The sequence below is a fragment of the Micromonospora sp. NPDC005324 genome (assembly GCF_040607155.1).
GTDB classification, from domain to species: Bacteria; Actinomycetota; Actinomycetes; order Mycobacteriales; family Micromonosporaceae; genus Micromonospora; species Micromonospora trifolii.
In genome coordinates this window covers 1-57,671 of sequence record NZ_JBEXGE010000035.1, presented here as the reverse complement: position 1 = coordinate 57,671, position 57,671 = coordinate 1, and the positions used below count along the sequence as shown (strand labels likewise).

Genomic DNA, 57,671 nt, shown 5'->3' with positions numbered 1-57,671 from the left:
GAGGAACGATCTCCGTCGAAGAGGAACGCCTGCATGACGAGTGGACCCACGCGGGCCCGATCACCCCACCGGAGTGCCAGGCTGGCTCCTACACCGAGACGTTTCGCAGCGACTCGGTGTCACTGTGGGTTGTCGTCCGGGGCAGCGGCGGGTCGGTCCTCTCGCGCACCCGGCCGTTCGGAGGGAGCTACACGGAGTCGAGCCGCACGATGAACCGGGAGGAGTACGGCTGGAGTCAGGAGACGGCCCAGTGTGAGGGTCCGTTCTACATGGTCGAAACCCTTACCTCCGGCGGCTCGTACCGGTTCGTCGCTGCCGACAGCCCGCTCATCGACTGCGGGACCTACAAGATGACCCGGGGCGAGGCCGACGCAATCGTGGCCGACCTGCGCGCCGCGGGCGACGTCGACGCAGCGACGATCGACGGCATCGACGCCGACCCGTGCCGCTTCGCTTCGGGCTTCCAGGGCGACCAGGGTCTGCTGTTGGTCGGCAACAACACCCAACGCATCCGCGGCTCAGACGGCAAGACCTACTGGTGTGGAACGTTCATCTACGAACACAGCCTGAATTTCTACGGAAAGCTGATCGGCAAGGGTGTCGTCGAACAGTACGCGTGCCGCAACAACCCTACCGAGCACCCGAAGCGCGTGGTCGAACTCACCGACGGCAACGGTGGCACACCACCGGCGCCGTTCGTCCACTTCGAGTCGTACTCACCGCTGGCGGCGCTGGTCGCGGTCGAGTTCTCCGGCTACGCCGGGCACTATGAGGCGGCTGGCGGGTTCACCAAGGGTGGCTGGCGAGTCACCGGCAACACCGTCATCAAACCGTACAAGCTTCCGCTGCCAATCACGGTGGGCAGCAGCGACTTTGTGTCCTGGGTCAACATCCCGACTCCCTGACCCGGATCTGGGCAGGCCGGTCGGGGAGGTGGCCATGGGCCAGGTCCCCGACCGGCCCGACCGCCGGACCCGTGACGATCAGGGCGCTGCGGATCGCGCGCGGGGTCCGCTGGTCAGGGTGACCGACGGTCTGGTTTCAGTCCGGCGAAGATCGGTGCGTAAGGCTGAGGCTGTCGGTGCCCCTCACGTTGCTCGACCAAGCCCGGCGCTCCACTGCTAGCAGGCTGGCCAGCTCGCCCGGCCGGCGCTCCCCATCAATTGATCCAACCCGTTCGACCGCAACTGGTTGCGTGCGGACCAATATGAAGATCATAAATAATACATCGATGCACCGGAACAGATTGTCCTGATGCCAAGACCCACCTGTCGCGCATCATCGAACGGGTGGAACGCGGCGAAGAGATCATCATCGACCGGACGGGCAACCCGGTGGCGAAGGTGGTGCCGCTTGTACGACGGGTCAACCGCACCGCAGTCGGCTCCCTCGCCGGGCGACGAGAGTGTGGACGTGGCCGCGTCGCTCGCTGCGATGCGTGACGAGGAGCGCTGGTGATCTATCTCGATTCAGCACCGCCCAAGTGCTGACCAACGAGTCCGGCACGGCACTCACCGCCTTCGTCACCTACGACCGGCGGCTGCTCGAATGTGCCAAGGAAGCAGGACTTCCCGTAGCGAGCCCCGGCCAGAACTGACACGAGTCCACACACTGGTGCGGAGTCCGGCCGCCGTATGGCATCGCGGCCACGGCATCGGCTGCGGCCTTCGCGCCTGCGACCTGCACCCGCCCGGAGGCTGCCGAAGGAGAACAGCCTCTCGCACGGCCGTCTGGCCTACCTCTTTCTCGTGCTCGTCCTGCCCTGCCTGCCCGGCGCCGTCACCCAGGGTATGTGGGCGCTGCTCGGGTGGTGGGTGGCGTATGTCGTCGCCTCGATGGCCGCCGCCGGAGCCTGGTTCGGCATCATCCCGCCCGGCGTGCTTCCGGCAGCAGCCCGTCGGGGCCGCGCCCCGACGACTTCGTGACCACGGACGCGATCGAACGGACAGGCGGCAACCTCGGCGGCCGAGCGTCGCTGCGCCTCTGGCTTGGATCCGACTGATCCCCGCCTCGGTCCGTCCACGCTCTTGCCGCCGAGGCACCGTCAGTGTTGTCGTGAAGCTACCCGCTGCTCTTCTCAAGGAAGCTCCCTATCGCGAGGAGCAGCAGAACAGTCGTGCCGAACGCACCGCCACTCGTCAGGACGGCGACCGGCACATTGGCCCCGCCGGCATGAGCCAGCAGTCCGGCGACAATGGACACCAAAGCCGCCGCAAGAATGATAACGAGAAGCCACATCCATCGCGGTGCTCTGGTGGGGTTCGCTGGCGAGCCGGTCACCTCAGAACTCTTGGGCACAGTGGGGTCGGATCCCTTCGGTCGAAAGTCGCGACGGTCCGGCGAGGCGACCGATGTCGCCAAACTCATCTCGCAAGATGCCAGCTATCCGCACCTCGGGGAATACCGACCTTCGGTCCGACTTAGCGTCCGACCTACTGTCCGACCCGAGTTGAACTGCTGGTTTCTCGGCCACCGGAGCTGACCCTAGAGTTGTTGGAACTTGTCGGCGAGTGTCGGCGACGATCTCCGACAATTCCCTGACACAAGCGACACGGCAGGAGAGATGAGCCGCTCGAACTCGACGCCGCCTTTGTGCGAGCGAGACCACACCCTCCCTGTGGCCTCACCAGCGATCGCAGACGTCACCCACCGCCGGCCCTGGCGACCGCTGCAGCCATTCCACGGGTAAGCTGGATCGGCATCCGGGGTCCCTTGAGCGAACAGCAGACATTGGGAACAGGCTCCTCGTATGTCACTACCGCATGACCGGGCGCGGCGAGGCGGCGGAAGCCCACGAGTCGGCCCAGCTCATGGGCATCCGACGGGACTCGATGACCTCGGCTTGCCGACCAGTGCGGTTCGCCGAAGCAACTTGGCCTCGCCGTACACGATGCCGTCTGGCTCGCCGGAGATCAGGCGATCTGCCGGAGGTCGCTGCCGTGATCAAAAATGATCCGCATCCGGGCGCCCAGCGCTCGTGCGTATCGGCCAAGAGTCGCCACCTCGTTGGCCTCCAGATCACCGTTCTCGATCTGACTGACCCGGCCGGGTGTGACCCCCATCAGTTCGGCCACCTGCCGCTGGGTGAGACCCAGACGCTTGCGCTCCTCGGCGAGGTGAAACGCGCTGACCCACGCCTCGGTACGGGCACGTTCCACATCGAGCGCGTCCTCGTCCCCGTCGTGCAACTCGGCCCGGATGTCGTCCCAGTCATGTGGTGGTTCCTGCCGTCAAACGGCGCGTTGGGTAGCCACGAATCGTTGGGAGTTACTGGTGAACGATCGTGAGTAACTGACGCCCCGGCAGCCCGGTCGGCACTACCAGTGGCCGACCTGTCGCGGGGCACTCCACGACCAGCGCATCCAGGGTGAACACGTCGCTGAGTACGTCGGGCGTGATCACCCGCTCGGGCGTTCCGCTTGCGACGACGCGGCCCGACGCCATCGCGACGATGTGGTCGGCGTAGCGAGCGGCTTGGTTGAGGTCGTGCAGGACCATGACTATCGTGCGGCCGCGTTGATTGAGCTCGCGTACGAGCTCGAGAACGTCGACCTGGTGGGAGACATTGAGGTAGGTCGTGGGCTCGTCAAGGAGCAGGATCGGGGTGTCCTGCGCCAGTGCCATGGCGATCCAGGCCCGCTGTCGCTGCCCTCCCGACAGTCGGTGCACAGCGGTGTCCGCGAGCGCGGTGAGGTCGGTGGCGTCGATCGCGGCTTGGACGGCTTGCTCGTCCTCACGTGACCACTGCTGCCACCATCGCTGGTGCGGCGCACGGCCGCGGGCGACGAGGTCTGCCACCGTGACGCCGTCGGGGGCGGTCGGCCCCTGCGGCAGGAGACCGACGATCCGGGCGACGGACCGGGTGTCGGTGATGTGGATCGGGCGCCCGTCCAGGGCGATGTGGCCGCGTTCGGGCGTGAGCAGTCGTGCCATGCCCTTGAGCAGGGTGGACTTGCCGCATCCGTTGCTGCCGATGATGGTGGTGATCTGGCGGTCCGGGACCTCGAGCGTGACACCGTCGACCGCCGCGGCGCCGCCGTAGCCAAGCTTGACGTCATGCACTGTGAGGCGAGCAGCCATGGTCATCTCCTGGTCAGGCGGTGTTGGCGCGGTGGAGGATGAGAAGCAAAGCAACAGCTCCGAGTACGGCCGTGACCGCGCCGACAGGTAGCTCGAGGCCGAGCGGGCCGCTTCGGGCCACCAGGTCCGAGACGAGGACCAGCAGCGCGCCGGTGGCTGCGCTGGCCACCAGTGGCGTCTCCGCCGTGGCCGAGGCCCGGGCCGCGATGAGCGGGGCCAGCAGCCCCACGAACGCGATGGGTCCGGCGCCGGCCGTGGCGCAGGCGGTGAGCACGACGGCGAGAAGGAGCAGCGCGACGCGTGCTCGGGTGATGCGGACCCCGAGGGCGGCGGCGACGGCGTCGCCCAGCCGCAGTGAGCGCAGGCTACGCCCCACCAGCAGGGTCGGCGGCCCGGCCACGAGCAGTGCCCAACCAACGCGGTGGACGTCGCCCCACCCCCGGCCGGACAGATCCCCGATGAGCCAAGTCGTCGCCCGAGCCGCGTCCTCGTAACCCGCTGATGCGATGAGCAGGCTGGTGACGGCGTTGCCGACGGCTCCGAGGCCGATGCCGACAAGCAGCATCCGCGTCCCCCTCATGCCGCCGCGCCAGGCCAGTCCGAACACTGTTGCGGCGGTGAGCAGACCACCTGCCAGGGCGAACAGCGACAGGGACGCCGCGGAACCGTCGAACCCAAGGACGATGCAGGTGACGGCAGCCGCTCCGGCACCCGCGGCCACGCCGAGCAGGTCGGGGCTCGCCAGCGGGTTGCCGGTGACCGACTGCAGAACCGCACCCGCCAGGCCGAAGGCGGCACCCGCGAGCACGGCGAGCACAAGGCGCGGCAGCCGCACGTCCACGACGATGTAGGTGACGGCTGCGTCGGCGTCGCCGGTGAAGGCCGCTGCGACCTCGCCAGGTGACAGCGGCAGTTCACCCACCGTCATCGACCAGAGAGCAAGGCCGACGGCGGCCACCGACGCGAGGGCCGTGACAATCAGCGGTCGAGGACGCAGGACCACGCTGACTGTGCCTACGCGTACTGCCACGCGCCCGCCGGTACGCTGAGCCTCCACTCGGGCTGTCATAGCAGTGCTCTGCGGCGCACGACGGCGACGAGCACCGGGGCGCCCAACAGCGCCATCACGACACCGGTCTGCACCTCCGAAGGCGCGATGACGAGGCGCCCCGCGACATCTGCCGCCAGGACCAGTACCGGGCCGAGGACCAGGCACGTCGGCAGCACCCGGGTGTAGTTCGGGCCCACCAGCGCGCGTGCCACGTGCGGAGCCACCAGCCCGACGAATGTCACCGGGCCGGCCAGGGCGACAGCGGCGGCGGTCAGGGCGGCAGCCGAGCAGGTCACCGCGGCGCGGGTGCGGGCGACCCTGGTGCCGAGCGCCCGGGCGACATCGTCGCCGAGGACCAGGGCGTCCAGGCGCCGAGCGGTGCCGCCCGCGACGAGCGCTCCGAACACGACCAGCGGTAGAGCGGACCACAGAAGGCTCAACTCTCGGCCGGCGAGCGCACCGACGAGCCAGAACCGGTAGCTGTCCAGGCTCGCCTGGTCGGACAGGGCGATAACCGTCGTCAAGCTGGCCAGCAGAGTCGTGACGGCGACCCCGGTAATGATCAACGTCGCGGGGTTGCCGCCGTGCCGCCCTCTGGTGGCCAGCGTGAAGACGACCGTGCTGGTCGCGAGCGCGCCCACCAGCGCGGCAGCGGCCGCCACGGGCGGCGTCAGTGCGCCGAGGAGAGCCGTGCCCGCGACGATCGCCAGCGCGGCGCCGGCGGACACCCCGAGCAGGCCGGGATCGGCGAGCGCGTTGCGGGTCAGCGCCTGGAACTGCGCACCGGCGACGGCGAGGGCTGCGCCGGCGACAACCCCCAGGACCGTCCGTGGTACCCGGAGCCCATGCACGACGGAGGCCAGCTCGCCGCCGTCCGGGGCGACGAGTGCACGCCACGTGGAACCGAGGTCCGCCGACTTGGTGCCCAGGAGGAGGGAGGCGAGCACCGTGCCAGCCAGCAGAACGACAGCCACCGCCGCGCCCCCGGCGACCCGCCGGCGATCGACTCGTGCGCGCACCGTCAGGACTTGGTCGAGGGCAGCGCCTTGGCCAGCGGCGGCACCAGCGCGTCGACAACGTACGGAACCGACAGCGGACTGGGCAGGCGGAGCGCCGCCGCCACCGTGAAGTCCGTGGTGACGGCACGACCGCCTTGCACGACGTTGAGCTGCTGAAGTTCGGCCGCGCCTCCAGCTGCGGGCGTAGTGCCGGGTTGGCGTAGGCGATGACGAGGCCGTCCGCCTCCAGCAGGTTGAGCCGCTCGAGGCTCACCGACGCCTGCGTTCCCACCTGGTCCTTCACCAACGCGGGCAGCTCCTTGAGCTGTGCGGCCGGCACGGTGAAGCCGAGCCCGGCCAGCAGCTGACGGGTGTAGTCCTTGTCTCCGAAGACGACCTCCACGCTGTCCGCGGAGAAGACACCGACGAACGACAGCGACTTGCCCTTCCACGCGGGGTTGTCGGCGGCTGCCTTTGTGATCTTGCTCTGGACGTCGTCGACGACGCGCTTGCCGTCCTCGGACTTTCCGAGCGCCGCCGCGATGTGCGTGACCTGGTCCTGCCACGGCTCCGAGGCGACGTTGTCGGTCTTCGCGGCAACGACGGGCGCGAAGCGGCTCAGGGCGTCGTACTCTTCCTTCGGCGAGGTGTAGGAGTTGACCGCGAAGACGACGTCCGGCCGAAGCGCCGCCACCTTCTCGACGTCGATGTTGCCGTTGGAGTCCGGCTGGATCACGGTCGCCTCGGCGATCTCGGCGCGCTTGTGGAGCCACGGATAGGTGGGGTCCGGGCTGAAACCGCCGCTGCCGCGGACGCCGACCATCTTGACCCCGAGCGTGGCCAGCACATCGGCGTCCGTGGCACCGATCGCCACGATCCGCTTCGGATCCGAGGGGATCTGGACCGTACCGAATCGGTGCGTCACCGTTCGGGTGTCGCCACCCGCACGATCGGCAGTGTCACCCCCACCATTGGAACAGGCAGTGAGCAAGGCAGAGCCGATGATGGCGGTGACCAGAAGTAGGCGGCGCAAGGTTGGTTCCTTCTATGGACGACTGAGGTTAGCCTAACCTAGCCTGAGCGCATGACGGCTGTCGAGCCTCCCGTGGTTGAGCTGATGATCGAAGGGCGCGTTACCGAGTCGGCCATCGCCAGCTTCGCCGCTGCCTTGCGCACGGCGCTGGATCAGCACGAGTTCTTCGTCGTCGTGTTCGACCGGACCCGCATGACCGCGCCGACCGCCCCGGGCCGAGCAGCTCTCATAGAGATGGCCGAGACGCTGATGCCGCGGCTCGACGGCCGCTGCCTGGCGTGGGCGGATGTCTACGACACCCGCCGGTACACGTCGATCGCCAACGCGGGCGAGCACGACACTGGTCGCGCGTACCCCCAGCGCACCTGGGACGACATCAACAGCGCCAGGGCGTGGGTGCTGACCACGACGACGATCCTGCCGGACGGCGATGTGGCAGGAGGCGCGATGCTTCTCCCCAACGCTCGCAATTGAGGTCATGTCTTCAGGTGGGGCGGGCGGGGCTCGAACCCGCGACCGAGGGATTATGAGTCCCCTGCTCTAACCGGCTGAGCTACCGCCCCGAACACCGCGCCGGATCTTATCCCGCTCGGCGGTCAGCAGCCAGCACCGAGCCGGCCGGTGCCCACGCCTGCACCAGCACGATGGGCAACAGGAATATAACAGCGTGCTCGGGTACGGCGATCAGCCGGCGCGCAGCGCGTCCAGCACGGCGCCGGCGGCGCGCCAGCCGCTGGTGAGAGCACCCTGGATCGATGGGCTGTCCCGGTGGTCACCGGCCACGAACAGGCCCTCCCCCAACGCCACCGGCTTGCGCAGCCGTCCCTGCGGCGGCGGTGCGGCGGGTAGCGCCTCGGGGATTGCCACTGTGGTGAGGTGGGTCCAGTCGGTGGCGGAGCGGCCGTACAGCCGGGTCAACTCGGCCCGGATGGTCGGCTCGGGTGGGGCCGTCGGGCCGACCACCGAGGTGGCGATCAGGTGCCGTCCGGCGGGCGCGTACGTCGCGGCGGCGTTGCTGAGCACCACTGTGTTGGCGACGAGTTCGCGTCGGTCGCCGTCGACGAGCAGGATCGGCTCGGTGAGCGGCGGCTCGGGGGCGCTGTGGTAGTAGGTGGTGTAGCTGTGCATGCGTACCGTCGCCAGGGCTGGCAGCAGCGCGGCCGCGGCGGGCGGGTCGACGGCGACCACGACGGCCCGGCAGCGGATGTCGCCGGCCTGGGTGCGGACCCGGCCCGGGGTGACCTCCGCGACGGGGGTGTCCAGGTCGAGCAGGTCGGCGGGCAGCGGTGCGGCGACGGCCCGGGGCAGCGCGGCCATCCCTTCGGCGGGCAGGCCGATCCGGCCGCGGGCGAAGGAGCGCAGCACCATCGCCAGGACGTGACTGGAGGTGGAGAGTTCCCGTTCGATGAACACACCGGACAGGAACGGTCGCAGCAGTTCCTCGATGATCGCGTCGGAGAGGCCGGCGCGGCGCAGCGCCGTCTCGCTGCTGGTTTCCGGCGCGGCGAGCAGCCGGGACGCGGGCAGTGTGGCGCAGCCGGTGGCGAGCGCGGCGAAGCGCAGCCGGTCGAGCAGGGAGCCGACCCCGGCGAGCGCGGTGCCGGGCCCGCCGGTCGGCTCGCGCAGCGGGTTGACCAGCCGCAGCAGCTTGTCGCCCTTGCGGACCAGCACCCCGGAGGTGAAGTAGCCGAGGTTGAGCTGGTCGGTGTCGAGCAGCGTGCCGAGCCGGGGGTAGGCGGTGTTGAGCACCTGGAAGCCCCGGTCGATGAGGTGACCGTCGACCACGTCGGTGGCGACCCGGCCGCCGAGCCGACCCTCGGCCTCCACCAGCCGCCAGGGCACGCCGGCGCGGTGCAGCCGGCGGGCGGCGGCGAGGCCGGCCAGGCCGCCGCCGACGATGACCACATCGGTTTCAGCCAGCACCGCGCGCCTCCCGCTCACCGTTCGCCCGGGACAACCGGCCCGGCCACCAGATCTTCGGCCCGATGTCGTACGCGAGTGCGGGCACCAGCAGCGACCGGACGATGATGGTGTCGATCAGTACCCCGATCGCGACCGTCGTACCCAACTCGACGAGCACCACCAGTGGCAGGACGGCGAGGGCGGAGAACGTCGCGGCGAGCACGATGCCGGCGGAGGTGATCACCCCGCCGGTGACGGCGAGGCCGGCGAGCACCCCGGCGCGGGTGCCGCGCTTGACCGACTCTTCGCGGACCCGGCTCATCAGGAAGATGTTGTAGTCGATGCCGAGCGCGACCAGGAAGACGAACGCGAACAGCGGGAACGACGAGTCCACGCCGGGGAAGTCGAAGACGTGGCGGAACAGCAGCGCGCAGAGGCCGAGGGTCGCCGCGAAGCTGAGCAGCACTGTGGCGATCAGCAGCAGCGGGGCGAGCAGCGCACGCAGCAGCAGGGCCAGGATCACTGCGATGACCACCAGGACCACCGGGATGATGATGTTCTGGTCGCGCTTCGCGGCGTCCGAGGTGTCGACGTTGATCGCTGTGAAGCCGCCGACCACCGCGTCCGCGCCGGGCACCTGGTGTACGGCCACCCGCAGCTCGCGGATGGTCCGCTCGGCGCCGTCGCTGTCGGGCGGGTCGGCCAGGGTCGCCTCCAGCTGCACCCGCCCGTCGACGACCTTCGGGGCGGCGTTCTCCTGGGGTGGGCCGGTCTGCGGGCCGGCCGGGAGGGGGCGGACGTCGGCGACGCCGGGCACGTCAGTCGCCACCTGGGCGATCTGCCGGGCGGTCTGTTCGGTGGTGAAGATGGTGGCCGGGCTGCCGGTGCCGGCCGGGTAGTGCCGGGAGATCACCTCCTGACCGTCGACCGAGTCGGTGCGCTGGGTGAACAGGTCGGACTGGCCGAGGGTGGTGGCGCCGAGCTGGGTGAGGCCGAGGGTCAGCAGGGCCAGCACGACGGCGGTGGTCAGCCAGATCGGGCGGGCGTGCCGGGCCACGAAGCCGGCGATGCGGCTCCAGATGCCGTGTTCGGCCCGCGGGTCGGCCTGGTCGGCTGGGGGCCGTCGGGGCCAGAACGCCCAGCGTCCGCCGAGCACCAGAAGCGCGGGTAGGAAGGTGAGCATCACCAGCAGGGTGGCGGCGATGCCGATGGCGGCGACCGGGCCGAGCGCCCGGTTGGAGTTGAGACTGGACAGCAGCAGGCAGAGCAGGCTGACGATGACGGTGCCGCCGGAGGCGATGATGGCCGGCGCGGCGCCCTTCCAGGCGGTCTTCATGGCGTCCCACGGGCGGTCGTGCCGGTGCAGCTCCTCCCGGTAGCGGGCGATCAGCAGCAGCGCGTAGTCGGTGCCGGCGCCGAAGACCAGCACGGTGAGGATGCCCTGGGCCTGCCCGTTGAGCTTGACCACGTCCGCGTCGGCGAGCAGGTAGACGAAGACCGAGGCGAGGGCGTACGACATCCCGGCGGCGAGCAGCGGGAAGATCCAGAGGACCGGGCTGCGGTAGACGATCAGCAGGATGACCAGCACCACGACCAGGGTGACCAGCAGCAGTGGTCCGTCGATGGCGGCGAAGACCTCGATCAGGTCGGCGAGCAGACCGGCCGGGCCGGAGACGTCCACGCTGAGCCCGTCCCGGTCACCGCCGGTGATGTCGCGCAGTTTCTCGACGACCGCGCCGATCTCCTCGCCCTCGGCGTCGTCCACCGGTACGACGACCTGGAGTGCCTGGCCGTCCTCGCTCGGGATGGGTGGGGGCAGCGGGGTGACCACGCCGGGGATCTGGGCGAACCGGGCGGCGTCGGCGCTCACCCGCTGCCGGTCGGCGTCGGTGATCCCGGTGGGCCGCTCGTAGACGATCAGCGCCGGGATGGTCTGCAGGTCGACGAACTCGCCGGCGAGGTCCTGGGCGCGGGTCGCCTCGGCGTCGGTGGGCAGGAAGGCGGCGTTGTCGTTGGTGGCGACCTCGCTGAGGCGCCCCGCGAACGGGCCGGACACGCCGCCGATCACCAACCAGGCCAGCACGACCGCCACCGCGATCAGCGTGGCCTTGCCGCCTCGTCCGGACATCCGCCCCTCACATCCCAAAGGTTCGACGCGTCAGCCGACGCAATCTGAACGCGGGTCAACATCGCCCATCCTGCCGCCGAAACCGGTCAAGACAGCGCGAATCCGGCATCCCGCCCGGGTCGATCATGGAGTTGTGGTGGTGGATGGGGGGACGCGGGTGGGTGGGGCGGATATGACGAACGCCCGTCGGCTTCAGCCGACGGGCGTTGGTGGAGGAGCTCCCCCGATTGGACTCGAACCAATAACCTGCCGGTTAACAGCCGGCTGCTCTGCCAATTGAGCTACAGGGGATCGTGCTCCGCGCGACTTCGGATCTCCCCGACGCCGTGCGACGGGACAAGAGTACAGGACATACCCCGGTGGCGGGCCAGTGGGTTCCCTCCCCGCCGCCGCCGTGACAATAGGGGTAAATCGCCATCCCTGCACAAGCATGCTTGAGCGGAGAGCAGGATGGGTAGTTAGCTGCGGACAGAGGACGCAGGCGCGAACAGGTCGCCTTCCGACGGGGCAACTCGCCGGGGTGACGGCGCGTCAGGTACGGAAGGAGCCGCCATGCGCGGAAAGATCATGTTTCTTGGCGGGCTGGCTGCGGGATTCGTCCTGGGCGCCCGTGCCGGCCGGGAAAAGTACGAAGAGCTAGTGGTCCGGGGCCGCAAGGTGCTCGACCACCCGACCGTCCAGGAGGCGGCCGGGGTCGCGCAGGCCCAGGCCAACAAGCTCTACAGCGAGGGCAAGGACAAGCTCGGCCAGACCAAACTGGGCGAGAAGCTGGGAAACGGTAACGGCAGCACCGGCAAGCAGGAGCTGACCGCCGCCGACGACGCGTTCGCCGGCACGCCCGCCACAATGGGCGCAAAGACGGGCACCAGCACGGTCGGCACGACCTCCGGGTCGCCGTCGTCCACGAACCCCCGCACCAAGCCGTCCGGCTCGGGCACGAACGCCAGCACGCTCTGACCAACCGCACGTCGACGGGCCGGTCGCCGCAGGGCGACCGGCCCGTGGTCTGTCCGACGTGCGGTCAGTCCTTGCTGCTGAACGCCGCGTCGAAGGCGGCGCTCGGTGCGTCGAAGGCGAGCCGGCGGACGAACTGCAACGCCTCCGGGGCGCCGACCAGCCGGTCCATTCCGGCGTCTTCCCACTCGACCGAGATCGGGCCGGTGTAACCGATCGCGTTCAACGCGCGGAAGCAGTCCTCCCAGGGCACGTCGCCGTGGCCGGTGGAGACGAAGTCCCACCCGCGCCGCAGGTCGGCCCAGGGCAGGTGCGAGGCGAGCCGGCCACGCCGGCCATCGCCGGTACGCACCTTCGCGTCCTTGCAGTCCACGTGGTAGATCCGGTCGGCGAAGTCGAAGATGAAGTTCACCGGGTCCAGTTCCTGCCAGACGAAGTGCGACGGGTCCCAGTTCAGCCCGAACGCGGGCCGGTTGCCGATCGCCTCCAGCGTCCGCTTCGTCGTCCAGTAGTCGTACGCGATCTCACTGGGGTGCACCTCGTGCGCGAACCGCACTCCCACCTCGTCGAACACGTCGAGGATGGGGTTCCAGCGGTCGGCGAAGTCCTGGTAGCCGCGCTCGATCATCGACGGCGGCACCGGCGGGAACATCGCGAGGGTGTGCCAGATCGACGAACCGGTGAAGCCGACGACAGTCTTCACCCCGAGCTTCGCCGCCGCCCGCGCGGTGTCCTTGATCTCCTCGGCGGCCCGCTGACGAACCCCCTCGGGCTCCCCGTCGCCCCAGATGCGGCCGGGCAGGATGTCCTGGTGCCGCTCGTCGATCGGGTGGTCGCAGACCGCCTGACCAACGAGGTGGTTGGAGATCGTGAAGACCTCAAGGTTGTGCTTCGCGAGGGTCTCCCGCTTGCGCTCGACGTACGAGTCGTCGGCGAGCGCCTTGTCGACCTCGAAGTGGTCGCCCCAGCAGGCGATCTCCAGACCGTCGTAGCCCCACTCGGAGGCGAGCCGGCAGACCTCCTCGAACGGAAGATCGGCCCACTGGCCGGTGAAGAGCGTGATGGGTCGCGCCATTGTCCTTCTCCCCTGTTGTGATGGGGATTCCGTGTGCGGACCGGGGCGAGGGTGACCGGACGTACGCGGCACCCGGGCGGTCACCGGTGGGTGCGGAAGACACCTGAGCCCGGCGGGTTGCGCCTCCCACCGGCTCACCGGCCACCAGCACGGTCGCCGACCCCCACCCTATTTCCGCAGTGCCCCATCGGGGAAGCCCCGCGGTCGGCCGATCATCCGATCATTTCCTCGGGTGCGGGCAGGACAGCCCGTACGGTGAAGCCGCCCCCGGCGCGCGGGCCCGCCGAGAACGTGCCGCCGAGCCGCTCGGCGCGCCTGCGTACCCCGAGCAGACCTCGCCCGGCGCCCTGGGTGCCGCCGCCGGACGGAGGGGAACCGGCGCCCTCGTCGCGGACCTCGATGGTGATGCCCGCGGCGTCGTAGCGCAGGCGGACCCCGACCGGAGCGCCCGGCGCGTGCCGGCACGCGTTGGTCAGCGCTTCCTCGATGATCCGGTACGCCACCACGTCGACCGGGCCGGGCAGCGGCCGGGGTTGCCCGGCCATCGTCCACCGCACCGGTTGACCTGCGGTGAAGCCCTCCACCAACGCGTCGAGGCGGTTGAGGCTGGGCGCCGGCTCGGACGGGTCGTCGGGCTCGTCGGCCCGGCCCAGCGCACCGAGCAGCTGATGGCCTCGCGCCAGCACCGTTCCACGCCACTGCGCGAACAACCCCATGCAGGTCAAGGTACGGCAGCCGGCTGTGAGTCGGTCCGCGGGCGTCCGCGGGTCGGCGGACGAATAAGTGCGAGCGTGATGCCTCTGAGTCATCAAGATGATTCAGAGGCATCACGCTCGTGAGGGACACCGCTTGCTGACCCGCGCGCCGTCGCGACGGCCGCCGGGGCACGCCGGCCGGGCTTCGTCGGCACTGGGCCGGTTGCCCGGAGGGGCCGACGACGTGAATCGCGGCCCCTCCGGGTCAGTCGGTCAGGGCAGGGTCCACTTCTGGTTGGCCGCGTTGAGGCAGGTCCAGAGGTGCACGATGGTGCTGTCGGCGGAGTTGTTGCCGGAGACGTCCAGGCACTTGCCCGACGACGGGTTGCGCAGGGTGCCGTCGGACGCGGCCGCCCAGTTCTGCGCGCCGCTGCCGTTGCACGTCCAGAGCTGGATCTTGGTGCCGTCGGCGGTGCCGCTGCCGGAGACGTCCAGGCACTTGCCGAGCGCCTTGATCGTCGAGTTCGGCGTCACGGTCCAGGTCTGCGCCGTGCTGCTGTTGCAGGTGTAGATCTGGATCTGGGTGCCGTCGGCGGTGCCGGCGTTGCGCACGTCCAGGCACTTGCCGGCGAGGCCCTTGATCGGGCCGACCCCGGTGCCGCCTCCGCCGCCCTTGACCAGTGTGAAGTCGTCCAGGTCGAAGAGCCCCGTGCCGCTACCGGTGAAGGTGAGATAGAGGTTCTGGGTGCTGGACGGGACGTTGGACAGCGCCGTGGAGACGTTGGCGTAGGTGCTCCAACTGCCGGTGTTCGGCACCGCGACAGTGCCGAGCACCGGGCCGGTGGCCGAAGCGGTGCGCACCTGGATGGCGCCACCCGCGCCGCCGGAGACGACCCGGGCCGTGAACGAGGTGACCCCGGCCAGGTTGACTCCGTTGTACGCGGCCCAGTCACCCGGGTCGATGTAGCCAACGGTCTGCCCACCATTGGCGCCCGCCTTGGTGAACGCGGAGACGCCGTTGGCCGAGCTGAACGCCTCGGCCTGGATCGTGCCGGTGGGCGGCGGCGTGGTGCCCAGCTCCTTGATCCGAATGTTGCGGAACGAGGCGTCGTCACCGGTGCCGTGGTTCTGGATACCGATGTGACCGGCCAGCGAGCGGACCGGGTTGGTGTTGGTGAAGTCGTTGATCTTCACTCCGTTGAGGAAGATCTGCAGCCGCTCACCCTCGACCAGCAGCTCGTACGTGTTCCACTCCCCCGCCGCGTTCAACGCCGCGTCGCGGGCGGCGATGTCGGCGGACTTGAAGGTGTAGACGGCGCCGGTGGTGCGGTCGGCCGCGTCGGTCGCGTCGATCTGGATCTCGTAACCGTTGTCGACCGCTGACCACGGGTCACTCGACGGTGGGAAGCCGATGAAGATGCCGGAATTGTCGTCACCGGCCAGCTTCCAGTCCAGCTTCAGCGAATAGTTGGTGAACTGCTTCGCGTTGTACCAGTACAGCCCCATGCCGCCGACCGTGGTCAGGGTGGCATCGGAGTTGGTGACGCTGCCCGGGCCGGCCTGCGCCCAGCCAGTCGTCGAGCCGTTGAACAGCGGGGTGTAGCCGGTCTCGGGCCGGCAGTCGGCCTTGCTCCGACCGGAGGCGTACCGGATGCCGCCGAGCAGGTGGTTTCGGAACCCCGACTCCGCGTACGACGCCTGGGTGTGCCCCGCGCCGGTGTAGAAGGACCGGCCGCCGCTGTAGCTCTTGCACCAGCTCAGCGGGTGGTCGGCGCCCATGCCGCCGCCGGAGTACGACGACTCGTCCAGGGTGGCCAGCACGTGGGCGCTCGATCGTGCGTTGGTGCGGTAGTTGTACCACTCGTCGGTGCGGGTCCAGGTCTGCGGCAGGTGAGCGGTGGCCGCGTGCCCCCGGTCCTCCACCTTCATGTTGGCCTGCTGGATCGCGGGGTGCGAGGCGAACCACGCGCCCACGAGGTTGCCGTAGAACGGCCAGTCGTACTCGGTGTCGGCTGCGGCGTGCACACCCACGTATCCGCGGCCCGAGCCGATGTACGACTCGAAGGCGGTCTGCTGGCTGGCGTTGAGCACGTCGCCGGTGGTGTTGAGGAAGACGACAGCCTCGTACTGGTTGAGGTTGCTCGTGGTGAACGCGGCGGCGTCCTCGGTCGCGGTGACTGTGAAGTTGTTCGCCGCGCCCAGGTCGCGGATGGTCTGGATGCCGACCGGGATCGCGTCGTGCCGGAAACCAGCGGTCTTGGAGAAGACCAGCACGTCGTACGGGGCGTCGGCGGCGCTGGCCGGGGTGGCCGGGGTGGTGCAGGCGATGACGGCGAGTGCGGCCATGGCCGCACCGAGGACGGGTCGCAGGCGTCTGCGCATATCGCTCTCCTAATTGCGGTTAGGAGGGGCCCCTCGCCTCACACTAGGCGTTGTCGAAGGGCCCCTCCCGCCAGCTCAGGGCAGGGTCCACTTTTGGTTGGCGGCGGCGGTGCAGGTCCAGAGGTGGACCACCGTGCTGTCGGCGGAGTTGTTGCCGGAGACGTCGAGGCACTTGCTGGACGCCGCGTTGCGGAGCGTGCCGTCGGCCTGGGCGGCCCAGTTCTGGGCGGCGGTCCCGTTGCAGGTCCAGAGCTGGATCTTGGTGCCGTCGGCGGAGGCACCGCCCGACACGTCCAGGCACTTACCCAACGACTTGATCGTGGAGTTGGGGGTGACTGCCCAGGTCTGCGCGGCACTGCCGTTGCAGGTGTAGATCTGGATCTGCGTGCCGTCGGCGGTCGCGGCGTTGCGCACGTCGAGGCACTTGCCGCCGAGGCCCTTGATCGCCCCGGCCCCACCGGCCGGGGGCGTCCCGGTGACGAAGGTGAAGGCGTCCAGGTCGTAGAGCGCCCCGGTGCCCGACCCGGCGAAGGTCAGGTAGAGCGTGGTCGTGCCGGTCGGCGGGTTGCTGATCGTCCCGGTGACGGTGGTGAAGGTTTCCCAACCGCCGGTCACCGGGACCGTGGCCGAGCCGAGCACGGTGCCGGTGGCCGAGCCGGCCCGGACCTGGAGGGTGCCACCGGCACCCGCCGAGGAGACCCGGGCGTTGAACGAGGTCACGTTGCCCAGCCGGTACGGCTGGAACGCGATCCAGTCGCCGTTGTTGATGTCGCCGACGGTCTTGCCACCCTCGGCCGGGGTCTTGCTGAACACGTTGATCCCCGACGAGGTGCCGTAGAACTCGGCCTGGCGGTGCCGCGGCGGCAGCGTGTGCTGGGTGTGCGTGGTCAGCCCACCGGCGTCGGTGTACTCGGCGTCGAAGATCGCGAAGATGTTCGCCGCGTCGTCGTGCTCACCGTCGACCGGGATGGTGATCGAGCCCGAGCAGCCGGTCTGCGAGGTGATCTGGTGCCCGTGCTGGTCGTGCCCGAGCACGTAGGTCATCTTGACCTTCGTGCAGTCGATGGTGCCGTCCTCCGGGTCGCTCACCGTGATGCTGTACGGCACCGTGTCCCCGAAGCCGAACAGCTGACCGTTGCCCGGGTTGTTGATCGTGACCGTGGGCGCGGTGTTGCCGACGCTGATCTGCACGCTGCTGCTGCCGGTGGCGCCCTGCGGGTCGCGCACCGTCAGCGTGGCGGTGTAGGTGCCGTTGGCGCTGTAGGTCTTCGTCGGGTTGGCGGCGGTCGAGGTGGTCCCGTCGCCGAACGCCCACGCGTAGGTCAACGCGCCGCCCTCGGGGTCGGCCGAGCCGGCCGAGGAGAACGTCACAGCGAGCGGGGCCGCGCCGGAGGTGCGGTTGGCACTGGCCTTCGCGGTGGGCGCCCGGTTGCCGCCGCCGACGTAGTCGAAGCGGTAGAGCGCCGAGTTGGCGTCACCGTTGAAGTAGCCGGTGCCGTAGTCGAGCACGTAGTACGCGCCGTCCGGGCCGAACGCCGAGTCCATCACCTGCTTGCCGACCCAGGGAAAGGTGTCGATGGTGCCCCGGGAACCGTCGGAGTTGACGTGGATCGGCTTGATCCAGCCCCGGCCGAACTCGGTGGCGAAGAACTGCCCGTCGAACGACTGCGGGAACTTGGTGGTGAAGGTCGACGAGGCGTTGTACCGGTAGACCGGGCCGCCCATCGGCGACTCGGAGCCACCGCCGAACTCGGTCGGGGTGCCGGCGTCGCCGGCGTACCGGATCCAGGCCGGCTGGGCCGGCGGCAGGGTGGTCAGGCCGGTGTTGCGGAACGAGTTGTTGGTCGGCCCGCCGGTGCAGTTGTACTTCGCGCCGCTGGCGCTGGTCGCGAAGTCGAACTCGTTGTACGTCTCGGTGCTGGTGTTGGTGCCGGTGCAGTACGGCCAGCCGTAGTTGCCCGGCGCCGCGACCCGGTTGAACTCCACCTGGCCGGACGGCCCGCGGGTGGAGCTGGTGGAGCCGGCGTCCGGCCCGTAGTCACCGACGTAGACCACCCCGGTGGCCTTGTCCACGCTGATCCGGAACGGGTTGCGGAACCCCATCGCGTAGATCTCCGGCCGGGTCTTCGCCGTGCCGGGGGCGAACAGGTTGCCCGACGGGATGGAGTACGTGCCGTTGGCGTTCACCTTGATCCGCAGGATCTTGCCGCGCAGGTCGTTGGTGTTGCCGGCGCTGCGCTGCGCGTCGTACGCGGGGTTGCGGTTGGTCCGCTCGTCCAGCGGTGAGTAGCCGGACGACTCGAACGGGTTGGTGTCGTCGCCGGTGGAGAGGTAGAGGTTGCCGGCGGCGTCGAAGTCGATGTCCCCACCGACGTGGCAGCACACGCCACGGCTGGCCGGGACGTCGAGCACGTCGACCTTGCTGGACTGGTTGAGCGTGAAGTCCGAGTTGAGGGTGAACCGGGAGAGCCGGTTCACGCCGTTCCAGGCCGAGAAGTCGGTGCCGGTGGCCGGCGCGTCGCCGCCGGGGGTGGAGAGCGGCGGGGCGTAGTAGAGGTAGACGTAGCGGTTGCTGGCGAAGCCCGGGTCGATCCCGACGCCCTGCAACCCCTCCTCGTCGTGCGAGTAGACCGACAGGGTGCCGATCACGGAGGTGGTGCCGTTGGCGTCGGTGCGGCGCAGGGTGCCGTTGCGGGCGGTGTGCAGGACCGAGCGGTCCGGCAGCACCGCCAGCGACATCGGCTCACCCATGTCGGTCACGCCGCGGGCCAGCTCGACCTGCTGGAAGTCGCTGGCGACGATCGTGTGCGCCTGGGCGGGGGCCGAGCCGGCGGCGAAGGTGACGGTGCCGGCGGCGACCGCCAGCAGCAGCGCTGATCCGGCCGAGAACCATCGTCGGGACCGTTGTCTCGGTGCGTCCTTCATGGACATATGTGTTGTCCCTTCCTGACGTGTGACTGCCAGGCCGGGCGCGCGCCGTCGCGCCGGATGCCGTAGCGGTGGTGGTGGGTCGATGGGTTACCGCGCCGCCGGTTCACCTCGACGAAACATTGTCGTGTTGGTCACGACACTAAGTCGCACGTGTCGATGTGTCCATACCTTCCGGCGGTTCAGCACCAACTTTTGTCGATTTGATCGAAAGTCGCCGGTCAGGCGCGTCGGTCGATCGCCTGCCCGGCCAGCGCAACCAGTGCCGCGCGGGCCTCATCGGCCACCACGGCACTCTGCAGGGCGGAGAGCGCGGCCTCGGTCCGGACCCGGATCATCTGCTCGATCCGCTCCCGCGCGCCGGTCGCCTCGATGATGTCGCGCAGCTCCGCCGCGCCCTCGGCGTCCAACGCCGGGTTGCCGAACAGCTCCCGCAACCGGATGGTCTGCGGCCGGTCGGCGGCGCTGCGGGCCAGCGCCATCATGACGGTGGGCTTGCCCTCACGCAGGTCGTCCAGGACCGACTTCCCGGTGACCGCCGGGTCACCGAACACGCCCAGGACATCGTCGCGGAGCTGGAACGCGTCACCCAGCGGGTCACCGAACTCGCCCAGCGCGGCGATCAGCTCCGGCCCCGCGCCGGCCAGTGCCGCACCGATCTGCAACGGCCGGGTGACCGTGTACCGGGCAGCCTTCATCCGGATCACGGTGAGCGCGCTGGCCACCGAGCCGTCACCCACACCCGAGACCAGGTCCAGGTACTCCCCCGCGATCACCTCGGTACGCATCAGCGCGAACACGCCGTACCCCCGGTGCACCTGCTCGGTGCTCAGCCCGCACTCGTGGAACATCTGATCCGACCAGGCCGCGCAGAGGTCCCCGCAGAGCAGCGCTGTGTTGCGGCCGTACGCCTCGGGGTCACCGCGCCACGACGAGCGGGCGTGCAAATCGGCGAAGAGTCGGTGCACCGACGGCTCACCCCGGCGGCGGTCGCTGCCGTCCAGGATGTCGTCGTGGATCAGCGCGAACGCGTGGAACAGCTCCAGGGCCGCCGCGGCCACCACGATCGGTGTGCCGTCGGCCGCCCCGGCGCCGCGCCAGCCCCAGTAGCAGAAGAGCGGTCGTAACCGCTTGCCACCGGCCAGCACGAACCGTTGCAGCGCGGTGAACACGCCCCGCGGCGCCCCGTCCGGCCAGTCCGGGCCCTGCCGGCTGAGAAACCCGGCCAGCTCCGCGTCGAAGCGCGCCCGCAGCTCGCTGGCGTCGGTGGGCGCGACGGTGACCGTCATGAGCCCTCCCCCGACCCGCCCGCACCGCCGGGGCTCAGCCCGGCCAGCTCCAGCAGCAGCGCCTTGACCTCGGTCGCCGCGATCTTGTCCCGGGCCGCGGTCGGGTCGGAGCAGAGCAGCACCGGGCCGTCCGCCGGGTCGTCCGGCAGCCGCCCGTGCGAGCCGCGCACCGCCCGCGCGCCGGCGTCCAGGCCGACAGCGCTCATCAGGTACCGCATGCCGAGCTTCTTGCGGGCCAGCGCCACCCCGGCGCGAGCCTTCGCGGCACCGGGGTTGGCCGGGTCGAAGAACAGCTCCGCCGGGTCGTAACCCGGCTTGCGGTGAATCTCCACGAGTCGGGCGAAGTCCGGTGCCTGGGCGTCGTCCAGCCAGTAGTAGTAGGTGAACCAGGCGTCCGGCTCGGCCACCAGCACCAGTTCACCGGCGCGCGGATGGTCCAGACCGTGTGCCGCCTTGCCCTCGGCGTCGAGCACCTCGGCCACCCCGGGCAGGCCGGCGCAGAGCTTCGCCACCGCCGGCACGTCGGCCGGGTCCTTGACGTAGACGTGCGCGATCTGGTGGTCGGCGACCGCGAACGCCTTCGACGTCCACGGGTCGAGGTACTCCATGCCGGCCTGGGTGTGCACCCGCAACAGCCCCTCGGCGCGCAGCAACCGGTTGACGTCCACCGGCCGGGACACGTCGGTGATGCCGTACTCCGACAGCACCACCACAGTGGCGTCCCGGGCCCGGGCGGCGTCCAGGAGCGGGCCGAGCACCGCGTCCAGCTCCGCTGCCGCCGCGGCGGCCTGGGCCGACGAGGGACCGAAGCGTTGCAGGTCGTAGTCCAGGTGCGGGACGTAGACCAGGGTCAGGTCGGGAGACACGTCGGCGAGGATCTGCTCGGCCGCCTGACAGATCCACCGCGACGACGGCAACGCGGCGGTCGGCCCCCAGTAGGTGAAGAGCGGGAAGGTGCCCAGCCGCCCGGTGAGCGCGTCGTGCAGCTCCGGCGGGTCGGTGTAGCAGTCCGGTTCCTTGCGTCCGTCGGCGTAGTAGACCGGGCGGGGCGTCACCGTCCAGTTGACGTCCGCTCCCATGGCGTACCACCAGCAGACGTTGGCCACTGTGTAGCCGGGTTCGGCCCGGCGGGCGGCCTGCCAGAGCTTGTCCCCGCCGACCAGCGCGTTGTGCTGCCGCCACAGCAGCACCTCGCCCAGCTCCCGGAAATACCACCCGTTGCCGACGATCCCGTGCCCGCTGGGCGGCTCGCCGGTGAGGAAGGTGGACTGCACCGAGCAGGTCACGGCGGGCAGCACGGTGCCCAACTCGGCCCGGAAGCCGCCGTCGGCGACCCCCCGCAGCCGAGGCATGTGCGCCAGTAGTCGGGGCGTCAACCCCACCACGTCGAGGACCACCAGTCGCCGGCTCATCGCGTCACCCCCATGCTCACGGTTCGCTCTGCGGTCAGGCCGAGGCCGACCAGTTCGTCCCGGGCGAAGGCCAGCTCCGCCGCGATGCCGGCGGCCAGCTCCGCGTCGGTGCCCGGCCGTCGTGCGGCCGGCAGCACCCCCCAGGTGTACGTCTCGACGTCGAGGTGGTCGCAGCCGGCGGTCGGGCCGTCGAAGAGCGCTCTCAGGGCCGCGCGGAGCACCGGCAGTGTCGAGCCGAGCGGCTCCTCGGGTGGGGCGTGCAGCGGCACGTGGTAGTGCACCCGCCACGGGCCGGGCAGCGCCCGGTCCAGCGCCTCGTCCAGGTCGTCGGCCGCGTACGCCGGGTCGGCCGGGTCGGCCAGACCGGCGCAACCGGCACCCCTTGTCTGGTGCAGGAAGCGTGGCTCCACCCAGCGGCGCAACGCCTCGGCCCCGCCCCCCGGGTCGGCGGCCTCGACGGCGGCGGAGACCTGGACCTTCACCACCGGCAGGCCGGCCGCCCGCAGTCGGTCCAGCGCCTCGGCCGGCTCCTCCCAGGCGCAGGCCAGGTGGGCCAGGTCGAGGCAGACACCCAGCCGGTCGGTGTCCATCCCGGACAACAGCGCGGCCGCCTGACCGGTGCTCTCCACCACACAGCCGGGCTCCGGCTCGAAGGCGACGCGCACCTCACGCCCGGTGTCCCGCTGCACGTCGGCCAGGCCGGCGGAGAGCTGGTCCAGCCGGCGTCGGGCCGCGTCGGCCCGGTCGGTGTCCCACGGTTGACGCCAGGCCAGCGGCAGCGTGGAGATCGAACCTCGGGCGGCGTCGTCGGGCAGCAGGTCGGCGAGCACCCGGGCCAGATTCACTGTGTACCTCAGGCGCTGCTCGGTGGTCCAGTCCGGGTGGTACACGTCCTGCTTGACCACCGGGGCCTGGAAGGCCGCGTACGGGAAGCCGTTGAGGGTGACCACCTCCAGCCCTCGCGCGTCCAGCTCGGTGCGCATCCGGCGGCGTAGCGTCGGGTCGGCGGCCAGCTCGGCGGCGACCGGGGCGGCCAGCCACAGGCCGAGCCCGAGCAGGTCGCTGCCGAGCGCCTCGCGGACCGGCACCGCGTAGGTGTCCAGTTGACCGAGGATGCCGGCGAGGTCCTCGGCCGGGTGCACGTTGGTGCAGTAGCCCAGGTGGACGGTCTCACCGCCGGCATGTCGCAGCCGCATCAGCTGCCGCCGCGCAGGATCGAGTTGCCGGTCTGCGGATCCACTGCGGCAGCGGTGTCCAGGTCGCTGAGGTCGAGGCGCCCCGACTGCCCGTAGAACTCCACAGGGTTTCGCCACAGCACCTTGTCGACGTCGTCGTCGCTGAAGCCGGCCGCGAGCATCGCCTCGCCGGTGGCCCGGGTCAGCAGCGGGTCGGAGCGCCCCCAGTCGGCTGCCGAGTTGACCAGCATCCGTTCCGTGCCGTACTCCCGCAGCAACTCCACCATCCGCTGCGGGGTCATCTTGGTGTCCGGGTAGATGGAGAAACCCAGCCAGCAGCCGCTGTCGCGGACCAGCTTCACTGTCACCTCGTTGAGGTGGTCGACGACCACCCGACCCGCGTCGATGCCGGACTCGGCGACCACGGCGAGGGTCCGCTCGCAGCCGCGCGCCTTGTCCCGGTGCGGGGTGTGCACCAACGCCGGCAGGTCGTACGCCACAGCGAGGGCGAGCTGCGCCGCGAACGCCTCGTCCTCCTCGGGCGTCATCGAGTCGTACCCGATCTCGCCGACCGCCACCACCGCGTCCTTGTCCAGGTAGCGGGGCAGCAGGTCGAGCACCGGACGACAGCGCGGGTCGTTGGCCTCCTTGGGGTTCAGCGCGATGGTGGCGAAGTGGCGCACCCCGAACTGCCCGGCCCGGAACGGCTCCCAGCCGATCAGGGAGTCGAAGTAGTCGGTGAACGAGGCGGCGCTGGTGCGCGGCTGACCCAGCCAGAACGCCGGCTCGACCACCGCGCGCACTCCGGCGGCGGCCATTCGTTCGTAGTCGTCGGTGGTGCGTGAGGTCATGTGGATGTGGGGGTCGAAGATGCGCATTCACGCCTCCCGGGGCAGTGCGGCGGTGAGCCGGTGGAGCAGGTCGGTGGCGTCGGCGGGCAACTCCCGGCCGGCGGCGTGCCGTTCGGCGGCCAGCGCGGCCAGCATCGCGGTCAGCTCGCTGTCGGCCCGGGTGTCCAGGTCGGCCACGGTGGCCAGGGGGACACCGCTGAACACGCACTTGAGCACCGCCTGCCGCCAGGCGGCCTGGTCGAGGTGCCCGGCGTACGGGCCGAGCGCGGCGGCGACCAGCCGGGTGTCGTTGGTCCGGATCGCGTCGTGCAGCAACGGAACCCCGTCGGCGCCGATCGGCAGCAGCGGCAGGGCGCGCAGCACGGCTCGTCGTTCGGCCGCGTCACCGTGCTGGTAGAGGCGCTCGGCGTACGCCGCGTGCTCGCCGGGCAGGCTGGTGAGCAGCAGCACCCGGGCCGCGTCGTCGGCGGTCCAGCCGGGGGCGTCGGGCAGCGCGGCCCGACCGCAGCGTCGGCCGACGGCGGGAAAGAGCCGGGTGATCGCGGCGGGCTCCGTGGTGACCCGGCGCAGGGCCGTGTCCAGCCAGTCGGGATCGGGTACGCCTCCCAGCGCGGCCCGTAGTGAATCCGGTGTCATCCCGTCTCCTCCCCTTGTTGCTACGCAGGCACCCCAGGAATGTCTGCGGGCAGTTCGTCCTTCGTGCGGCCGGCCAGTGCGGCGGCACGCAGGAACTCGATCGACCGGGCGGCCACGGCGGGTGCGGCGTGCGAGTCGCGGGGCAGCTCGACGGCGACCAGGCCGCGGTAGCCGGCGTCGCGCAGCGCGGCCAGCACCGGCGGGAAGTCGATCTCGCCGACGCCGAACTCCAGGTGCTCGTGCACGCCTCGGCGCATGTCGTCGATCTGCACGTTGACCAGGTGGTCGGCCACCTCGGCGACGCACTGCGGCACCGGCCAGGGCTCCAGGCACCGGCAGTGGCCGATGTCGACGGTGATGCCGAAGCGGGCCGGGTTGTCGAGTGCGGCGTGCAGCCGACGCCAGTCCGCGATGTCCTGCACCAGCATGCCCGGCTCCGGCTCGAAGCCGACTGTGACGCCGGCGGTGTCGGCCGCGTCGACCACTGTGGCGCAGCCGGCCACCAGCCGGTCCCAGGCGCACTGCTGTGACACCGCCTCGGGCCGGACACCGGCCCAGAACGAGACCGCCTCCGCGCCCAGGTCGGCGCCGATCCGCACGGCCCGGCGCAGGAACTCGATCCGCCGGGTCGGGTCGTCGTGCAGCAACGTCGGGGCGTGCTTCTGCCACGGGTCGAGCAGGTAGCGGGCGCCGGTCTCGATGACCACCGCCAGGCCCAGCGACTCCAACCGTCGACCGACTGCGGCGACCCGGCGGGTGAGCCCGGGCGCGAACGGGTCCAGGTGGTCGTGGTCCAGGGTGAGCGCCACCCCGTCGTAGCCGAGGTCGGCGATGACGGCGAGCGCGTCGTCGAGGCGGTGGTTGGCGAAGCCGTTCGTGCCGTACCCGAGGCGCAGCGTGGTGGCGTCGGCGGCCGGCGCACCGGGCCGGGGCTCGGGAACGCTCATGTCGGGGAGACCTTTCGGGCCAGCCGTCGACCCAGCGGCGCGGCCGCCGCGACGGCCACCCCGAGCAGACCTGCTCCACCCCGTGCGGTGAGGGCTCCCTGGAGGGCCGGCAACCCGGTGATACCGGCGCCGACGGCAGCGCGGACCCGCCCGGCCGACGGGTCCCGGACAACCTCGGCCTGGGCCGCGCCGTAGCGGGCGGCGTACCAGCCGGCCAGCACTGCGGGCAGCACCGCCGCGATCGTGGCCGACCGGCTGCGACCCGCGCGCCCACCTGCCTCGTCGCCGGTCTCGGCCCGGTCGGTGACACCGGCCTGGTTCGTCGTTCGGAGGGCTGCGCGTCGGGCGCCCGGCACGGCGACGGCGGCACTGGCGGCGACCACAGCGGTGCCGGCGAGGGTGCGCATCGGCAGGGTGGCGTCGGCGCCGGTGACCTCCCGGCGGGACAGCGCGGTGACCGTCCAGGTGTGCGCGGCGATGGTGGCCGCCGCCGGCAGCGCCCGGGTCATCCGGCCGCCGGAAGCGCCGAGCAGCACGTCCAGCCCTCGGCAGGCGGCCATCACGGCCGGGCCGGCTGCGGTGTTCTTGGCCAGCAGGTCGTACCCCCAGATGGTGGCGGCCAGCGGCACGGCGAGCGCGGCGGCGCGGCGACCGCCCACGGCGGCGGCCAGGCCCACGCCGGCGACCGTGAGGCCCGCCGCGAGACCGACAGCGGCGGCGGGGGTGACCCGACCGCTCGGGATCGGCCGCTCGGGCCGTTCCTCGGCGTCCAGACGCCGGTCGGCCCAGTCGTTGGCGGCCATGCCGGCCCAGTAGAGCAGCACCGACGCGCCGGCCAGGGCAGGGGTACGCGGGCTCAGCGCGCCGGCCGCCGCGGCCCCGGCGATCACGTCACCGGGCACCGAGAGCGCGGCCGGCGCCCGGACCAGCTCGGCGAGATCAGCCAACGTTGTCATGGACACCGTCCACGCCGTCGTGCAGCTGCCGGGTGAAGGCGGTCAGCCGGGCCCACTGCTCACCCAGCGAGTGGGTGGGCGAGCCCAGCGGGTCCTTGAAGAAGAAGCCCAGGTCGGCCAGCGGCCCCACCTGTCCGGCGGCGTGCGCGGCGGCGGTGAGTCGGGCCAGGTCGAGCACCAGCGGCGCGGCCAGCGCGGAGTCGCAGCCGTGCCAGGTGAACTCCATCCGCATGCCGGTGCCGAGGAAACCGTTGAAGGTGATCAGATCCCAGGCGGTCTTGAAGTCGCCCAGCTCCTCGACGTACTCGATGCGGGTGCCGCCCTGCGGGACGTAGCCCAGCGTCTCGCCGAGCACCCGCTGCTTGCTCTGCACCTTCGCCGCGTTCGCGGCCGGGTCGGCGAGGGTGGCGCCGTCGCCACCGCCGAGCAGGTTGACCCCGGACCAGGAGCCCACGGCCAGGTTGCGCATCGCGAACATCGGCGCGAGCACCGACTTGACCAGGGTCTCGCCGGTCTTGCCGTCGTGCCCGGCGTACGGCAGTCGGGCCTCCTCGGCGAGTGCGGCCAGCGCCGGCAACCGCAGCCCGGTGGACGGGGTGAAGTCGACGTACGGGCAGCCGGCCAGCACCGCCGCGTACGCGTAGAGGGAGCTGACCGGCAGCACCTCGTCCGGACCGTCGAGGGCGGCGCGCAGTGCGGCCGGGTCGGCGTGCCCGGGGTGCGGTCGAGGGGCCGGCTCGGTGGCGGAGACGTTGACCACCACCACCCGGTCAAGCTCGTGCCGCTCGCGGAAACTGGTCAGGTCGCGGACCACCGCCTCGGCCCGGTCGGCCTGGGTGTCGCCGACCGGTGCGGGGCGCAACTCCTGCTCGACCACGCCCAGTTCGTCGCGGAGTGCCGCGACCAGCCGCCAGGGGATGACACCGGCGTCAGCGAGGGCCTCGGCGCGCTTGCACAGCGGAGTGGTGGCCAGGTCGTGTCCGCCGAAGACCAGATCGGCGAAGGCCGGCAGGGCCGGGCCGCGCAGCTCGGGAAGCTCGGTGACGCAGCCGGTGGACCCGGCCAGGCCGGCCCGCAGCGCGAGCGCCCCGACGATGCTGGTGGTCGCGACGGAACCGCGCGCTCCTACCAGCCAGACACCTGTTCGCATGGTGCTCCTTCCCCATTCACGAGGAACCGTCGGTACCGCTAAATATAGGAATATCAGAATATGTTCCGGAAAGATACGGCCAGGTTTCGGAAAGTCTCGGGCCGGGTGGATGGGCCCCGTCCGCTCGCCCCGCACCGGAACAGCACCGGCTTCCAACGTCGGCGTCGGCGGCGACGACGCCGGACCGGATCCCGGCAGGTGCGAGCAGACGGGGCTGGTAGGCAGGGTCGGGTCGGCGTCTCGACCCTGCCTCCCCCGCATCCGGCCGGTCGGGGCATTGGCATGCCCCGGCCGGGCGTCTCAGGCCGCCGCGCCGACCGGATCACCGACCGAACCACGACCCGCCGGGAACCGGCGAGCGGGTGCGGTACGGGTGGGGGCGGCGGCGGGCGGTGTCATCAGGTCCTCCGGAGGTCACCGGTGGTGGCGGTCCTCCGGTGCGGCCGGGGAATCCCGGTCCGGTCGCACCGGACGACCGTCCTGCTCGTGCGCCACCGGGCCGTGGGGCCCGGCTGCACGCTCTCCGAAAACCGACCTCTGTCCCGGCCACGGGGCGCAATCCGTGGCTGGTCCCTCGCCGGTCGGCTTCGGAAAGCCGGTCGGGCGATGGCGGTGCGAACACCGCCCTCGCGGATGGTCAAAGGTCAGACAGCCGCCGCGGTCAGCGCCGGTTCCACCTCGGCCCACGAGGAGCCGAGCTCCGCCGAACGGGCCACCGCGTCCAGCACCAGCTGGACCTGCAACGCGTCGGCGAAGGAGGGAGTCGGGTCGACACCGGTGGCGACCGCCTCGATGAAGTCGCGCATCTCGTGCGTGAACGAGTGCTCGTAGCCGATGATGTGGCCCGGGGGCCACCACGCCGACATGTACGGGTGCTCGCCCTCGGTCACCAGGATGCGGGTGAAGCCCTGCTCCACGGCCGGGCGGGTCGCGTCGTAGAACTCCAGCTCGTTGAGGCGCTCCAGGTCGAAGACCACACTGCCCAGCGAGCCGTTGATCTCGACGCGCAGCGCGTTCTTACGGCCCGTCGCGAACCGGCTCGCCTCGTACGTGGCCAGGGCGCCGCCGTCGAGTCGCGCCACGAAGACCGCGGCGTCATCGACGGTGACAGTCCCGGTGGGGGCCGTGTGGCCGTCCACCGAGGCCGCCAGACCGCTCGACTCGGCCGGCAACGGCCGCTCCTTGACGAAGGTCTCGGTGACCGCGCTGACGCCGCTGATCCGCTGACCCGTGACGAACTGGGTCAGGTCGATGATGTGCGCACCGATGTCACCGAGCGCGCCGGAGCCCGCCCTGTCCTTCTGCAACCGCCAGACCAGCGGGAACTGCGGGTCCACGATCCAGTCCTGCAGGTACGTCGCACGGACGTGTCGAATCACCCCGAGCCGTCCGTCGGCGACCAACTGGCGCATCATCGTGACCGCGGGGACCCGGCGGTAGTTGAACCCGCACATCGACCGCACTCCGGAAGCCCGGGCTGCATCCGCCGCAGCGGTCATCGCCCGTGCCTCCTCCACCGAGTTGGCCAACGGCTTCTCGCACAGAACGTGCTTGCCCGCGGCCAACGCGGCGAGAGCGATCTCGGCGTGGCTGTCGCCCGGGGTGCAGATGTCGACAACGTCGATGTCGTCCCGGTTGATCAGGTCACGCCAGTCGGTGGTGTACGCGTCCCAGCCGAGTGTGTCGGCGGCGTCAGCCACCTTCGCTGTGTCTCGGCCGCAGATCAACGCCATCCGGGCCCGCGCCGGCAGGTCGAAGACGCGGTTCACGGTGCGCCACGCCTGTGAGTGCGCGGCGCCCATGAACGCGTAGCCGACCATGCCGACCCGCAGTTCTCTGTCTAACGTGGACAAGGTGGGTCTCCCCCCGGTATGTCAGAACCCGAGCTTGTCGTAGCTGCTCGCGTTCTCCTTGGTGATCGTCTCGGAGGCGAGAGTCACTTCCTTGGGCACCTGCAGCTCCGTGAAGTCGCCCAGGCCGCGACCCTGCGCGACGAGCCGCGCGAGCGAGATCGCCGACGAGGCCATCGACGGGTTGTAGGTGACGGTGGCCTTCAGCACGCTGTTGTCGGCCTTGATGGCGTCGATCGCGAGCTTGGAGCCCGCGCCGCCGACCATGAAGAACTCCGACCGGTTCGCCTGCTTGATGGCCGCGAGCACACCGATGCCCTGGTCGTCGTCGTGGTTCCAGATGGCGTCGATCTTCGGCAGCGCCTGGAGCAGCTGGGACGCCTCACGCTGACCGCTGTCCGAGGTGAACTCGGCCGAACGACGGTTCTTCACAGTGAACCCGTAGGTCGCCAGGGCGGCCTTGAAGCCCTCGCTGCGCTCGACGGTCAGCGGGATCTCCAGACCGGCGATCTCACCGATGACCGGGTTGGTGACGCCCTTGTCCTTGAGCATCTTGCCGATGTAGTGCCCGGCCGAGACGCCCATGCCGTAGTTGTCGCCCTTGATCACCAGCCGCGAGGCCAGCGCGTCGGGGAACGCCCGGTCGAGGTTGACGATCGGGATGCCCGCCTGCATGGCCTGGAGGGCAACGGCGTTGACCTCCTTGCCGTCGTGCGGCAGCACGACGATGATGTCCGGCTTCTGGGCGATCAGCGTGCCGAGCGTGGAACGCTGGGCCTCGGAGTTCGACCCACCGTCGACCTCCTTGAACTCCACGTCCGAGTAGGCCGCGGCCTGCGCCTTGGCGTTGGCGTGGATGGCGCCCATCCAGCCGTGGTCGGCGGCCGGGGCGGAGAAGCCGATGACGACCTTCTTGCCCGGGGCGTTGTTGCCTTCGGCGTTTCCGGCGGCCTTGGTCTGGGTGCTGGCAGCCGGGGTGTCGTTGCTGGTGCAGGCGGTGAGCAGGGTGGCAGCGCCCACTGCGGCTCCACCGAAGAGCAACCGGCGGCGCGACAGGTCGCGACTGTGCTGGGTCATGAATGACCTCCTGGGAGCGGGATGTGACTTTTTGAGGGTGTGCGAGGCCCGGCCACCGTCGAAGGTCTCGACGTCGCCAGGACAACGGTGCGGTGCGTCAGGTTGCGGTGGTGACCCTGTTCCGCGCGAGGAGCCGAGTGACTGACTTGAACTGGAACTGCTGGACCAGGACGGCCGCGACGATGATGCCGCCCTTGACCATGTTCTGCGCCTCGATGGAGAGGCCGTTGATGGCGAAGAGGTTCGTGATGGTGGCGAAGATGATGACGCCGAGCAGCGAGCCGACGATCGTGCCCCGACCGCCGCTGAGCAGCGTCCCGCCGATGATCGCCGCGGCGATCGCGTCCAACTCGTACAGGTTGGCCATCGCCGCCTGCGCCGAGGTCGCCTGCGAGGTGAGCATGATGGCGGCGATACCGCAGCAGAGACCGGAGAGCGCGTAGAGCAGCATGGTGTGCCGCCGGACGTTGATGCCGGCCAGCCGGGCCGCCTCCGGGTTGCCGCCGACGGCGATGGTCCGCCGGCCGAAGGTCGTGCGGTTGAGCACTACCCAACCGGCCAGCACGACAGCGCCGAGGATGTAGACGAGGATCGGGATCCCGATCACCTTGCGCGCCGCGATGTCGTTGATGAACGTGCTGCTCGACACCTGGGTCTGCTTGTTGGAGATCGACGCCGCGAGCCCACGCGCGGCCACCAGCATCGCGAGCGTCGCGATGAAGGGGACCAGCCGCCCGTACGAGATGAGCACACCGTTGACGAGGCCGACGCAGATGCCGACCGCGAGGGCGGCGAAGATCATGCCGGCGGCGCCGTAGCTCTGGGTGGCCACAGTGGTGCACCAGACCCCGGCCAACGCGACGATCGCGCCGACCGACAGGTCGATGCCACCGCCGATGATCACGAAGGTCATCCCGACAGTGACCACGCCGACGACCGAGGCCAACTGGAGGATGGCCAGGACGTTGTTCCAGACCCAGTTTGGGTCGCCGTACAGGTCGGGCTTGGTGACCGCGCCGACCACGATGAGCGCGGCCAGCACCCCGATCAGACCGAGGTTGCGCTTGGCGCCGTCGCCACCGTCACCCCGCCACCAGGAGAGCTTGCCCCCGGATCCTGCCTTGTCGCTGGCCACCGCCGTCTCCGCCGGGTCCACCGGCGGCGACTGCGCCGGAAGCTGCGGGCGCTCCGGTGTCGCGGTGGGAGTGGGAGTCGCGTCGCTCATGCCGGTGCGCCTTCCATCAAGGACCCCGCCATCACGAGGTCAAGCACAGTGTTTTCGTCGAGTTCGCCGGCCGCGGCTTCGCGGACGACCCGCCCTTCCCGCATCACCAGCACCCGGTCGGCCAGACCCAGCACCTCGGGCACCTCGCTGGAGACCAGCAGCACCCCGACGCCCTGAGCGGCCAATCCCCGGATGACCTGGTAAAGCTCGGCCCGGGCGCCCACGTCCACGCCCCGGGTCGGCTCGTCGAGAAGCAGCAACTTGGTGCCGCCGAGCAGCCAACGCCCGACCACCACCTTCTGCTGGTTACCGCCGGACAGCGTGCGTACCGGCCGGTCCACGTCCCGGGGCCGCAGCTCCAGGGTCTCCGCGATCCGGTCCGCCTCGGCGCGTTCCTTGGCGGCGTTGGTGAAGCCGAGCCGCGCGTACCGGCCGAAGGTGGCCAGCGTGACGTTGCGGTAGATGGGCTCACCGAGCAGCAGCGCCTGGCTCTTGCGTTCCTCCGGGGCCATTCCCATGCCGGCGCGAACCGCCGCGCCGACGCCGGGCCGCAGGACCTTCCCGTCCATCTGCACGGTGCCGGCCTCCGGGAGGCGGGCACCGTAGATCGTCTCCAGCAGCTCGGAACGACCGGAGCCGACCAGCCCCGCGATGCCCACGATCTCCCCGGCACGCACGCTCAGCGACACGTCGGCGAACTCGCCAGTGCGGGTCAACCCCTCCACCTGGAGCAGGTCGGCACCCGCGGAGTCGTCGGTCGGCCGGTCCGGGAAGACGTACTCGATGGTGCGGCCGGTCATCCGGCTCACCAGGTCGCGGGTCGGGGTGTCGCGCGCCGGCAGGTTCGCCGCCGTGGTCCGGCCGTCCTTGAGTACGGTGACCCGGTCGCCGATCTCGCGGATCTCCTCCAAGCGGTGGGAGATGTAGATGACGGCGATGCCCTGCGCGGTCAACTCTCGGATGATCCGGAACAGGTTGCCGACCTCGTCGTGGGCCAGCACGGCGCTCGGCTCGTCCATGATGATCAGTCGGGCCTCGTGCGACAGCGCCCGCGCCATGCTGACGATCTGCTTGCCGGCAGCCGGCAGGGACCGGACCATCCGCCCCGGCGGGATCTCGCCGTGGCCCAGCCGGCTGAGGATCTGCCGGGTGTGCCGGGCCATCCGGCCGCGCCGGACGAAACCGAAGTTGCGGTACTCGTGTCCGAGGAACGCGTTCTCCGCCACCGACAGGTCCTCGACGAGGTCGAGCTCCTGGTAGATCGTGGCGATGCCCGCCTTCATGGCGGCCTGCGGGTTGGCGAACGCGGCCGGCTCACCGCGCCACTCCACCTGCCCGGAATCCGGTTGGTGCACCCCGGCGAGCACCTTGATGAGGGTGGACTTGCCGGCGCCGTTCTGCCCGAGCAGGCAGTGCACCTCGCCGGCACGCACCTCCAACTGCACGCCGTCGAGCGCGCGTACGCCGGGGAAGGTCTTCACCAGATCGGTGAGGCGCAGGACCACCTCGCCCGCGACGGTGTCGGCGGGAGCCTCGACCAGCGGCGCCTCGGCGACGGCCTCGGCCGACGCGGTGGCGGGGTCATCCTCGGGCAGAGCCACAGTCTCCTCCTCGCTCACGACGGAATCTCGAACAGCTTCGCGGTGCTGGCCTCTGCTCGCGACTGCGGGGCTCGCAAACCCGGCTCACTCCTCGCGCTCACGATGCTTCACCGAAGGCGACGTCGCTCGCGAGCACCGCCGCACCGGCGACACCGGCACGGCCGCCCAGCTCGGACAGGACGACGGGAAGGTTGCCGGTGGCCAGCGGCAGTGACCGGCGGTAGACCACACTGCGGATCTCGGCGAGCAGGATGTGGCCCAGTTGGGCCAGCCCACCACCGATCACGATCATGGACGGGTTGGTGAAGCTGACCAGGCCGGCGAGCACTCCGCCGACCCGCCGCCCGCCGTCCCGGATCAACTGGATGCAGGTCACGTCGCCCTCGACGGCGCCCTCGGCGACGTCCAGCGCGGTGACGACACCCCGCAGCGCCAGCCGCTCGGCCAGCGCCGGCGACGTCCCACTGCGGGCGGCGGCTGCGGCGTCCTTGGCCAGCGCGGCGCCGCTGAACAGCGCCTCCAGGCAGCCGACGTTGCCGCAGGAGCACATCGGACCGTGCGAGTCGACCTGGATGTGGCCGATGTCGCCGGCGCAGCCGTCGGTGCCCCGGTAGACCTCACCGGTGAGGTAGATGCCGCACCCGATGCCGGTGCCGATCTTCACGAAGAGGAAGTCGTCCACCGAGTGGGCGACGCCACCGTGCCGCTCGCCGATCGCCATGATGTTGACGTCGTTGTCGACCACCGCAGGGCAGCCGTGCTCCCGGCTGAGCAGCTCACGCACCGGGAACCGGTCCCAGCCCGGCATGATCGGTGGTGAGACCGGAACGCCGTCGCGGAAGCTGACCGGGCCGGGTACGCCGATGCCGACCGCGTCCAGTCGCTCGTACGCGCCGTCGACCCGGGCCTTGTGCAGCAGTTCGTTGACCCGTTGCAGGGTCACCTTCGGGCCGTTGCGGATATCGGCCGCCTCGGCGTAGTGGGCCACCGGTTCGAGGCGGCCGTTGACCACCTCGACGTCCATCGAACTGGCGCCGAGGTCGACGGCGGCGAAGCGCAGCTTCGGGTTCAACTCGACAAGCGTCGAGCGGCGTCCACCTCGGGATGCGGCGAGCCCGGCCTCGGCCACGTACCCCAGCGTCACCAGGCGATCCAGCTCGGCCAGCATGCGCGGACGCGGCATCTGGAGTCGGTCGCCCAACTCGGCCCGGGACACGGCGCCCTCGTCACGGAGCAGTCGCAACAGGCGCACGTGTAGAGGGTCGACGGTGCGCACCCGGGCCCCCTCTTCTTTGGCAGCGTTCACATCGGCGCAATGTCGATGTGTTGTGTCCGACACAGTAAGAGCGGTCGGATCGCCTGTCCAGAGCTTCGGCTGTTTCGACGCTAACTTTTGCTCAAACGGACAGAAGTTTCGGTCGCGCTTGCGACGCGATGGACCGACTTCGCTGCGCACCCCTCGTCGCACCGGCACCCACCGACCGGGTGAGGCGACGGACGAACCCGCCCCGACCGCCACCGCGGCGACGCCAACCTCCGGGCGCATCCGACGGGCGCGCGTCGTCACCATCGACCACCGCCGACGTCAATCGGTATCGATACGCTCAGCTGCGATTACGCCACCGATGCGGACGCCTGCAGCCCACCCGAATCGTCGGCTCCACCGTCGCCGCAATTGATAAGGACGTTGACAGTCGTCAACATGGTCGTTAACGTTCCTGGGCATCGACAGCTACGGGGCGAGTCGCGCACCGCAATTCTCCAATCGCGATGACCTACCGTTCTGGCGTGCCCGAATACCCCGACGGGAAGGACCCCAATGAATCGACCGACGCGCTTTGTCGCGGCCGTGTCCGCAGTAGCGTTCGTCGCGCTGTTCTCGCCATCGGCAGCCCAGGCGGCGCCATCCCCGAAGGGCTCCGACCTTGGTGTCGCCGCTGCGGCGCCCGTCCGGCAGGCCGCTTCCAGCGCTGCTGAGGGCGACTTCGGCACCCTCGGGAACTGCACCGCCGGGATCTTCTGCGGCGAGGTGAAGAACCGGCTCGGCCGATCCATCAAGCTCTCGGGCAACTGGCCGACCAACAGCAAGACGATGTGGCTGCCGGCCGGGCAGGGCAGCGCATCCGACTCGAGGTACTACTACGAATTCCGGGACACCGACGGTTTCCAGGTGCCCAGCGGTTACATTTATTACGACAGCGTGGGAAACAAATATCGCCCCGGCTGGCACAAGGTGAATGACCTGCAGGTAGTCACGCTCAACGGCTGGTGCCTCACCTCAGCCTGCAGTTGACGGTCGGCTCCAACAATGCGCGCGTCAGTGGCTGCCGGTCCCTGCACGGGTCCGGCAGCCACTGACGCACCGGCTCAGTCGACCGAGCCGCGCTGGTTGTGCTTCTTCTTGAGCTTGCGGTCGTCGCGCAGCTCGACGTACGGCTCGTCGTCCACCGAGTGCCCGGCCGAGATGGCGCGGCCCCGCTCCAGCTCCGCGTCGAACTCGGCGCCCAGCAGGATCGCGATGTTGCTCAGCCAGAGCCAGACCAGGAAGATGATCACCCCGGCGAGCGCCCCGTACGTCTTGTTGTACGAGCCGAAGTTGCTCACGTAGAAGGCGAAGAGGCCGGAGATCACCAGCCAGATCACCACGGCCAGCACGCCACCCGGGCTGACCCAGCGGAAGCCGCCGTGCCGCGCGTTCGGCGAGGCCCAGTAGAGGATCGCGAACATCAGACTGATCAGGATCAGCAGCACCGGCCATTTCGCGATGTCCCACACCGTCACCGCGGTCGAGCCGAGGCCGACCACGTCGCCCACCGCTTCGGCGAGGCGGCCGGTGAAGACCACTATCACCGCACAGGCCAGCAGCAGCACGCCGATCACCGCTGTCACGCCGGCCCGGATCGGCAGGGTCTTCCAGATCGGCCGGCCCTCCGGCACGTCGTAGATGGTGTTCGAGGCCCGCATGAACGCACCGATGTAGCCGGACGCGGACCAGAACGCGGCCAACAGACCGATGATCGCCGCGATGCTGGCCAGGCCGCCGTTCTTCTGGGCGGTATCGATCGCGCCCTCGATGATCTTCTGGATGCTGTCGTTCGGCACCGCCTGGTTGACGGTGTCCTTGACGCCCTCGGTGGCACTCTCGCCGAGCAGACCGAGGATCGAGATCAGCACCAGCAGGCCGGGGAAGATGGACAGCACCCCGTAGTAGGTCAGCGCCGCGGCCCAGTCGGTCAGGCTGTCGTCCTGGAATTCCCTGATCGTGCGGCGCAGCGCCGCCTTCCAGCCACTGCCGGGCAGGTCGGTAGGGCTGTCCGGGCCCGCGTCGGGCCCGACCGGCGTGGTGGCGGGATCACGCTCACGCTCACGCTGGGCGGAAGACTCGTCCGAGGCCATCGCCCCTCCTCTTGGTCGGTGTCACCTCCGGACATGCCCCGCCGACGGGCGCGGATAACCCCTACTTGTAGAGCAACCTCGCCATTCGGCGAGAAGCCACCAGCAGGCCGATCGCCACCATCGCCAGCAGGTAGAGCACGTCGAGCAGCCAGAGCCATCCACCACTGCCCAGCGCGACCCCCCGGATCAGGTGCACCGACCGGTACAGCGGGGTGATCTCGACGAGCCAGTGCAGCAGCGTCGGATAGGCCTGCGCCGGCACGAAGGTGCCCGAGAAGAGGAAGAGCGTGAACTGTGCGCTGCCCATCAGGTCGAAATCCTGCCAGCTACGCATGAAGGTGGAGATCGCCATGCCGAGCGCCCCGAACGCGAACCCGACGAGCACTGCGGCCGGGAGGGCGGTCAACGCACGGGCGACGCTGGTCAACCCCAGCGCGACCATCACCCCGAGGAACGCCGCCGAGTAGACGCTGCCCCGCAGCATCGCCCAACCCAACTCGCCCACGGCGATCTCGAACGGCCGTACCGGGGTGGCGATCATCCCGTCGTACAGCTTCATGTACTTCATCTTGCCGAAGAAATTGAAGGCGGTCTCCGCGAGCGCCCCGGTCATCGCCGAGGAGGCGAGCATCGCCGGTGCCACGAACTCGGCGTACGAGACCAGCCGCCCGTCGGGCAGCGGCAGGTCGCCGACCAGCGCGCCGACGCCCACCCCGATGGAGAGCAGGTAGAGCAGCGGCTCCACGAAGCCGGAGAGCAGCAGCAGCCAGTAGACCGACTTCAGCGCCGCGACGTTGCGCCCGATCACCGACGCCGACCGCCGGGACGCGGCGGAGACGTCGATCAGCCGGGGCAGGATCAGCGTGATCACGACACCCTCTCTGCTTCATCTTCTTCAGAGGACGAGCTTGCGACGGAACGCGCGCACCGCCAGCAACCAGCCGGCGACCGCCCAGGCCGCCAGGTAGAGCAGGTGCCCGGCGATCGACCACTGTGGGGCGACGCCGAGCGTGGCCGCGCGGCACAGGTCCACGGCGTGCCACAACGGTGTCGCCCACGCCAGCCAGCGCAGCGCCTCGGGCAACGACTCGACCGGAAAGAACACCCCGGCGAAGAGCGTCATCGGGATGACAGCGAACCGGAACAGCATCGCCAGCCAACTGTCGCTCGACACCGTCGCGGCGTACGCGAAGGTCGGCGCGGCGACGGCCAGCCCGAGCAACGCCACCACCGGAAGGGTGGCCACCGCCCACGGCGACCGCAGCGCCCCGAACAGCCCGGTGACCACCAGGAACGCCACAATCGTGGTGAGCACGCGGAACAGCACGAAGGCCAGGTGCCCGGCCACGATGTCGCCCACTCGCAGCGGCGACGCGCCCTGCGCGAAGTACGTCCTGATCCAATGGAAGTTGCTGAACACCGGCCAGGTCGAGTCACCGACGGTCACCTGGAGCGCTGTCGAGGCGATCAGCCCGGGAACCAGCCAGTCGAGGTAACGCACCCCGCCGACGCCCTGGTCGATGTAGGCGCCGACGCCCACCCCGAACCCGAGGACGGTGAGCACCGGCAGCAGGAACGAGGAGAACACCCCGGCCCGCCAGGTGCGTCGCAGACCCACCAGGTAGTGCTCGAACACCGCGTACGCCGGCACCCAGGGGAACCGCGCCGATCCCGCCACACTCACCCGACCACCCCGCCCGCCGCGCCAGCCACCACGACCTGTCTACTCCCGGGGTACGACAGACCGCCGGTCACCCTACGACGACCCCGCCGGCGTGTCGCCCGGGTTTCGCCGGCGTGGCCGCTACCTGCCTACCGGCCGACGGCGTCGGAGCCGACGAACGCGCGCCACGCGTCGGGCGGGAAGACGAGCGCGGGGCCGGTCGGGTCCTTGGAGTCGCGGACAGCCACCAGCCCAGGCAGGTTGCCGGCAACCTCCACGCAGTTGCCGCCGCTGCCGTTGCTGCGGGTGCTCTTGCGCCAGCGGGCGCCGGTCAGCTCCATGTCTCCGCCACTTCCGCGATCAGGTCGAGGGACTGCTGCTGCGATAGTGCCTCACCCCGGATCGACTCCCACACCTCGACCATCTGCCGCACGTACTCGGAGCGGTCGATCACCTGCCCGTGGCGCTGCCCGTCCAGGTAGACGACGTCCTCACCGGTGGCTGCGGTGGCGATCACGAAGGGATCATCGAGCCCAGCGTACGCACCGGCGGACAGCGGCACGACCTGGATTCGGACCCGGGGCAGCGCGGAGCCGAGCTTCACCAGGTGCCGCAACTGCTCGCGCATCACCTCCGGCCCACCGACGTGGCGGCGCAGCGCGTACTCGTCCACGACCAGGCTGAGCAGCGGTGGCCGGTCCCGGGTGAGCACGCTTTGCCGGTCGAGCCGGGCGGTCACCTGCTGCTCGACCTCTTCCGCCGCGAAGAGCCCGGCACCGGCCAGGATGGCGCGGGCGTAACCCTCGGTCTGCACCAGGCCCGGCACGTAGAGCGGCTCGAACGAGCGCAGCGCCGTGGTCTCCTGCTCGATGCCGGCCCAGTCGCGGAACCATGGCACCACGGCCTCCCGGCTGATCCGCCGCTGGATGCGTTCGAACCGACCGCCGGCTGAGAACACGGCGTCACACCGGCGGGCGAAGTCCAGACTTGGCCGGCGCTCGGATGTCTCCACCTTGGCGACAAGCGCCCCGGAATAGCTCAACGCCTCGGCCAGCGCCGTCTGCGACATCCCACTGGCGGCCCGGGCCAGTCGCAGCTCCTCGGCGAAGTGCTCCAGCATGGACGAACTCTCCACGGACAACCTCCGTACATTCCCGTACCGTGCCGGGCCGATCGCCGTACGCGCTGGTCGTCGGCGTGCGGAACCTCCCACCGTAGTCGGGTTCTCACCAGACTGTCACGCAGCGGAACCGCTCACGGGATCGGACGGCGGGCGGAACCAGGCCGGGAGCGCCCCGTGACCCCCGATCCGGGGCGCTCCCACCCCCCGATGGAGGTTCCCTCGTGCGACTCGCCTGGTCGGTTCAGGACGGCGGTGGCCACTGATGCCCCGGTACCGCCCACACACAGCGGCACGCCCGTCCTGGCGCTGCCGGGTCTGCGGCGCGGCGTGGCCCTGCTCGCCGGCCCGCCTGGCGCTGCTCGGCGAGTACCGCCAGGATCGGATCGGCCTGCTCATCTACCTTGCCGCGTTGCTGTACGAGGCAGCCGGGGACCTCGCCGGCCAGGCCGGTCACGACCGACTGACCGACCGTTTCATCACCTGGGCCAGAGCCCGGTGAGCCGTGATTCGTTCGTAATTCAGCGGTACGGCCCCGCCCACGGGTGACCCGATTTCCGGCGTCTTGGGCGTGCCGTGGCCGCGGCGCACCCCGCCCTGTTGATGACTCGGAAGTCTCCGCGACGCCGGACTACCCCCGCTGTGCCGGAAACGGAGTCGGCCCCTGCACCTCGCGTGCGAAATGAGCAGATCTTGGACAGTTTCCGTTAGCGCGTAACGGAAACTGTCCAAGATCTGCGAATCGAGTGGCGGGCGGACACGTTGGGGCCGATCCGGCAAACCGATTACGCCGCCGCCTGGAACGGCGGGGTTCATGTGCCCACCAGCTTCACCACGTGGCGAAACCTCACCTGGGCCAGAGCCCGATGAGCCGTGACGCCGGCAGATCAACGGTGCGACGGTGGCAACGATCCCTCTGTGGCCCGTCAGTCGACCAGGGTGCGGCCGGTCAGGTGCAGGAAGACGTCCTCCAGGCCGCTGCGCCGGACCAGCACGTTCGCCGGCTGGAGCCCCGACGCGGTGACCTCGGCGACTGCCGCGTCGCCGTCCGGCACGTAGAGCAGGACCCGGTCGGGCAACACCTCGACCCGCTCCCCCAGCCCGTCGAGCTTGCCGGCGAAAGGTTCCTGCGACTCGGCGGCGAAGCGCAGCTCGACCACCTCACGGGTCGAGTGCTGCTCGATCAGCGCACGGGGCGAGCCCTCCGCGACGATCCGGCCGCCGTCCATCACCACCAGGCGGTCACAGAGCTGCTCGGCCTCGTCCATGTAGTGCGTGGTGAGCACCAACGTGACGCCCTGCTGCTTGAGCCGGAACAGCCGCTCCCACACCAGGTGCCGGGCCTGCGGGTCCAGCCCGGTGGTCGGCTCGTCGAGCAGCACGAGCTCCGGATCGTTCACCAGCGCGCGGGCGATGGTCAGCCGACGCTTCATGCCACCGGACAGCGGTTCGACCTTGCTGTCGGCCCGCTCGGTGAGCTGGACGAAGTCGAGCAGCTCGGCGGCGCGCTCCCGGGCCGCCCGGCGGGAGATGCCGAAGTAGCGGGCGTAGACGGTCAGGTTCTCCCGGACGGTCAACTCCGGATCGAGATTGTCGAGCTGGGGGCACACCCCGAGACGCGCCCGGATCGCCGGCCCGTCAGCCACCGGATCCATGTCGAAAATGCGCAGCTCACCCCCGCTGGGTGGGGAGATGCAGCCGACCATCCGCATGGTCGACGACTTGCCCGCGCCGTTGGGCCCGAGGAAGCCGAACGCCTCACCCGGGCGCACCTCGACGTCGATGCCGTCCACAGCGGTGAAATCGCCGAACCGCTTCACCAGCCCGCGAGCCTGAATCAGTGGTCGCCCCGAAGTCACCGCCCGACCCTAACCGCCGGGTCCGACAGCCCTCCACGCACATATTCGCCGGCGACCAGCCGGTCGCCACCGTGTCCGTACCACCGGCGACGAAACGCCGATCGATGCCCCACCCGTCAGCCAATCGACGTGTATCGTCCTTTTGTGTCGCCCATCAGCTCGCCCGATGGTTCGCCGTCACCTGCCCGACCAGCCAACTCTCCCGTTGATGGGCAGGCAGCGAGCCCCGGCGGCGGGCCACCCCGACCACGACAAGAAGCCGACCCGAGCAGGGCCCACCCGAGCAGACCCGAGCCCGAACAGACCGGGCCCGGACAGACCGGGCCCGACCCGCGCGAGCCCAGCGTGGCCGAGCGGGCGACTCGGGACCTGGCCGCCCAGTTCGAGGACGAGAAACCGGGTCGGGTGCTCTCCGGGCCGGCGGGGCTGCTCCTCACCGTGGCGGCGCTGGCGGTCGGCGCTCTCGCCCTGTGGCAGGTGTTCCGCCCCCTGTCGCAGGGCAGCAAGTATTACCTGATCATCTTCCTGGCCGGCGTACTCCCGCTGGTCTTCCTCGCCTACCCGGCCGACCTGCGGCTGCCGGCCCGCCTACGCGCCCGGCGACGCCGTGCCAACCGCGCCGAGGCCACCGAGGGCGACAGCGGCAGGCGCATCCCGGCACTCGCATCGTCGGGGCCCACAGTGACCGACTGGGTTCTGGTCGCCCTGGCGGTCGCGGCCTGTCTCTATCCGATCCTGCCGATCCGGATCGGCAGCGGTGGCGGCGGCTACAACGCGTTCCTCGACCGGCAGGGCCTGCTGGCGCCGACGGATCTGGTGCTGGGCACCGTTCTGCTGCTCCTGCTGCTCGAAGCGTGTCGACGTACCACCGGTTGGATCCTGCCCGCGGTCTGCCTGCTGTTCCTCGGTTACGGCTACTACGGCGGGTTGCTGCCGCAGTCCTGGCCTGTCGCGCACGCCGGGCTCGACTTCAGTCAACTCATCGACGCGTTCTACAACTCCGACAGCGGCTTCTACGGCACACCACTCGACGTGGCCGCCTCGTACATCGTGCTGTTCACCATCTACGGCGCGGCGCTGGAGTTGTCCGGGGCCGGGCGGTTCTTCGTCGAACTGTCGGCCGCGGCGTTCCGGCGCTCGCGTACCGCCGCCGGCCGGACGGCGGTGGCCTCGGGTTTCCTGCTCGGCACCGTCTCCGGCTCCGGCGCGGCGACGACAGTGAGCATCGGCGCGGTCACCTGGCCGCTGCTGCGCCGCGCCGGCTACCCGCCGGAGCGGGCCGGCGGCATGCTGGCCGCGGCCGGGGTGGGCGCCATCCTCTCCCCGCCCACCCTGGGGGCGGCGGCGTTCATCATCGCCGAGTACCTGGGCGTCTCGTACCTCCAGGTGCTGGGCTGGGCAACGGTCCCGACGGTGCTCTACTACCTCGGCATCCTGCTGGCTGTGGAGATCGACGCCCGCCGCTCCGGCGTGCGCCCCGTGGTGATCGACGTCGGCTCGCCCTGGCGGCTGCTGGCCCGGTTCGGCTACCACTTCGCCTCGCTGATCGCCATCATCGTGTTCCTCGCGGTCGGTGTGTCAGCGACCAGGGCTGTCGTCTTCGCCATCGTGCTCACCGTCGCGTTGTCGTTCCTGGCCCCCAGGAACGAGGACCGCGCGCACCGGCTCACCCCGGGCCGGCTGGTGACCGCGCTCGTCACCGGCGTACGCGGCGTCCTCGCCGTCACCGCTGTCTGCGCCGCCGCCGGCATCATCACGGCGACCACCACGAAGACCGGCCTCGGGCCGCAGGCGGCGGCGCTGCTGATCGGCGGGGCCCAGGCGGCCACCTCGGACCCGACGCTGGTGCTGGTGCTCACCGCGCTGCTCGCCGCCGTCGCGCTCACCCTGCTGGGCCTGGCCGTGCCGGTCACCGCGTCGTTCGTGATCGGTTGGGTGATCGTCGGTCCGGCCCTGCTCGACCTGGGCGTCACCGCGCCGGCGGCGGCGATGTTCGTCTTCTACTTCGCGGTGCTGTCCGAGGTGTCCCCACCGACCGCGCTCGCCGCGGTGGCCGCCGCCGCCGTCACCGGCGGCCGGCTGGTGCCGACCATGTGGCAGACCCTGCGGTACGCGCTGCCGGCGTACCTCATCCCGATCGCGTTCGTCATCACGCCGGCCGGGCTCGGTCTGCTCGGCATCGGCGGCATCCAACGGATCGCCTTCGCCGCCGGAGTCACAGCGCTCAGCGTGGCGGTGCTCGCCGTCGCCGCCGGTGGCTGGCTGCCCGGCGTGGGGCCGGCCGGCGCCCCGGAACGGGTGTTGGGCGCCCTCGCCGGCGTCACACTGCTCTGGCTCGAACCCGTGCCGGTCACTGTCGGCGCGGCGCTGGCCGTCGTCGCGGCGGCGGGTGTGTTCGTTCGACGCGGCTCCGCCGGCCGGCCACCGTCCGGATCACCAGCCAATCCTGTGGAGGAACAACTGTGAGACGAATCGACGTACGGCTCGCTGCGGGCCTGAGCGTGCTCGCCCTCGTCACGGTCGGCACCGCGGGTTGCGGAGGTCAGCAGGGCGGCGCGGCCACTGACGACACGGCCAGCGAGGTCACCTGCGAGGTGACCAAGGAGACGCGCGTCGGCATCGCGACCGGCAACGCGACGGGCGTCTACTACGTGGTCGGCAACGCCCTGGCCGGGCAGTTGGCCGGGGCGACCGGCGGCAAGCTCTCCGGCACCGCCGCCGAGACCGGCGCCTCGGTGCAGAACGTCGAGCAACTGGTCGGTGGCCAGTACGACGTGGCGTTCTCGCTGTTCGACACGGCGGTCAACGCGGTGGAGGGCAAGGGCAGCTTCACCGCACCGCAGCCGGTGCAGGCGCTGGCTCGCATCTACGACAACTACACCCAGGTGGTGGTCCGCAACGACTCCGGGATCACCTCGGTGGCCGGCATGCGGGGCAAGCGGATTTCCACCGGCTCACCGAAGTCCGGCACCGAGGTGATCGCCAACCGGCTGTTGGAGGCCGCCGGCCTCGACCCGGCCACTGACATCCGGGCGCAGCGACTGGACCTGACCAAGACGGTCGAGGGGGTCAAGGACGGCAGCGTCGACGGTTTCTTCTGGTCCGGCGGGCTGCCCACCGGGGGCCTCACCGACCTGTTCACCACTGCCGGCGACTCGGTGAAGTTCGTCGACATCTCACAGTTGCTGCCGAAGATGGCCGCGCTGAGCCCTGGCTACCAGGAAGGCACGATCGGGCGGGACGTGTACCGGACGGCGACCGACACCCCGACCATCGTCGTGCCCAACGTGCTGCTGGTCCGCAAGGACCTGGACGCCAACGTGGCCTGCGCGATCACCCGGACGGTGTTCGACAAGCGCGACGCCCTGGCCCAGGCCAACCCGGCGGCCAAGGGGATCTCGCTGGAAAAGGCCCGCAGGACCCTGCCGGTGCCGCTGCACCGCGGCGCCGAGAAGGCGCTGAAGGACCTCGGCGCGAACTGACCCGGCCGGTCAGCCGTCGGCCGGCGCGGTGGCGGCGCGGGCCACGCCGACCAGCCGGTCGGTCTCGGCGAGCAGGGCCTCGCCGTCCGCCGGAGTGCCGGGGTCGAGTCGGACCGTCCAGGTCAGACCGTCGACCCCGGCCACGCGCCGGGCCGCGACCCGCGCCGCGCCGCCGGGCACCGGCTGGTGCTCGGTGTACGCGACCGAGCGGGTCACCCGAGCCCGCACCTGGTGCGGCAACTCCCCCGGGTCGAGCAGCAGGTACGTCTCGGCCGGACCGTCGGCGACCACCGTGTAGCCGTCCCGCTCGACGAGCGGCTCGGTGGGGGTGACTGTCAGCTCCCGGCCGGACCAGACCGCCTTGAGGATGGTGTGCCAACCGAACCGGTGCCCTCGACCGGGCAGCCACAACCCCAGGTTGGTGGCGACCACCACCCCGTCGCCCTCGCCGTTGCCGGCGGCGGCCCAGGCCAGCACCCGCTCGTCGGCGGTCAGCGGCGGCCGGTCGGCCGGCGGCAGCTTCGGCTTGCGGCTGAACAGTCCCATCTAGAGGCCTCCCGCAGCCTGCTCGCGCAACGCCCGGGCGTGCTGCTCCAGGGACAGCAGCTCACCGAAGGCGGCGAAATACTCGTCCTTGTTGTTGACCGGGTTGATCCGCTGGATGCGTGACTTGAGGTCCCGGACCCGGGCGGTCACCGACCCGAACTGCACCCGGGCCATGGTGATCGACACGTAGCGTGGGTCCGGTTCGCCGTCGATCCGCAGTGGTTCGACGGCCAACTCACCGACCAGCGCCGCGGCCGCCAGGTCGTCGCAGGCGTCGCGGACCGACTCGATCCAGACCGCGCCGCCGGCCGCCGACGCGGCACCACCGGCCGCCGCGATGGCCGCACGCACCGCGACGTGCATCGGGTGGCGGTATTCGGTGGCCTCGACCGCGTCGAACATCGGCCCGGCCAGGACCGGTTGCTGGAGGGCGAGTTTGAGCGCCTCCCGCTCGACCATCGACTGCGGGCTGTCCAGTGCCGGCTCGGGGCGGGCCGAGGTGGGCCGGGCGGCGGGGGCGGCGTTGCGGGCGCCGGGCGGCGGGGTGTTGGCGGCGGCGAGCACCGCCCGCTGCACCGGCTCGATCTCCATGCCGAGGTCCATGGCGAGCTTGCGGACGTACTCCGGGCGCTTCTCCCGGTCCTTGAGTCGCGCGACCAGCGGCGCGGCGTGACGCATCGCCTCGACCCGGCCGTCGACGGTGTCCAGGTCGAAGCGGCTGATCACGTGTCGCAGCGCGAAGTCGACGAGCGGCTCGCGGCGGGCGACCAGGTCACGCACCGCGAGGTCGCCCTTGGCCAGCCGCAGATCGCACGGGTCCATGTTGTCCGGGCTGACCGCGATGAACGTCCGCCCGACGAACCGCTGATCGTCCTCGAAGGCGCGCAGCGCGGCCTTCTGCCCGGCGGCGTCGCCGTCGAAGGTGAAGATGATCTCGCCGGCCACCTCGTCGCTGTCGAACAGGAGCCGACGCAGGACCGAGATGTGGTCAGCGGCGAAGGCCGTGCCGCAGGTCGCCACCGCAGTTGTGACCCCGGCCAGGTGGCAGGCCATCACGTCGGTGTAACCCTCGACGATCACCGCCCGACCCTGCTTGGCGATCTCCCGCTTGGCCTGGTCGATGCCGTAGAGCACGTGCGACTTCTTGTAGATCGGCGTCTCGGGGGTGTTCAGGTACTTCGGGCCGTCGTCGTCGTCGAAGAGCTTGCGCGCGCCGAAGCCGATCACGTCGCCGGCGAGGTCGCGGATCGGCCAGAGCAGCCGACGGCGGAACCTGTCGATCAGGGTGCCGGAACGGGACTCCCGGGACAGCCCGGCGGTGACCAGCTCCTGGTGAGTGAAGCCCTGCTGGCGCAGGTGCTTGGTGAGCAGGTCCCAACCCTCCGGCGCGAAGCCACAGCCGTAGCGCTCGGCGGCGGCCCGGTCGAAGCCCCGGCGCGCCAGGAACTCCCGTGCCGGCCGGGCGCCGGCGGTGCTCAGTTGCGCGCTGTAGAACTCGACGGCGGCGGCGTGCGCGGCGACCAGGCGCTGCCGCTGACCCTGCTGCGGGCGGGGACGCGGGGTGCCCTTGTCGTCCTCAATGTAGCGCAGCTGGATGCCGGCGCGGCCGGCCAGCCGCTCGACGGACTCCACGAAGCTGAGGTGGTCGGCGTCCATCAGGAACTTGATCGCGTCCCCGCCGGCCCCGCAGCCGAAGCAGTACCAGACGTTGCGGGCCGGCGAGACGTTGAACGACGGACTCTTCTCGTCGTGGAACGGGCACAGGCCCTTGAGGTTGCCGCCGCCGGCGGACTTCAGGGTGACCGTCTCGGAGATCACATCCCCGATCGAGGTGCGTTCCCGGACCAGTGCGATGTCCTCGTCCCGGATCCGCCCAGCCATTCGCCACCCCCTCGCCGTACATCCTGCCCTGCCGGACCGACGACACGCCGGCCGGGGGACGCCGGTGTGGCGGCGGCCGCTGCCGGCTGGGCGGTTCGGGCCCGCAGGCCGGGTCCACACCGGGACCATGACCAGATGCGCCGGGTACGCAGCCAAGCCCCCCGCCTGCCGAGATGGCTGGCCGGCCGGGTCGGGCTACCCGACCAGACCCCGGGTGCGGACGAGGCAGGACACCGCCACGCCACCTGGCTGGAACTCTTCCTCGACCTCATCTTCGTGTACGCGTTGGCGGCGGTGGTGGCTCGGCTGGGTAACGAACCGAGCCCGTCGCCGAGGGCCGTGCTGGCCGTCATCGGGCTCTTCGTGGTGATCCAGTGGGCCTGGATCGGGCAGGTCTACTACGACACCCGGTTCGATCCGGACGACGCGCTGCACCGGGTGCTGGTGCTCGTCGCGTTGGTCGGCGCGGGCGCGATGACGCTCGGGGTCGACGAGGTGCCGGAGAGCGTGCTCCTGCCCATCGGGTACCTGATCGTGCGGGGCGTGCTGCTCCTGCTGTACCTACGCGCCCGCCCCACCAGCCCGAGCGCCCGGATGGTGACGACGGTCTACCTGATCGGCTTCGGGTCGGGCTGGTTGATCTGGTTGGTGTCGCTGATCGTGCCCACCGAACTGCGGCCCGTCCTGTGGATCGTCGCGATGGTGATCGAACTGGCCACGCCCTGGGTGGGGGTGCGCTGGCTCAACCGCTGGCCGGTGGACAACAGGCACCTGCCGGAACGGATCGGGCAGTTCACCATCATCGTGCTGGGTAGCGCGCTGGCCAGCCTGCTCTTCGCCGTGCCGGACCATCCCCCGCCACACATGATCCTCACCGCCGCGTTGGCCTTCCTGATCCCGGCGGCAGTGTGGTGGGTCTACACCACGTCCGTCACCACCCGCCTGGCCCAGCGGCGGCTACGTGGCGGGCAGGCGTACAGCTACCTGCACATCCCGCTCGGCGGTGCGCTGCTGCTGCTCGGCTGGTCGCTCGGGCAGGTGGTCCGGCTGGTCGACGCCAACGCGACCCACCTGCCGCTGGAGTTGCGGCTGCTGCTTGGCGCATCGATGGTGATCTGGACGCTCTGTGGTCTCGCCCTGTACTGGCTCTGGACACGGCCGAGCGGCGCCCGGTTGGCGATCGCCGTCTACGGGGTGGTCTCGGTCTCGCTGATCACCACGACGGTGCACCAACCGAGGCTGATGCTGTCGCTGCTCTCCCTGGCTGTCGTCGGGTACGCCGTCCTGGTCAGCCGGCGACTGGCCAAGGCCGGCCAGGCAAACCAGACACCCGAGGGGTGAGCGGCTCAGCCCGCCGCGGCGGGCTCCGGAATGACCGTCTCCTCGGCCGCCACCTGCTGGTTCCAGTCGGCCTTGGTGGAGCGCCAACCCTCGTCGTCCATGCCGCGCCGCCAGTAGCCGGAGATGGAGAGCCGGTCCAGGGGTACGCCCCGCTCGCCGCGCAGCAGCCGGCGCAACTCCCGGACGAAGGCGGCCTCGCCGTGCACGAACGCGTGCACCTGGCCGGCCGGGAACTCCAACGCCCGTACCGCCGCGACCAGCGCTTCGCCCACCGGGCGTTCGCCGCGCTGCAGCCAGGTCAGCTCGACCGCCCCGGGGCTGAGCAGCTTCTGCTCCTCCGCCGGGTCGGCGATCTCCACGAAGACGTGGGCCGGGGCACCCAGCGGCAGGCGTTCCAGGGCGGCGGCGATCGCCGGCAGGGCGCTCTCGTCACCGACCAGCAGATGCCAGTCGGCCACCGGGTTCGGGGCGTACGCGCCACCCGGGCCGACGAAGTGCACCGGATCGCCGGGTCGCAGCGCGGCGGCCCACGGGCCGGCCAACCCCTCGTCGCCGTGGTGCACCACGTCGACGGTCAGCTCCCCGGACAGCGGATCCCAGCGCCGCACCGTGTACGCGCGAAGCCGGGGCCACTGCTCCCGAGGCAGGTTCCGACGGATCGCGGCGAGGTCCAACGGCTGCGGGTACTCGACCCCCGGCTGCGGGAACACCACCTTGATGTAGTGGTCGGTGAACTCGCCCACCGGCAGGCCAACCAGTTCGTCCCCACCGAGGACGAGCCGGATCAGGTGCGGGGTGGGCCGCTCGGTGCGCAGCACCCGGGCCGAGGTGACGTTCCTGGAGCGTTCCGTCATGTCAGTTAGGTTAGCCTAAGCTGCCTCGGGATCGGTCGGGGGTGTCCCCTTGCCGACCAGGCGGGTGTGCCAGGTCACCGCCGCCGGGTCGGTGAGCGAGGCGACCTGGTCGATCACCACCCGCAGTCTGGCCCTGTCGTCCGGAGCGGCCCGCCACAGCGGGGCGAAGATCGGGTCGAGCCCTTCCGGGGCGCGCCGGACCAGCGCGGCGACCAACTCCGCCAGCATCGTCCGCTGCCGCTCATAGCGGCCCCGGAAGCCACTGCGACGCATCACGTACCGCAGCGCGATGCCCTTCAGCAGCGCGCACTGCGCCCGTACCAGTCGGGGAACCACCAGGTCGGCGGCGTAGCGGCGGTGCGGGCCCGGACCGAAGCGCTCCTCCGTGGCCGCCACCGCCGCCGAGACGAACAGCCCGGTCACCCCGCTGGTGGTGGCCTTCAACGCGACCTGCGCGCGATGGCTGCCGTCGTACCCGGCGAACGGGGCGAGCAGCGGACCGGCCAGCAGATCGACGAGCACCTCGGCCAGGTCCGCCGCCGACTCGCCGGAGTAGGCGGCCGCCACGTCGGCGCAGAGCGCGGCCCGCTCGTCGGCGTCGGTGAGCAGCGGGTGCAACGTGACGTAACCACCGTGGATGCCGTCCTCCACGTCGTGCACCGAGTACGCGACGTCGTCCGCCCAGTCCATCACCTGGGCCTCCAGGCAGCGCCGGTCGCCGGGCGCGCCGACCCGGATCCAGTCGAAGACGGCCGTGTCGTCGGCGTACACCCCGAACTTGCGCTCCCCCGGCCGCCGCGGCCAGGGGTACTTGCCGATCGCGTCCAGCGACGCCCGGGTCAGGTTCAGCCCGGCGGACGAGCCGTCCGGGGCGAGCACCTTCGCCTCCAGGCGGGTCAGCACCCGCAGGGTCTGCGCGTTGCCCTCGAAGCCGCCGCACGGCGTGGCGAGCAGGTCCAGCGCAGCCTCACCGTTGTGCCCGAACGGCGGGTGCCCGAGGTCGTGCGCGAGCCCCGCGACGTCCACCACGTCCGGGTCGCAGCCCAGCCGGGCACCCATCTCGCGGGCGATCTGGGCCACCTCCAACGAGTGGGTCAGCCGCGTACGCAGGAAGTCGTCAGTGCCGGCGGTATGCACCTGCGTCTTGGTGGCCAGCCGGCGAAACGCCGCCGAGTGCAGCACCCGGGCCCGGTCGCGCTCGTACGGCGACCGGCGATGCCCGGTGTCCTTGGGCGGCTCCTCGACCAGCCGGGCCTCCGCCGCCCCCGGCTCACTCCTCACGCAGGATGCAGAACTCGTTGCCTTCCGGGTCGGCCAGCACCGTCCACTCGACGTCGCCCTGACCGATGTCGACGTGCCGGGCGCCCATGTCGACCAGGCGCTCGACCTCGGCCTCCCGGTTGACGGGACGCAGGTCGAGGTGCAGCCGGTTCTTGCGTTCCTTGCCGTCGGTCGCCGGCACGAAGACCAGGCCGGGCAGGCGGTCGGCGGACTGACGGATCTCCACCTCGTCGGGCTTTTCGGTGACGACCTGATAGCCGAGCGCCTCGGCCCACCAACGAGCCAGTCGGGCCGGATCGCGGGCGTCGACAGTCAGGCTCTCCCAGACACTGGTCATGCAGTCACCTCTTCCCGTTCGACGCGGCGCCCAATCGGCCGTGTACGAGCGAGCCAAGATTACGCCCGCCCCCGTTGCCCGACCCGCCCGCGACGCATCGACGAAGGGCACACAACCACCGATTGGCCCCCAGTTGCCGACCGATTGCCGAGGGTTACGGGCTCGCGGTCGGAAGTCGCCACCGGTAGCGTTCCCAGCGCGGAACGTGACCAGTCGACCGACACGCAGAGCCCGACCGGTGAGGGGTAACACTCGTGGACGCAGACACGGTGATGGGAACGGAGCTACGCGGGCTGCGCCGACGCCGACCCGACATCGCCGGCACGGTGCTCGCGGGCACCGACGGCCTGCTCATCTCCAGCGACCTGCCCAGCACCGACGCCACCCATCTCGCCGCGCTCGCCGCCGCGAGTTTCGGGCTCGGTCACCGGGTGGCCGACACCGTCCGGCAGGGTGAGTTCCGGGAGTCGGTGGTGTGCACCACCGCCGGCTGCGTGGTCACCTACCCGGCCGGGCGCAGCGCCCTGCTGACCCTCGTCACCGTGTCGGCGGCGGGGGACCTGGAGGCGCTGCACGAGGAGGCGCGGGCGGTTGCCCGCCGGGCAGGGTCCTTCCTGGACGTTCGCGGCGCAGGCATCGGCGCGACCTCCGTGCCGGACGCGCACGCCCCGCTGGCCACGCGTACCCCGATGGCGACCCTGCCGGCGCAGTTGCGCCGCTCGTCCCGACCCACCTGGCGTCGTCCGCCGATCTGAGCGCCGGCGGCGGCCGGGTGACCAGCCGCCGCCGACATGCGTCAGCGGCTGTCCGACCCGCCGCTCTCCACGACCGCCCGACCGGCCTCCAGCCGGGCCACCGGCACCCGGAACGGCGAGCAGGACACGTAGTCCAGGCCGACCTCGTGGAAGAAGTGCACCGAGTCCGGGTCGCCACCGTGCTCACCGCAGATGCCGAGCTTCAGCCCGGGCCGGGCGGCCCGGCCCTCCTCGGCGGCGATCCGCACCAGCCGACCGACGCCGTCGCGGTCGATCGACTCGAACGGCGAGATGCCGAAGATGCCCAACTCCAGGTAGCGCCAGAAGAACGCGCCCTCGACGTCGTCGCGGGAGAAGCCCCAGCCCATCTGGGTCAGGTCGTTGGTGCCGAAGGAGAAGAACTCGGCGGCCTCGGCGATCTGCCCGGCGGTCAGCGCCGCCCGGGGTACCTCGATCATGGTGCCGATCAGCACCTCGACGCCGCTGTCCCCGACCACCTCGGCGATGATCTTCTCCGCCTCGGCGCGGACCGTCTCCAGCTCCTGCACCGCCCCGACCAGCGGCACCATGATCTCCGGCTTGGCCACGCCCCCGTCGCGGACGCAACTGACCGCGGCCTCGGCGATGGCCCGGACCTGCATCGCGAACAGGCCGGGGATGACCAGGCCGAGGCGGACGCCCCGCAGGCCGAGCATTGGGTTCTCCTCGTGCATCCGCCGGACGGCGGCGAGCAGCGCCTCCTCCTTGGCCACGTCCTCGCCGCGTTCCTGGGCGACCGCGACGTTGACGGCGAGCTGCTCCAACGGGGGCAGGAACTCGTGCAACGGCGGGTCGATGAGCCGGACGGTGACCGGCAGCCCGTCCATCTCGCGGAAGATCTCCACGAAGTCGGCCCGCTGCATCGGCAGCAGCGCCGCCAGCGCCGCCTCCCGCTCGCCCGGGGCCCGGGCCAGGATCAGCCGCTCGACCAGCTCCCGCCGGTCACCGAGGAACATGTGCTCGGTGCGGCACAGCCCGATGCCCTCGGCGCCGAAGCGCCGGGCCCGGGCGGCGTCCGCGCCGGTGTCGGCGTTCGTCCGGACCGCCAGCCGCCGCTTTCCGTCGGCGTGCGTCATGATCCGGTGTACGGCCCGAACCAGCGCGTTGTCGATGTGCTCGGGGTCGAGGCTGCCCTCGAAGTACTGCACGACCTCGGAGGGCATGACCGGCACCTCGCCGAGGTAGACCTTGCCGGTGGTGCCGTCGATGGACACCACATCGCCCTCGGTGACGGTCTGCCCGGCCACTGTGAACCGCTTCGCCGGCACGTTCACCTCGATCTCGTCGGCGCCGGAGACGCAGGTCTTGCCCATGCCCCGGGCCACCACCGCGGCGTGGCTGGTCTTGCCGCCGCGCGAGGTGAGGATGCCCTTCGCGGCGATCATGCCGTTCAGGTCGTCCGGGTTGGTCTCCCGGCGCACCAGGATCACCGACTTCCCCTCGGCGGCCAGCTCGACGGCACGGGCGGAGGTGAAGACCACAGTGCCGGACGCCGCGCCGGGCGACGCGCCGATGCCAGTGGCGACCGGCTGGAACTCGTGGTCGAGCTGGAAGCGCGGAAACATCAGCTGGGCCAGTTGCGCGCCGTTGACCCGGAGCAGCGCCTCGTCCAGGTCGATCAGACCCTCGTCGACGAGTTGCCCGGCGATGACGAACGCGGCGGCGGCGGTGCGCTTGCCGACCCGGGTCTGCAACATCCAGAGCTTGCCGCGTTCGATGGTGAACTCGATGTCGCAGAGGTCCTTGTAGTGCTCCTCCAGCCGGGCCATGATGCCGAGCAGCTCGTCGTAGGAGGACTTGTCGAGCTGCTCCAACTCCTGCAACGGCACTGTGTTGCGGATGCCGGCGACCACGTCCTCACCCTGGGCGTTCGCCAGGTAGTCGCCGTAGATGCCCTGCGCGCCGCTGGCCGGGTCGCGGGTGAACGCGACGCCGGTGCCCGAGTCGGGCCCGAGGTTGCCGAAGACCATTGTCACCACGTTGACAGCGGTGCCGAGGTCGGCCGGGATGCGCTCCTGGCGACGGTAGAGCACCGCGCGCTCGGCGTTCCACGACTCGAAGACCGCCCGGATGGCCAGGTCGAGCTGTTCGCGTGGCTGCTGCGGGAACTCCCGACCGGTGTGCTTCAAGAAGATCTTCTTGTACGCGTCGACAAGCCCACGCAGGTCGTCGGCGTCCAGATCCAGGTCGTTGTGGGTGCCCTTGGCGTGCTTGGCCTCGTCGAGCGCGTGCTCGAACTCCTCGCCCGGCACCTCGCAGACGGTCTTGCCGAACATCTGGATGAGGCGGCGGTAGGAGTCCCACGCGAACCTGTCGTTGCCGCCGGAGGCGGCCTGGCCAGCCGAGCCGCCCGCCTGTCGTGCGAGTCCTTCCACGCTCTGGTCGTTGAGGCCGACGTTGAGGACGGTCTCCATCATCCCGGGCATGGAGAACTTGGCACCGGAGCGGACGGATACCAGCAGTGGGTCCTGCGGGTCGCCGAGGCGCTTGCCCATCTCGCGCTCCAGCGCTTCCAGGTGCGCCTCGATCTGGCCGGCGAGCCCGTCCGGCTCCCGTCCCGTCGCGAGGTAAGCCTGGCACGCCTCGGTCGTGATGGTGAAGCCGGGCGGGACGGGCAGGCCCAGGTTCGTCATCTCGGCGAGGTTTGCCCCCTTGCCGCCGAGCAGGTCCTTGAGTTCCTTGTTGCCTTCGGAGAAGTCGTAGACGTACTTGTGATCGACGGTCTCTTGCGCTGCCACCAGAGCCTCCACAACACACGCGCCGGATTGACACTTAACGAAGGTTCAGTTTTCTTCTTCCCCGGGACGGACCGCCGGTAATCCCGGGGTCGACATCGATCGGTGCGCGAAGGTTAAGCGAACATCGAGGGACCTGGGACCGTTCGGTGACAATTGGCACAGCCATCACGACTATCCGTGTTCGTACCGGTTTTTGGGAACGCTTCCATGCGCACCATCACGCATCCCGGCCGAGCGTCGTACGCTTGACGCCACGCCAGCCGGTGAACCTCACTTTTGCCATAACCGACGCGAATACACCCCCCGGAGTCGCCGCCGTGTCGACCACCCCCTCCCCCGGCCCCACCGCCGTCCCCGCGCCGCTGTCGGCGGGGGAACCGGACGCGGCCACGCTGGCCCGCGCGGCCGAGCAGACCGCTGGCGCGTTGCTCGCCCCGGCGGCCCCGCGCCGCCTGGCCGACGTCGTGCCCGCCCCGCAGCAGGTCCAGCCGGACCCGACCGCCGACTGGACGCTGCCGGCCGAAGCGGTCATCGTGGCCAGCGTCGACCCCGCCGCGCTGGCGGTCGCCGAGCAGCTCGCCCAGCTCCTGCGTCCGGCCACCGGCTACCCACTGCCGGTCACCGACGCCACCACGCCGGAGCCCGCCGGTGGCATCGCGCTGGTGCTCGACGACAACGCCGACCTCGGCACGGAGGGCTACCGGCTCGACATCGCCACCGACGGGGTACGCGTCACCGCCGCCACCGCCGCCGGCCTCTTCTACGGCGTGCAGACGCTGCGCCAACTGCTGCCGGCGACGATTGAGAGCCCCGGCCAGGTCACCGAACGCTGGGCCCTGCCCGGCGGGACCATCACCGACGCGCCCCGGTTTCCCTACCGGGGTGCGATGCTCGACGTCGCGCGGCACTTCTTCGCCGTCGAGGACGTGCTGCGGGTGGTCGACCACCTGGCCCGCTACAAGCTCAACCACCTGCATCTGCACCTCACCGACGACCAGGGCTGGCGGATCACCGTCGACTCCTGGCCGAAGCTGACCACCGTCGGCGGGACGACCGAGGTCGGCAGCGGCCCCGGCGGGCACTACACGAAGGCCGACTACCAGCGGATCGTCTCCTACGCGGCGGCCCGCCACATCACCGTCGTCCCGGAGATCGACCTCCCGGGGCACACCAACTCGGCGCTGGTCGCGTACCCGGAGCTGGCACCGGACAAGATCGCACCGCCGCCGTACACCGGCACCGAGGTCGGCTTCAGCTACGTCGACCCAGCCGACGAGCGGACGTACGACTTCGTCGCCGACGTGTTGGGCGAGGTGGCCGCGCTCACCCCCGGCCCCTGGCTGCACATCGGCGGCGACGAGGCGTTCAAGGTGAAGGGCGAGGTCTACACCGGTTTCGTCGAGCGGGTCCAGCGCATCGTGGCCGACCTCGGCAAGACCGTCGTCGGCTGGCACCAGCTCGCACCCGCCGCCCACCTCGACGGGCGGGTCCTCCAGTGGTGGGGCACGAACGGCGAAGACCCCACCACCGTCGACGCCGTACGCCGGGGTGCCCGGCTGATCGTCTCCCCCGGCAACCACGCCTACCTGGACATGAAGTACGCCCCGGACACCCCGATCGGGCACGACTGGGCCGGCCTCATCGACGTGCGAAAGGCCTACGACTGGGATCCGGGTACGCACGTCGCCGGCGTACCCGCCGAGGCGGTGCTCGGTGTGGAGGCCCCGCTCTGGACCGAATCGGTCACCTCGCTGGCCGACATCGAACTCCTGCTCCTGCCCCGCCTCCCGGCCATCGCCGAGGTGGGCTGGTCACCCCGGGCAAGCCACGACTGGGCTGGCTTCCGCGACCGCCTGGCCGGCCAGGGCCCGCGCTGGACGACGGCCGGGATCACCTTTCACCGTGCGCCCGAGATCCCCTGGCCGGCCGCACCGACCATCCCGGCGCAGCGCAACGTGCCCCAAACCGACACCGCCGCGCCCTGATCCCCGGCGGCTCGGCCCGGCCCGCCCGGCGCTCAGCCGACCGTTCACGCTGGCCGTCCTCGGCCGCCCCTTGATGGGCGGTCGGCCCCGCAAGATCGTGCTCGACCCTGGATGTAGTGGCCTCGCCTGAGCGGGAGGGGCCTGTTTCCTGGATTGAGCACGATCTTGCGCGGCGCGAGGTTCCGTACGGCCCGCTGCGCCTGTTCGCGCCCGCCTCGCCTCGGTCCGGCCCGGCCGGTCCGGTCCGGGGCGGGGCGGTCCTGTCCGGGGCGGTCCGAGGCGGTCCGGGGCGGGGCGGTCCGGGGCGAGGCGGTCCGGGGCGGGGCGAGGCGGTCCGGGGCGGTCCGGACCGGTCGAGGGCGCGCAAACCGCGCAGATCGGCATGATCCACTCGGCTTTCATGATGTCGGGGTATCCCCGGCACCCGGACACCGCGACTTCCAGGAACCCGAGTGGATCAGGGGCGGTGGCCGCCGTGTCGGGTTCGCCAGGTGGGCAGCGTGAGCAGTTTGTCGGGTTTGGCCTCGCTGTCGGGTGGTCGGGGCCACCCCAACGGCGGAATCGGCGACCGGGCCGGGTCGTTATACCTGGCAGACCACCGCAACAGCCCGGACCATGGCGCCCCGCCGGCAGACCCGCCGGGCGGAACCGCCGCCAAGACCTCCCGCCGGAAGCAGCCGCCGGGAACACCCGCCAGGCCGCCCCGGTTACACCCCCGGCACGGCCGAGCACCACAACGGCCAACCCCCGGCACGGGCCGAGAACCACAACGGCCAACCCCCGGCACGGCCGAGCACCCCAGCCAGCCGGCGGGCAGGCGGAATGATCCGCCACCGGCACCCGTTACACCCTGTCCCGACGCCGACCCCCTTCGCGGGTCACCGGGCAGAACCCCTCGAACTTTCCCCGCACGGTCGCACTGACCCCCCGTTGAGAGCCGTGCGGGCACCCCCGATGCAGAGGAGCACGCCACCATGCGTACCGATCTGATCCGCAAGA

General features: G+C 70.7%; 46 protein-coding genes, 2 tRNA genes and 3 pseudogenes (1 of these 51 running past the window's edge). 12 read left to right on the top strand and 39 right to left on the bottom strand.

Annotation, left to right across the window (positions count from 1 at the left end; all coding sequences use genetic code 11):
• The 3 genes and pseudogenes from ABZS40_RS28590 to ABZS40_RS28580 form a co-directional block, all read left to right on the top strand.
• On the top strand, positions 1-905 hold the 3' portion of the coding sequence (locus ABZS40_RS28590; RefSeq protein WP_354946571.1) for a hypothetical protein. It extends 214 nt beyond the left edge of the window; only the last 905 of its 1,119 coding nucleotides appear in the window; the start codon falls outside the window, past its left edge; its stop codon occupies positions 903-905.
• 318 nt (positions 906-1,223) lie between these two features.
• Positions 1,224-1,406, top strand: a pseudogene (locus ABZS40_RS28585) (type II toxin-antitoxin system prevent-host-death family antitoxin); the annotation flags it as partial.
• A 342-nt stretch (positions 1,407-1,748) separates the two neighbouring features.
• Complete coding sequence (locus ABZS40_RS28580; RefSeq protein WP_354946570.1) at positions 1,749-1,925, top strand: hypothetical protein; 177 nt, start codon at positions 1,749-1,751, stop codon at positions 1,923-1,925.
• Between the two features lie 987 nt (positions 1,926-2,912).
• On the opposite strand, the gene ABZS40_RS28575 is transcribed toward ABZS40_RS28580, so the two are convergent.
• From ABZS40_RS28575 to ABZS40_RS28550, 6 genes and pseudogenes are all read right to left on the bottom strand, one after another.
• Positions 2,913-3,188 (bottom strand): helix-turn-helix transcriptional regulator, encoded by a 276-nt coding sequence (locus ABZS40_RS28575; protein WP_354946569.1) that lies wholly within the window; start codon positions 3,186-3,188, stop codon positions 2,913-2,915.
• A 79-nt stretch (positions 3,189-3,267) separates the two neighbouring features.
• Positions 3,268-4,080, bottom strand: a complete 813-nt coding sequence (locus ABZS40_RS28570; RefSeq protein ID WP_354946568.1) for an ABC transporter ATP-binding protein — start codon at positions 4,078-4,080, stop codon at positions 3,268-3,270.
• 13 nt (positions 4,081-4,093) lie between these two features.
• A complete protein-coding gene (locus ABZS40_RS28565) occupies positions 4,094-5,110 on the bottom strand; it encodes an iron chelate uptake ABC transporter family permease subunit (protein ID WP_354946594.1) in 1,017 nt (338 codons plus the stop codon).
• A 35-nt stretch (positions 5,111-5,145) separates the two neighbouring features.
• Complete coding sequence (locus ABZS40_RS28560) at positions 5,146-6,105, bottom strand: iron ABC transporter permease (protein ID WP_354946567.1); 960 nt, start codon at positions 6,103-6,105, stop codon at positions 5,146-5,148.
• A gap of 47 nt (positions 6,106-6,152) precedes the next feature.
• Entirely contained in the window at positions 6,153-6,290 is a 138-nt protein-coding gene (locus tag ABZS40_RS28555) for a hypothetical protein (protein ID WP_354946566.1), read from the bottom strand.
• A 125-nt stretch (positions 6,291-6,415) separates the two neighbouring features.
• Positions 6,416-6,952: pseudogene (locus ABZS40_RS28550) on the bottom strand (ABC transporter substrate-binding protein); the annotation flags it as partial.
• A gap of 261 nt (positions 6,953-7,213) precedes the next feature.
• Between ABZS40_RS28550 and ABZS40_RS28545 the strand changes: the two are divergent.
• Complete coding sequence (locus tag ABZS40_RS28545) at positions 7,214-7,636, top strand: hypothetical protein (RefSeq protein WP_354946565.1); 423 nt, start codon at positions 7,214-7,216, stop codon at positions 7,634-7,636.
• Between the two features lie 15 nt (positions 7,637-7,651).
• Here the strand turns inward: ABZS40_RS28545 and ABZS40_RS28540 are convergent.
• The 4 genes from ABZS40_RS28540 to ABZS40_RS28525 all read right to left on the bottom strand — a co-directional run bounded on the left by ABZS40_RS28540 (position 7,652) and on the right by ABZS40_RS28525 (position 11,483).
• Positions 7,652-7,725: transfer RNA gene (locus ABZS40_RS28540), tRNA-Ile, on the bottom strand.
• A gap of 121 nt (positions 7,726-7,846) precedes the next feature.
• A complete protein-coding gene (locus ABZS40_RS28535) occupies positions 7,847-9,085 on the bottom strand; it encodes an FAD-dependent oxidoreductase (RefSeq protein ID WP_354946564.1) in 1,239 nt (412 codons plus the stop codon).
• Positions 9,075-11,192 (bottom strand): MMPL family transporter, encoded by a 2,118-nt coding sequence (locus tag ABZS40_RS28530; RefSeq protein WP_354946563.1) that lies wholly within the window; start codon positions 11,190-11,192, stop codon positions 9,075-9,077. Before ABZS40_RS28530 ends, ABZS40_RS28535 begins: the two co-directional genes overlap by 11 nt.
• Positions 11,193-11,410: 218 nt before the next feature.
• Positions 11,411-11,483, bottom strand: a tRNA-Asn gene (locus ABZS40_RS28525).
• Positions 11,484-11,744: 261 nt separating this feature from the next.
• Here ABZS40_RS28525 and ABZS40_RS28520 point away from each other — a divergent pair.
• Positions 11,745-12,149 carry a hypothetical protein gene (locus tag ABZS40_RS28520; RefSeq protein ID WP_354946562.1) on the top strand — a complete coding sequence of 135 codons (405 nt, stop codon included), beginning with the start codon at positions 11,745-11,747 and terminating at the stop codon, positions 12,147-12,149.
• A 64-nt stretch (positions 12,150-12,213) separates the two neighbouring features.
• On the opposite strand, the gene ABZS40_RS28515 is transcribed toward ABZS40_RS28520, so the two are convergent.
• The 17 genes from ABZS40_RS28515 to ABZS40_RS28435 all read right to left on the bottom strand — a co-directional run bounded on the left by ABZS40_RS28515 (position 12,214) and on the right by ABZS40_RS28435 (position 34,671).
• A complete protein-coding gene (locus ABZS40_RS28515; protein WP_030488695.1) occupies positions 12,214-13,221 on the bottom strand; it encodes a sugar phosphate isomerase/epimerase family protein in 1,008 nt (335 codons plus the stop codon).
• A 212-nt stretch (positions 13,222-13,433) separates the two neighbouring features.
• Complete coding sequence (locus tag ABZS40_RS28510) at positions 13,434-13,937, bottom strand: ATP-binding protein (protein ID WP_354946561.1); 504 nt, start codon at positions 13,935-13,937, stop codon at positions 13,434-13,436.
• Between the two features lie 252 nt (positions 13,938-14,189).
• Positions 14,190-16,298, bottom strand: a complete 2,109-nt coding sequence (locus ABZS40_RS28505; protein WP_354946560.1) for a ThuA domain-containing protein — start codon at positions 16,296-16,298, stop codon at positions 14,190-14,192.
• A 75-nt stretch (positions 16,299-16,373) separates the two neighbouring features.
• Entirely contained in the window at positions 16,374-19,229 is a 2,856-nt protein-coding gene (locus tag ABZS40_RS28500; RefSeq protein WP_354946559.1) for a PQQ-dependent sugar dehydrogenase, read from the bottom strand.
• Between the two features lie 218 nt (positions 19,230-19,447).
• The gene (locus ABZS40_RS28495) at positions 19,448-20,515 is read right to left on the bottom strand and encodes a polyprenyl synthetase family protein (RefSeq protein WP_354946558.1); all 1,068 of its coding nucleotides are present in this window, start codon (positions 20,513-20,515) and stop codon (positions 19,448-19,450) included.
• Positions 20,512-21,927 (bottom strand): nucleotide pyrophosphatase/phosphodiesterase family protein, encoded by a 1,416-nt coding sequence (locus ABZS40_RS28490; protein ID WP_354946557.1) that lies wholly within the window; start codon positions 21,925-21,927, stop codon positions 20,512-20,514. The genes ABZS40_RS28495 and ABZS40_RS28490 overlap by 4 nt, the downstream gene beginning before the upstream one ends.
• Positions 21,924-23,123: a metabolite traffic protein EboE gene (eboE, locus tag ABZS40_RS28485; protein ID WP_354946556.1), complete on the bottom strand. Its 1,200-nt coding sequence runs from the start codon at positions 23,121-23,123 to the stop codon at positions 21,924-21,926. The genes ABZS40_RS28490 and eboE overlap by 4 nt, the downstream gene beginning before the upstream one ends.
• Positions 23,123-23,980, bottom strand: a complete 858-nt coding sequence (locus ABZS40_RS28480) for a TatD family hydrolase (protein WP_210783901.1) — start codon at positions 23,978-23,980, stop codon at positions 23,123-23,125. The genes eboE and ABZS40_RS28480 overlap by 1 nt, the downstream gene beginning before the upstream one ends.
• Positions 23,981-24,589, bottom strand: coding sequence for an EboA domain-containing protein (locus tag ABZS40_RS28475; RefSeq protein WP_354946555.1), 609 nt, complete (start codon positions 24,587-24,589; stop codon positions 23,981-23,983). It abuts the gene before it with no gap.
• Between the two features lie 20 nt (positions 24,590-24,609).
• Positions 24,610-25,536, bottom strand: a complete 927-nt coding sequence (locus ABZS40_RS28470; protein WP_354946554.1) for a sugar phosphate isomerase/epimerase family protein — start codon at positions 25,534-25,536, stop codon at positions 24,610-24,612.
• A complete protein-coding gene (locus tag ABZS40_RS28465) occupies positions 25,533-26,492 on the bottom strand; it encodes an SCO3242 family prenyltransferase (RefSeq protein ID WP_354946553.1) in 960 nt (319 codons plus the stop codon). Before ABZS40_RS28465 ends, ABZS40_RS28470 begins: the two co-directional genes overlap by 4 nt.
• Positions 26,476-27,642 (bottom strand): inositol-3-phosphate synthase, encoded by a 1,167-nt coding sequence (locus ABZS40_RS28460; RefSeq protein ID WP_354946552.1) that lies wholly within the window; start codon positions 27,640-27,642, stop codon positions 26,476-26,478. The genes ABZS40_RS28465 and ABZS40_RS28460 overlap by 17 nt, the downstream gene beginning before the upstream one ends.
• A 644-nt stretch (positions 27,643-28,286) precedes the next feature.
• A complete protein-coding gene (locus ABZS40_RS28455) occupies positions 28,287-29,495 on the bottom strand; it encodes a Gfo/Idh/MocA family oxidoreductase (RefSeq protein ID WP_354946551.1) in 1,209 nt (402 codons plus the stop codon).
• A gap of 21 nt (positions 29,496-29,516) precedes the next feature.
• On the bottom strand, positions 29,517-30,569 hold the full coding sequence (locus ABZS40_RS28450) for a substrate-binding domain-containing protein (protein WP_354946550.1): 1,053 nt from the start codon (positions 30,567-30,569) through the stop codon (positions 29,517-29,519).
• A 97-nt stretch (positions 30,570-30,666) separates the two neighbouring features.
• Positions 30,667-31,794, bottom strand: a complete 1,128-nt coding sequence (locus ABZS40_RS28445; protein ID WP_354946549.1) for an ABC transporter permease — start codon at positions 31,792-31,794, stop codon at positions 30,667-30,669.
• Positions 31,791-33,299 carry a sugar ABC transporter ATP-binding protein gene (locus ABZS40_RS28440; protein WP_354946593.1) on the bottom strand — a complete coding sequence of 503 codons (1,509 nt, stop codon included), beginning with the start codon at positions 33,297-33,299 and terminating at the stop codon, positions 31,791-31,793. The genes ABZS40_RS28445 and ABZS40_RS28440 overlap by 4 nt, the downstream gene beginning before the upstream one ends.
• Before the next feature lie 193 nt (positions 33,300-33,492).
• Positions 33,493-34,671, bottom strand: a complete 1,179-nt coding sequence (locus ABZS40_RS28435; RefSeq protein WP_354946548.1) for an ROK family protein — start codon at positions 34,669-34,671, stop codon at positions 33,493-33,495.
• 543 nt (positions 34,672-35,214) lie between these two features.
• Here ABZS40_RS28435 and ABZS40_RS28430 point away from each other — a divergent pair.
• The gene (locus tag ABZS40_RS28430) at positions 35,215-35,688 is read left to right on the top strand and encodes a hypothetical protein (protein ID WP_354946547.1); all 474 of its coding nucleotides are present in this window, start codon (positions 35,215-35,217) and stop codon (positions 35,686-35,688) included.
• A gap of 74 nt (positions 35,689-35,762) precedes the next feature.
• Here the strand turns inward: ABZS40_RS28430 and ABZS40_RS28425 are convergent, their stop codons facing one another.
• The 5 genes from ABZS40_RS28425 to ABZS40_RS28405 form a co-directional block, all read right to left on the bottom strand.
• On the bottom strand, positions 35,763-36,791 hold the full coding sequence (locus ABZS40_RS28425; RefSeq protein ID WP_354946546.1) for a YihY/virulence factor BrkB family protein: 1,029 nt from the start codon (positions 36,789-36,791) through the stop codon (positions 35,763-35,765).
• A 61-nt stretch (positions 36,792-36,852) separates the two neighbouring features.
• Positions 36,853-37,662: an ABC transporter permease gene (locus tag ABZS40_RS28420; protein WP_354946545.1), complete on the bottom strand. Its 810-nt coding sequence runs from the start codon at positions 37,660-37,662 to the stop codon at positions 36,853-36,855.
• Positions 37,663-37,686: 24 nt separating this feature from the next.
• Entirely contained in the window at positions 37,687-38,475 is a 789-nt protein-coding gene (locus ABZS40_RS28415) for an ABC transporter permease (RefSeq protein WP_354946544.1), read from the bottom strand.
• Between the two features lie 128 nt (positions 38,476-38,603).
• Complete coding sequence (locus ABZS40_RS28410; RefSeq protein WP_354946543.1) at positions 38,604-38,795, bottom strand: DUF397 domain-containing protein; 192 nt, start codon at positions 38,793-38,795, stop codon at positions 38,604-38,606.
• Positions 38,786-39,589 carry a helix-turn-helix transcriptional regulator gene (locus tag ABZS40_RS28405; RefSeq protein WP_354946542.1) on the bottom strand — a complete coding sequence of 268 codons (804 nt, stop codon included), beginning with the start codon at positions 39,587-39,589 and terminating at the stop codon, positions 38,786-38,788. The genes ABZS40_RS28410 and ABZS40_RS28405 overlap by 10 nt, the downstream gene beginning before the upstream one ends.
• Positions 39,590-39,839: 250 nt before the next feature.
• Here ABZS40_RS28405 and ABZS40_RS28400 point away from each other — a divergent pair, with 250 nt between their 5' ends.
• A complete protein-coding gene (locus ABZS40_RS28400) occupies positions 39,840-40,076 on the top strand; it encodes a flavin reductase (RefSeq protein ID WP_354946541.1) in 237 nt (78 codons plus the stop codon).
• Positions 40,077-40,500: 424 nt separating this feature from the next.
• Here ABZS40_RS28400 and ABZS40_RS28395 read toward each other — a convergent pair whose 3' ends face one another.
• Positions 40,501-41,433 (bottom strand): ABC transporter ATP-binding protein, encoded by a 933-nt coding sequence (locus ABZS40_RS28395; protein WP_354946540.1) that lies wholly within the window; start codon positions 41,431-41,433, stop codon positions 40,501-40,503.
• Positions 41,434-41,778: 345 nt separating this feature from the next.
• Here ABZS40_RS28395 and ABZS40_RS28390 point away from each other — a divergent pair, with 345 nt between their 5' ends.
• Together ABZS40_RS28390 and ABZS40_RS28385 are read left to right on the top strand one after the other, a co-directional pair.
• Entirely contained in the window at positions 41,779-43,899 is a 2,121-nt protein-coding gene (locus tag ABZS40_RS28390) for a TRAP transporter fused permease subunit (protein ID WP_354946539.1), read from the top strand.
• Complete coding sequence (locus ABZS40_RS28385; protein WP_354946538.1) at positions 43,896-44,915, top strand: TAXI family TRAP transporter solute-binding subunit; 1,020 nt, start codon at positions 43,896-43,898, stop codon at positions 44,913-44,915. The genes ABZS40_RS28390 and ABZS40_RS28385 overlap by 4 nt, the downstream gene beginning before the upstream one ends.
• 9 nt (positions 44,916-44,924) lie before the next feature.
• Here ABZS40_RS28385 and ABZS40_RS28380 read toward each other — a convergent pair whose 3' ends face one another.
• Together ABZS40_RS28380 and dnaG are read right to left on the bottom strand one after the other, a co-directional pair.
• A complete protein-coding gene (locus ABZS40_RS28380; protein ID WP_354946537.1) occupies positions 44,925-45,461 on the bottom strand; it encodes a hypothetical protein in 537 nt (178 codons plus the stop codon).
• Positions 45,462-47,364: pseudogene (gene dnaG, locus ABZS40_RS28375) on the bottom strand (DNA primase).
• A gap of 113 nt (positions 47,365-47,477) precedes the next feature.
• On the opposite strand from dnaG, the gene ABZS40_RS28370 reads away from it, so the two are divergent.
• Entirely contained in the window at positions 47,478-48,683 is a 1,206-nt protein-coding gene (locus ABZS40_RS28370) for a low temperature requirement protein A (protein WP_354946536.1), read from the top strand.
• A gap of 5 nt (positions 48,684-48,688) precedes the next feature.
• On the opposite strand, the gene ABZS40_RS28365 is transcribed toward ABZS40_RS28370, so the two are convergent.
• Genes ABZS40_RS28365 through ABZS40_RS28355 form a run of 3 tightly spaced genes read right to left on the bottom strand, consistent with a single transcriptional unit; the run spans position 48,689 to position 51,155 of the window.
• Complete coding sequence (locus tag ABZS40_RS28365) at positions 48,689-49,537, bottom strand: siderophore-interacting protein (protein WP_354946535.1); 849 nt, start codon at positions 49,535-49,537, stop codon at positions 48,689-48,691.
• 15 nt (positions 49,538-49,552) lie between these two features.
• A complete protein-coding gene (locus ABZS40_RS28360; protein ID WP_354946534.1) occupies positions 49,553-50,818 on the bottom strand; it encodes a deoxyguanosinetriphosphate triphosphohydrolase in 1,266 nt (421 codons plus the stop codon).
• Positions 50,808-51,155 carry a VOC family protein gene (locus tag ABZS40_RS28355; protein WP_354946533.1) on the bottom strand — a complete coding sequence of 116 codons (348 nt, stop codon included), beginning with the start codon at positions 51,153-51,155 and terminating at the stop codon, positions 50,808-50,810. The genes ABZS40_RS28360 and ABZS40_RS28355 overlap by 11 nt, the downstream gene beginning before the upstream one ends.
• 254 nt (positions 51,156-51,409) lie before the next feature.
• Between ABZS40_RS28355 and ABZS40_RS28350 the strand changes: the two genes are divergently transcribed.
• Positions 51,410-51,910: a roadblock/LC7 domain-containing protein gene (locus ABZS40_RS28350; protein ID WP_354946532.1), complete on the top strand. Its 501-nt coding sequence runs from the start codon at positions 51,410-51,412 to the stop codon at positions 51,908-51,910.
• Positions 51,911-51,951: 41 nt separating this feature from the next.
• Here ABZS40_RS28350 and ppdK read toward each other — a convergent pair whose 3' ends face one another.
• A complete protein-coding gene (gene ppdK, locus ABZS40_RS28345) occupies positions 51,952-54,687 on the bottom strand; it encodes a pyruvate, phosphate dikinase (RefSeq protein ID WP_354946531.1) in 2,736 nt (911 codons plus the stop codon).
• A 317-nt stretch (positions 54,688-55,004) separates the two neighbouring features.
• Here ppdK and ABZS40_RS28340 point away from each other — a divergent pair, with 317 nt between their 5' ends.
• A complete protein-coding gene (locus ABZS40_RS28340; RefSeq protein WP_354946530.1) occupies positions 55,005-56,672 on the top strand; it encodes a beta-N-acetylhexosaminidase in 1,668 nt (555 codons plus the stop codon).
• Positions 56,673-57,671 lie beyond the last annotated feature (999 nt).

Bases quoted from the DNA above. Each gene is read 5' to 3' on its own strand.
- ABZS40_RS28430 (WP_354946547.1), top strand. From the start codon at position 35,215: ATGAATCGACCGACGCGCTTTGTCGCGGCCGTGTCCGCAGTAGCGTTC.
- ABZS40_RS28450 (WP_354946550.1), bottom strand. From the start codon at position 30,569: ATGACCCAGCACAGTCGCGACCTGTCGCGCCGCCGGTTGCTCTTCGGT.
- ABZS40_RS28505 (WP_354946560.1), bottom strand. From the start codon at position 16,298: ATGCGCAGACGCCTGCGACCCGTCCTCGGTGCGGCCATGGCCGCACTC.
- ABZS40_RS28470 (WP_354946554.1), bottom strand. From the start codon at position 25,536: ATGAGCGTTCCCGAGCCCCGGCCCGGTGCGCCGGCCGCCGACGCCACC.
- ABZS40_RS28410 (WP_354946543.1), bottom strand. From the start codon at position 38,795: ATGGAGCTGACCGGCGCCCGCTGGCGCAAGAGCACCCGCAGCAACGGC.
- ABZS40_RS28545 (WP_354946565.1), top strand. From the start codon at position 7,214: ATGACGGCTGTCGAGCCTCCCGTGGTTGAGCTGATGATCGAAGGGCGC.
- ABZS40_RS28400 (WP_354946541.1), top strand. From the start codon at position 39,840: ATGCCCCGGTACCGCCCACACACAGCGGCACGCCCGTCCTGGCGCTGC.
- ABZS40_RS28460 (WP_354946552.1), bottom strand. From the start codon at position 27,642: ATGCGAACAGGTGTCTGGCTGGTAGGAGCGCGCGGTTCCGTCGCGACC.
- ABZS40_RS28570 (WP_354946568.1), bottom strand. From the start codon at position 4,080: ATGGCTGCTCGCCTCACAGTGCATGACGTCAAGCTTGGCTACGGCGGC.
- ABZS40_RS28355 (WP_354946533.1), bottom strand. From the start codon at position 51,155: ATGACCAGTGTCTGGGAGAGCCTGACTGTCGACGCCCGCGATCCGGCC.
- ABZS40_RS28510 (WP_354946561.1), bottom strand. From the start codon at position 13,937: ATGGGGTTGTTCGCGCAGTGGCGTGGAACGGTGCTGGCGCGAGGCCAT.
- ABZS40_RS28490 (WP_354946557.1), bottom strand. From the start codon at position 21,927: ATGAGCCGGCGACTGGTGGTCCTCGACGTGGTGGGGTTGACGCCCCGA.
- ABZS40_RS28475 (WP_354946555.1), bottom strand. From the start codon at position 24,589: ATGACACCGGATTCACTACGGGCCGCGCTGGGAGGCGTACCCGATCCC.
- ABZS40_RS28445 (WP_354946549.1), bottom strand. From the start codon at position 31,794: ATGAGCGACGCGACTCCCACTCCCACCGCGACACCGGAGCGCCCGCAG.
- ABZS40_RS28365 (WP_354946535.1), bottom strand. From the start codon at position 49,537: ATGACGGAACGCTCCAGGAACGTCACCTCGGCCCGGGTGCTGCGCACC.
- ABZS40_RS28495 (WP_354946558.1), bottom strand. From the start codon at position 20,515: ATGACGGTCACCGTCGCGCCCACCGACGCCAGCGAGCTGCGGGCGCGC.
- ABZS40_RS28500 (WP_354946559.1), bottom strand. From the start codon at position 19,229: ATGTCCATGAAGGACGCACCGAGACAACGGTCCCGACGATGGTTCTCG.
- ABZS40_RS28520 (WP_354946562.1), top strand. From the start codon at position 11,745: ATGCGCGGAAAGATCATGTTTCTTGGCGGGCTGGCTGCGGGATTCGTC.
- ABZS40_RS28515 (WP_030488695.1), bottom strand. From the start codon at position 13,221: ATGGCGCGACCCATCACGCTCTTCACCGGCCAGTGGGCCGATCTTCCG.
- ABZS40_RS28370 (WP_354946536.1), top strand. From the start codon at position 47,478: ATGCGCCGGGTACGCAGCCAAGCCCCCCGCCTGCCGAGATGGCTGGCC.
- eboE (WP_354946556.1), bottom strand. From the start codon at position 23,123: ATGCGGCTGCGACATGCCGGCGGTGAGACCGTCCACCTGGGCTACTGC.
- ABZS40_RS28425 (WP_354946546.1), bottom strand. From the start codon at position 36,791: ATGGCCTCGGACGAGTCTTCCGCCCAGCGTGAGCGTGAGCGTGATCCC.
- ABZS40_RS28480 (WP_210783901.1), bottom strand. From the start codon at position 23,980: ATGCGCATCTTCGACCCCCACATCCACATGACCTCACGCACCACCGAC.
- ABZS40_RS28465 (WP_354946553.1), bottom strand. From the start codon at position 26,492: ATGACAACGTTGGCTGATCTCGCCGAGCTGGTCCGGGCGCCGGCCGCG.
- ABZS40_RS28530 (WP_354946563.1), bottom strand. From the start codon at position 11,192: ATGTCCGGACGAGGCGGCAAGGCCACGCTGATCGCGGTGGCGGTCGTG.
- ABZS40_RS28380 (WP_354946537.1), bottom strand. From the start codon at position 45,461: ATGGGACTGTTCAGCCGCAAGCCGAAGCTGCCGCCGGCCGACCGGCCG.